Annotated in this window: 38 protein-coding genes (1 of these 38 running past the window's edge); 18 read left to right on the top strand and 20 right to left on the bottom strand. The window is 69.6% G+C overall.

All coding sequences use genetic code 11. The features are described from left to right. The 4 genes from cas5e to KBY32_RS12940 form a co-directional block, all read left to right on the top strand. Window positions 1-226: the end of a type I-E CRISPR-associated protein Cas5/CasD gene (cas5e, locus tag KBY32_RS12955; RefSeq protein WP_210980088.1), read on the top strand. The gene continues 566 nt to the left of window position 1, outside the view; the window shows 226 of its 792 coding nt (coding positions 567-792); the start codon falls outside the window, past its left edge; the stop codon is at window positions 224-226. After that, on the top strand, window positions 223-933 hold the full coding sequence (cas6e, locus tag KBY32_RS12950; RefSeq protein ID WP_210980087.1) for a type I-E CRISPR-associated protein Cas6/Cse3/CasE: 711 nt from the start codon (window positions 223-225) through the stop codon (window positions 931-933). The genes cas5e and cas6e overlap by 4 nt, the downstream gene beginning before the upstream one ends. 158 nt (window positions 934-1,091) lie before the next feature. After that, window positions 1,092-2,567 carry a Mu transposase C-terminal domain-containing protein gene (locus KBY32_RS12945; RefSeq protein WP_308293711.1) on the top strand — a complete coding sequence of 492 codons (1,476 nt, stop codon included), beginning with the start codon at window positions 1,092-1,094 and terminating at the stop codon, window positions 2,565-2,567. After that, window positions 2,564-3,433 (top strand): ATP-binding protein, encoded by an 870-nt coding sequence (locus KBY32_RS12940; RefSeq protein ID WP_210980085.1) that lies wholly within the window; start codon window positions 2,564-2,566, stop codon window positions 3,431-3,433. Before KBY32_RS12945 ends, KBY32_RS12940 begins: the two co-directional genes overlap by 4 nt. 52 nt (window positions 3,434-3,485) lie before the next feature. Here the strand turns inward: KBY32_RS12940 and KBY32_RS12935 are convergent, their stop codons facing one another. The 4 genes from KBY32_RS12935 to KBY32_RS12920 form a co-directional block, all read right to left on the bottom strand. Then, window positions 3,486-3,962 (bottom strand): hypothetical protein, encoded by a 477-nt coding sequence (locus KBY32_RS12935; RefSeq protein ID WP_308293710.1) that lies wholly within the window; start codon window positions 3,960-3,962, stop codon window positions 3,486-3,488. A 4-nt stretch (window positions 3,963-3,966) separates the two neighbouring features. Further along, window positions 3,967-5,529, bottom strand: coding sequence for a UvrD-helicase domain-containing protein (locus tag KBY32_RS12930; RefSeq protein WP_210980083.1), 1,563 nt, complete (start codon window positions 5,527-5,529; stop codon window positions 3,967-3,969). A 502-nt stretch (window positions 5,530-6,031) separates the two neighbouring features. Further along, window positions 6,032-6,913 (bottom strand): DUF6083 domain-containing protein, encoded by an 882-nt coding sequence (locus KBY32_RS12925; RefSeq protein ID WP_210980082.1) that lies wholly within the window; start codon window positions 6,911-6,913, stop codon window positions 6,032-6,034. 159 nt (window positions 6,914-7,072) lie between these two features. Then, window positions 7,073-7,336: a helix-turn-helix transcriptional regulator gene (locus KBY32_RS12920; protein WP_189292873.1), complete on the bottom strand. Its 264-nt coding sequence runs from the start codon at window positions 7,334-7,336 to the stop codon at window positions 7,073-7,075. Window positions 7,337-8,915: 1,579 nt separating this feature from the next. Here KBY32_RS12920 and KBY32_RS35830 point away from each other — a divergent pair. From KBY32_RS35830 to KBY32_RS12905, 3 genes are read left to right on the top strand one after another with little or no spacing between them, the layout of a single operon-like run. Beyond that, complete coding sequence (locus KBY32_RS35830) at window positions 8,916-10,505, top strand: AAA domain-containing protein (RefSeq protein WP_210980081.1); 1,590 nt, start codon at window positions 8,916-8,918, stop codon at window positions 10,503-10,505. Next, window positions 10,468-12,990, top strand: a complete 2,523-nt coding sequence (locus tag KBY32_RS35825) for an AAA domain-containing protein (protein ID WP_210980080.1) — start codon at window positions 10,468-10,470, stop codon at window positions 12,988-12,990. The genes KBY32_RS35830 and KBY32_RS35825 overlap by 38 nt, the downstream gene beginning before the upstream one ends. Beyond that, a complete protein-coding gene (locus KBY32_RS12905) occupies window positions 12,987-13,817 on the top strand; it encodes a hypothetical protein (RefSeq protein ID WP_210980079.1) in 831 nt (276 codons plus the stop codon). The genes KBY32_RS35825 and KBY32_RS12905 overlap by 4 nt, the downstream gene beginning before the upstream one ends. Window positions 13,818-13,888: 71 nt before the next feature. On the opposite strand, the gene KBY32_RS12900 is transcribed toward KBY32_RS12905, so the two are convergent. Then, window positions 13,889-14,677 carry a hypothetical protein gene (locus tag KBY32_RS12900; RefSeq protein ID WP_308293709.1) on the bottom strand — a complete coding sequence of 263 codons (789 nt, stop codon included), beginning with the start codon at window positions 14,675-14,677 and terminating at the stop codon, window positions 13,889-13,891. Window positions 14,678-14,852: 175 nt separating this feature from the next. Between KBY32_RS12900 and KBY32_RS12895 the strand changes: the two genes are divergently transcribed. The 3 genes from KBY32_RS12895 to KBY32_RS12885 all read left to right on the top strand — a co-directional run bounded on the left by KBY32_RS12895 (window position 14,853) and on the right by KBY32_RS12885 (window position 17,737). Then, the gene (locus KBY32_RS12895; RefSeq protein WP_210980077.1) at window positions 14,853-15,335 is read left to right on the top strand and encodes a hypothetical protein; all 483 of its coding nucleotides are present in this window, start codon (window positions 14,853-14,855) and stop codon (window positions 15,333-15,335) included. 210 nt (window positions 15,336-15,545) lie between these two features. Beyond that, a complete protein-coding gene (locus tag KBY32_RS12890) occupies window positions 15,546-16,409 on the top strand; it encodes a hypothetical protein (RefSeq protein WP_210980076.1) in 864 nt (287 codons plus the stop codon). A 38-nt stretch (window positions 16,410-16,447) separates the two neighbouring features. Continuing rightward, on the top strand, window positions 16,448-17,737 hold the full coding sequence (locus KBY32_RS12885) for a hypothetical protein (RefSeq protein ID WP_210980075.1): 1,290 nt from the start codon (window positions 16,448-16,450) through the stop codon (window positions 17,735-17,737). A gap of 255 nt (window positions 17,738-17,992) precedes the next feature. Here the strand turns inward: KBY32_RS12885 and KBY32_RS12880 are convergent, their stop codons facing one another. The 8 genes from KBY32_RS12880 to KBY32_RS12845 form a co-directional block, all read right to left on the bottom strand. Next, window positions 17,993-19,228: a TIGR02679 domain-containing protein gene (locus KBY32_RS12880; protein ID WP_210980074.1), complete on the bottom strand. Its 1,236-nt coding sequence runs from the start codon at window positions 19,226-19,228 to the stop codon at window positions 17,993-17,995. Beyond that, complete coding sequence (locus KBY32_RS35820; protein ID WP_210980073.1) at window positions 19,228-24,141, bottom strand: SbcC/MukB-like Walker B domain-containing protein; 4,914 nt, start codon at window positions 24,139-24,141, stop codon at window positions 19,228-19,230. The genes KBY32_RS12880 and KBY32_RS35820 overlap by 1 nt, the downstream gene beginning before the upstream one ends. Before the next feature lie 74 nt (window positions 24,142-24,215). Then, on the bottom strand, window positions 24,216-25,511 hold the full coding sequence (locus tag KBY32_RS12870; protein WP_210980072.1) for a DUF2398 family protein: 1,296 nt from the start codon (window positions 25,509-25,511) through the stop codon (window positions 24,216-24,218). Continuing rightward, window positions 25,508-27,043 (bottom strand): DUF2397 family protein, encoded by a 1,536-nt coding sequence (locus tag KBY32_RS12865; RefSeq protein WP_210980071.1) that lies wholly within the window; start codon window positions 27,041-27,043, stop codon window positions 25,508-25,510. The genes KBY32_RS12870 and KBY32_RS12865 overlap by 4 nt, the downstream gene beginning before the upstream one ends. Before the next feature lie 232 nt (window positions 27,044-27,275). Further along, window positions 27,276-28,622 (bottom strand): AAA domain-containing protein, encoded by a 1,347-nt coding sequence (locus tag KBY32_RS12860; protein WP_210980070.1) that lies wholly within the window; start codon window positions 28,620-28,622, stop codon window positions 27,276-27,278. Further along, window positions 28,612-30,078: a hypothetical protein gene (locus tag KBY32_RS12855; RefSeq protein WP_247689412.1), complete on the bottom strand. Its 1,467-nt coding sequence runs from the start codon at window positions 30,076-30,078 to the stop codon at window positions 28,612-28,614. Before KBY32_RS12855 ends, KBY32_RS12860 begins: the two co-directional genes overlap by 11 nt. Before the next feature lie 41 nt (window positions 30,079-30,119). Beyond that, a complete protein-coding gene (locus tag KBY32_RS12850) occupies window positions 30,120-31,265 on the bottom strand; it encodes a hypothetical protein (RefSeq protein ID WP_210980068.1) in 1,146 nt (381 codons plus the stop codon). A 50-nt stretch (window positions 31,266-31,315) separates the two neighbouring features. Beyond that, a complete protein-coding gene (locus KBY32_RS12845; RefSeq protein ID WP_210980067.1) occupies window positions 31,316-32,158 on the bottom strand; it encodes a hypothetical protein in 843 nt (280 codons plus the stop codon). Between the two features lie 135 nt (window positions 32,159-32,293). Here KBY32_RS12845 and KBY32_RS12840 point away from each other — a divergent pair, with 135 nt between their 5' ends. Together KBY32_RS12840 and KBY32_RS12835 are read left to right on the top strand one after the other, a co-directional pair. After that, window positions 32,294-33,616, top strand: a complete 1,323-nt coding sequence (locus KBY32_RS12840; RefSeq protein WP_210980066.1) for an exonuclease SbcCD subunit D — start codon at window positions 32,294-32,296, stop codon at window positions 33,614-33,616. Further along, window positions 33,613-36,801, top strand: coding sequence for an AAA family ATPase (locus KBY32_RS12835; RefSeq protein WP_210980065.1), 3,189 nt, complete (start codon window positions 33,613-33,615; stop codon window positions 36,799-36,801). Before KBY32_RS12840 ends, KBY32_RS12835 begins: the two co-directional genes overlap by 4 nt. 399 nt (window positions 36,802-37,200) lie before the next feature. Here KBY32_RS12835 and KBY32_RS12830 read toward each other — a convergent pair whose 3' ends face one another. Together KBY32_RS12830 and KBY32_RS12825 are read right to left on the bottom strand one after the other, a co-directional pair. After that, entirely contained in the window at window positions 37,201-37,758 is a 558-nt protein-coding gene (locus tag KBY32_RS12830) for an XRE family transcriptional regulator (RefSeq protein ID WP_210980064.1), read from the bottom strand. A gap of 14 nt (window positions 37,759-37,772) precedes the next feature. After that, window positions 37,773-40,037 carry a helix-turn-helix transcriptional regulator gene (locus KBY32_RS12825; RefSeq protein ID WP_210980063.1) on the bottom strand — a complete coding sequence of 755 codons (2,265 nt, stop codon included), beginning with the start codon at window positions 40,035-40,037 and terminating at the stop codon, window positions 37,773-37,775. A 655-nt stretch (window positions 40,038-40,692) separates the two neighbouring features. On the opposite strand from KBY32_RS12825, the gene KBY32_RS12820 reads away from it, so the two are divergent. From KBY32_RS12820 to KBY32_RS12810, 3 genes are all read left to right on the top strand, one after another. Next, window positions 40,693-40,878, top strand: a complete 186-nt coding sequence (locus KBY32_RS12820; RefSeq protein WP_308293708.1) for a DUF6207 family protein — start codon at window positions 40,693-40,695, stop codon at window positions 40,876-40,878. Window positions 40,879-41,481: 603 nt separating this feature from the next. After that, a complete protein-coding gene (locus tag KBY32_RS12815; protein WP_210980062.1) occupies window positions 41,482-43,581 on the top strand; it encodes a hypothetical protein in 2,100 nt (699 codons plus the stop codon). Next, a complete protein-coding gene (locus KBY32_RS12810) occupies window positions 43,578-44,006 on the top strand; it encodes a hypothetical protein (RefSeq protein WP_210980061.1) in 429 nt (142 codons plus the stop codon). Before KBY32_RS12815 ends, KBY32_RS12810 begins: the two co-directional genes overlap by 4 nt. 211 nt (window positions 44,007-44,217) lie before the next feature. Here KBY32_RS12810 and KBY32_RS35955 read toward each other — a convergent pair whose 3' ends face one another. Further along, the gene (locus KBY32_RS35955) at window positions 44,218-44,655 is read right to left on the bottom strand and encodes a hypothetical protein (protein WP_374224930.1); all 438 of its coding nucleotides are present in this window, start codon (window positions 44,653-44,655) and stop codon (window positions 44,218-44,220) included. A gap of 160 nt (window positions 44,656-44,815) precedes the next feature. Between KBY32_RS35955 and KBY32_RS12805 the strand changes: the two genes are divergently transcribed. Further along, window positions 44,816-46,522: a DUF4209 domain-containing protein gene (locus KBY32_RS12805; RefSeq protein WP_210980060.1), complete on the top strand. Its 1,707-nt coding sequence runs from the start codon at window positions 44,816-44,818 to the stop codon at window positions 46,520-46,522. 355 nt (window positions 46,523-46,877) lie between these two features. Here KBY32_RS12805 and KBY32_RS12800 read toward each other — a convergent pair whose 3' ends face one another. The 4 genes from KBY32_RS12800 to KBY32_RS12785 form a co-directional block, all read right to left on the bottom strand. Continuing rightward, a complete protein-coding gene (locus KBY32_RS12800) occupies window positions 46,878-48,110 on the bottom strand; it encodes a hypothetical protein (RefSeq protein ID WP_210980059.1) in 1,233 nt (410 codons plus the stop codon). Window positions 48,111-48,230: 120 nt separating this feature from the next. Further along, window positions 48,231-52,979 carry an ATP-binding protein gene (locus tag KBY32_RS12795; RefSeq protein ID WP_210980058.1) on the bottom strand — a complete coding sequence of 1,583 codons (4,749 nt, stop codon included), beginning with the start codon at window positions 52,977-52,979 and terminating at the stop codon, window positions 48,231-48,233. Window positions 52,980-53,368: 389 nt separating this feature from the next. Continuing rightward, window positions 53,369-56,020, bottom strand: a complete 2,652-nt coding sequence (locus tag KBY32_RS12790; protein ID WP_210980057.1) for a DEAD/DEAH box helicase — start codon at window positions 56,018-56,020, stop codon at window positions 53,369-53,371. Then, complete coding sequence (locus tag KBY32_RS12785; RefSeq protein ID WP_210980056.1) at window positions 56,017-56,559, bottom strand: hypothetical protein; 543 nt, start codon at window positions 56,557-56,559, stop codon at window positions 56,017-56,019. Before KBY32_RS12785 ends, KBY32_RS12790 begins: the two co-directional genes overlap by 4 nt. Before the next feature lie 176 nt (window positions 56,560-56,735). Between KBY32_RS12785 and KBY32_RS12780 the strand changes: the two genes are divergently transcribed. Continuing rightward, window positions 56,736-57,026, top strand: coding sequence for a hypothetical protein (locus KBY32_RS12780; protein WP_210980055.1), 291 nt, complete (start codon window positions 56,736-56,738; stop codon window positions 57,024-57,026). A gap of 134 nt (window positions 57,027-57,160) precedes the next feature. After that, window positions 57,161-57,328 carry a hypothetical protein gene (locus KBY32_RS12775; protein ID WP_165939570.1) on the top strand — a complete coding sequence of 56 codons (168 nt, stop codon included), beginning with the start codon at window positions 57,161-57,163 and terminating at the stop codon, window positions 57,326-57,328. The last annotated feature ends 343 nt before the right edge of the window (window positions 57,329-57,671 follow it).

The following is a 57,671-nucleotide window of genomic DNA, read 5'->3' as shown; positions in this document are numbered from 1 at the left end:
CACCGTGCCCGTCGCCTTCGTCTGGGAACACCCGCCCTCCCACGTGCCCGCCGCGCACAGCGAACGCGAAGTCGCCGACGACCCCCACGACTTCACCCCCACACGCCGCTCCCACAAGATCCGCCGTACCTGGCACACCACCGAAAACCTGCCCGCCGCCCTGTACGCCCCACCGCCCGCACTCACCGAACTGACCGCCTACATCCACCAGGACGCCACCCCGTGACCACCGCCCCAACCGCCGCCCTCGCCACCACAGCGACCCTGACCCGCATCCGCCTCAACCGCCGCAGCCCAGCCGCCCGCCGTGACCTGGCCGACGCCGTCAGCCTGCACAAGAGCGTGATGCTCCTGGCCCCCGACGACCTCGGCGACAACCCCCGGCAGCAGGCCGGCCTGCTCTTCCGCCTGGAAGACGCCACCGACGACACCCCACCCACCCTGCTCGTCCAGTCCCACCAGCCGCCCGACCTCACCCGCCTGCCCCACCGCTACGGCACCGCCGAAACCCGCCCCCTACACCCCATGTTCCAGGCCCTGATCCCCGGCCGAGCGGTGCGCTACCGCATCACCGCCAACGCCAGCGCCGCCCGCCGCGTCCTGGACGACCACCACCCCGTCGACAACAAGCACGGCCGGAAAATCGTCGCGCTCTACGGCGACGACGCCCTCGCCTGGTGGCAGCGCCGCGCCCACCAAGCCGGCCTCACCCTTGCCACCACCGACATCACCCCCGCCCGCTTCCCCCGCCGACGCCGCCGCGCCGACGAGCCGGGCGAACAAGCCCACTCTCCCGGCCCCATGCACGCACTGACCCGCTTCGACGGCCTGGCCACCATCACCGACCCCCACCAACTCCGCCACGCCCTGCTCACCGGCATCGGCCGCGGAAAGCCCTACGGCGCCGGCCTGCTCACCCTCGCCCCCGCCTGACCCACTGCCCCTACGTCCACACCTCCAAGGAAGCCGCCCGAACACCCGTGCCCGCCACACCACCACCCAACAGCCCCTACGACCTCACCTCCCTGCGCGCCGCCGCCGTACGCCGACTACTGCGCCTGCGCGCCGCGGACCGCCTCACCCACCACGACGTGCGTACCGTCGCCGCCGGGTTCGACGTCCACTGGCGCACCGTGCGCCGCTGGATGGACAACGCCGACGCCCATCACGGCACCTACACACCCCAAGGCCGCCGCCACTTCACCCTCACCCCGGCCATGCACGAAACCCTGGCCCGATGGAACGGCAACGCGGCAGCCACCTACCGCGAACTCGTCGACGACAACATCTTCGGCAGCCCACCCCGCGTATCGCAGGCAACCTTCTACCGCGCCGTAGACCGAGAACTCACCCCCGGCCAGCGCGCCGCCCTCAAAGGGGGCGAAGCCGCCCGCCGCCGACACGACGTCCACGCCCTGCGCCCACACGGCAACCGCAACGACGTCTGGGAGACCGACCACGTCGAAGCCAGCGTCTTCGTCAACGTCGACGGACGCCGCTGCAAACCCTGGATCACCTGGTTCATCGACCACGCCACCGCCGTCATCTGCGGGCTGGCCATCACCCCCCACCAGCCCAGCCAGGACGCCATCCTGGCCGCCGCTCGCGACGCCATCCTCTGCACGGATCACCACCGGCCCTTCGGCGGCATCCCCAGCAAGATCCGCACCGACCGCGGCCGTGATTTCCTGGGCAAGTGCGTGGACGAGGCGTTCAAAAAGTTCGGCACCGAACTCATCGCCTTGCCCCCCTACAGCCCCCACCTCAAAGGCACCGTCGAAGCCGTCAACGGCGCCGCCAAGCACATGCTCTTCAAAGGTCTGCCCGGCTACGCCCACACCCCACGAAGCCGACGCGACCGCCGCGGCCAGCCCCTGTGGGCCCTTAACGAACTCCTCGACTACGAAACCTTCATTACCGTCGTCCTTGACTGGGTGGACTGGTGGAACAAAGACCACACCATCGCCCGCCTCCACCGGCGCACCCCAGCCCAGGCCTGGCACGCCGACCTCACCCCCATCGACACCCTCGATCCCGTAGATCTGCACACCTACACCCTCACCGACAGCGGCCCACCCCGGAAAATCACCAGCAAAGGCGTCCGCTGGAAGAGCGCCTACTACGTCGGTGACTGGATGCACGGTCACGGCAGCGCAGGCGAGATGGTCCGCCTGCGCCACGAACCCCACCACTACCACCGTGTCGAGCTCTACGACGCCGACACCCTCACCTACCGCGGACCCGCCTTCCGCAGCGATGAAATGAGCCCCCGACAATCCCGCGAACTGCACAACGCCCGCCGACGCGAGGCCGACCGCTACGCCGCCAAAGCCCGACGCGCACGCAAGAACGCCAACCCCCGCTACGCCGCCACCAGCGTCGCAGCCGCCCCCGAGCCCCTCAACCGGCTCACCGCCAGCCAAGCGGCCGCCCAGCTACGCGAACTGCAGACACCGGAAGGTCACCTGCACGCCGAGGCCCGACCCGACCTCCTCAACCGGCCCAAACCCGACTCCACCCGCTGGACCAAACCCCTGACCGACCCCACATCCCAGGACACCGCATGACTCACCCGACCACCACCTCCGATAATCAGCCGACCGCCGGCCCCAACTACCACTACATGGGCTTGCCCGGCGCCCACGCCATGCTGACCAACGCCAGCGCAGAGACCTACGCCAATCTCCACACCACCCTCAACGCCGACGCCGGCAAGGGCGCCATCATGTGCGTTCACGGCGGCGTCGGCCTGGGCAAGACCTTCGCCGTCAACAGCCACCTCGACGACCTCGCCCCCCGCACCGCCCTGCGCATCAAAGTAGGCTCCGCCAAAATCCAGGCCCTGCGCGCCGCGCTATACAAAAAACTCGACCTGCCCGGCGACGCCCCCCTCAACAGCACCCGCTGCGAAGCCATGCTCAAAGAAGCACTGTCCCAGACGCCGCGTGTCCTGGTCGTCGACGAAGCGCAGTGGCTTGACACCCGGGCCTTCGAGTTCATCCGCGAACTCTGGGACGACGAGGACACTCGCCTCGCCGTCGTCCTGGTCGGAGCCGAAACCTGCTACCAGAAAATCAAGAACCGGCCGGCCCTCGACTCCCGCATCCTCATCTGGCAGCGCTACACGCCCCTCACCCCCGCAGAAGTCCTCACCGTCATTCCCCAGTACCACCCGCTCTGGACGGACGTACCCACCGACGAACTGCTGTGGATCGACGACGTCGCCTGCCACGGCAACTTCCGCCAGTGGGCCAAAATCACCTACCTGCTCTGGGTAGAGCGCGGCGGCCCCGACATGATGGGGCCCGGTGCCGCAGGTCCACCACACCAGCCCACGCCACACGGCGCGACCGCATCGCTCCCTGCCTACAGCCGGGACTTGGTGCGTGCCGTTCTCAGCCGCCTCGACCCCACCCAACGCCACACCGACTGAACGGGTCCAAGACTGGCGGCGCCGGAAATTTAGCTGCACCAGGCCGGGACGACTACGGCAGCTCATCGCTGCCGTCGCCGAACAGCCCCGGCTGCCTGGACAGGATGGCGGCGTCAAGCTCCCGGCGGATACGTGCCACGCGGGGCTGTGGAAACTCGGCAAGCCGCAGCCACCGGCCCGCCTGCGGATCCTGGCCCGGCATCAGCCAGACCGGCACTGCGCTCAGCAGGCCCCGCACACACATGTCGGATGTCCCGCCCGCTGCCGGGTCGAGCCGCTCGTGAAACGCGATGATCAGCTGCGGGCGCTCTTTGACCAGCATGCGCGTGTTGCGCTCCGGCCCGGCCTGGCGCCACTGATGGGGTCTGGTACGCCGCTCCGCCTCCCAGTCCACCGGATAGCACCGGTGACGATCAGCCCCCAGGCCGTGTGCGCCGCACCAGAGGTGTGCAGCCCAGTCCGCACCCGCGGCGGCGCCCTCGATCACTACCAGCCGGTCGTTATGCCGTGCTGCCAGACGATCCAGCACGCCCTCAACCGTCGCTGGCCACGGCCAGCGCCGACTGCCGCATATCAACACCCGCAGGTCGGTCAACTCCAACATCGCCCACCGCCTTTGACCAGGGGGTCACCCCTTCTCCAGCGGCGGGGTGGGCGGTGATCCAGGAAAGCCCACCGAGGTCGAGGTGGTGACGGGCGCGGGTGACAGCGACGTAGGCGAGGCGGGCGTCGGTATCGCTGACAGGTTCCGGGATGGGACGTCCTTGCTCGTCGTGCTGGTCGGTGTCCTTGGGAGGTGGGAAGTCGTCGCCGATCTGGACGGTGGGCCATTCGCGGCCTTTCGCGGAGTGGGCGGTCGAGACGACGACGCAGGCATGGTCTTCGTCGGTGAGTTCGCCGACAGCAGCGAGGATGGCGTCGGGTCCATGAGTGTCGATGAGGTCGACGAAGGGTTGCAGATCACGTCCGGCAGGGTCGTAGGCGGCGTAGTCCTGCAGTTCGCCCCAAGAGCTGAAGAGTACGAGCTCGGGATGGGAGGTGCGGCGGCCGTCCTTGAGGTCCCGGGCCGCGAGGGCCAGGGCGGCCAACTGCTGGCCGCCACGGGCGAGAGCAACACGGTGGCCGGCGGCGAGCAGGCGCAGGACTTCGGCCATCGCGCCGATGTTGGTGCGGCACAACACCGCGTCCGGCCGGTCAAGGCTGCCGACCTCGGCCGCGATCGTATCGGTGCCGGTCAGGCGGATGGGGGCGTCGGCGAGTGCGAGCCACCGGTTGGCTTCTTCGGCGATCAGAGGGCCGAAGCGGAACGAACGGGTCAGAGTGAGGGGAGTGGCTTGGAAGCCGGTCATCACGTCCCGGGCACCGCGCCAGCCGTAGATGGCCTGGGCGGAGTCGCCGACCATGACGAGTTGGGCATGGTCGCGCTGGGCTGCGAAGACCTTCTCGAGGACTGGGTTGGTGTCTTGGGCCTCGTCGAGGAAGAGGAAGTCGGCCTCGATGATGGGCTCGGTGAGGGCCCACATTTTGAGGTAGTGGTCGTGTTCGAAGCGGGCCACGCCCTGCTCGGGGTTGTGCAGGTCAGCCCAGGCTTTGAGGGCGAACGGCAGGACTTCGTGGGCGAGTTGGGCGTGCCCGACGGGTGTGTCCAGGCCACGCAAGCGCGGCACGTGGTGGCGGGCCAGGGTGCGGTCGGCGGAGTGGCAGTAGCGGGTCACGGTGCGCAGGACAGCGTGAGAGAGCGTTCGGGGGCTGATCTCGTGATCACCGATGCGGACCGGGCGGGTGATGCCGAGGGCCTGGCCAGTCTTCCAGGCCGGCTGGCGGGGGCTGTTGAGTCGATTGGCGTAGCGGTGGCCGAGGGCGGCGTAGGCCGTGGCATGGGCGGTCTTGCACAGCACCGTGTGCGAGAAGCGGGTGGCGGCATCCCGGGCGATGTCCTTGTTGAAGGCGAGGTAGCGGCCGCGGCGGCGGGTGCTGGCAGCAAGCAGACCGAGCGTGCTGGTCTTCCCCGTTCCGGCGCCGGCCTGCAGGACGAGATGGTGGCCGGCTCGGAAGGCGTCGACAGTGTGTGCCTGTTCGTCGGTGGGCGTGTGCAACAAGGGCTCCGCGAAGATGAAAAGGAATCGAGGTCAGGGAGGAGGGGCCTGTCACTGCCGTGCCAGGGGTGTTGGGAGGAGGAGTTACGACCTGTGCGGGGGAGTGGTGCTGACGGCTGTCCAGGAAGCTCATCAACGCGGGTCAGTAATTCAATCGAGAGTGTGGTGGGCGAGCAGACTCTCGAGCCGGTCTCCACGCGCTGACTGTGGTCCTGGTGGTTACGGGCGAGGACCGCGGTCACGCATCGGCTCCAGTACGTCCTGGGGCCGCTGTCCCTCGGCAACCGAGACGCGGCGCCAGGGCCCTGTCGACGGAGCGTGGCTGAGGGCGCCCGTTGAACAGGACCTGATCATGCCGGACGGGGTAGCGAGGTGGCAGCGCTCGGGGAGCGTCATCAGCCGGGCGTGGTCCGCGTTCGCGGCAGGGGTATACCGCAGCGTGCATGCCGGACCTCACCGGAGCGGCGGCCCTGAGGAGGGGGATCTTGACGGCGGTGTGACGTCACGGCTGGGCCCCCTGCCGGGCGCGGCCTGCCGCGCCGGGGCGGCGGCCCGCGCCCGGCAGGCGGGTGTGAATGTGTTGGTGGTGGCGCAGTGGGTCGAAGGGCTCCCACTCGGCCACCGCCAGGTCGGCAGCCGTGGACGAGGCGGCATGCTGTCGGCATCGCTGGGCGCGCCAGCGCAGCTGCTCGGCGTAGGGGAGTCGGCTGAGGTTGTAAACCGCCATGACGTCAGTCGGCAGGGCCAGTTGACCGCTTTCCGCGGTGGGCATGAGCATCCAGGTGCCGCCCGGGATACCGGAGGTGAGCAGCGGGCTGGTGCAGCGGTGGCGGTGCCGGGTCTGGGCGACGCACTGGATCTCGTCCACCGGCCGAGCAGAGAGGTAGCGGACGTACAGCATCTGCACGATGGGCCGGGCCGGGCGGCAGACCACCGGTTCAGGCGCTCGCCTGGGCGGTGAGGCCGGGGGAGGGGTGAAGACGCCGGCGTCGATCAGGCGGCGGGAGTGCACGCCCAGCGACCGTCGCAGGCCAGCCAGCTGGGAGGGTGGGGGTGTGTCGCGGGCGGGGCAGAGGACGGCGTGCGCCAGACGGCACCAGCTACTGCCGTCCCCGGCTGGGTGGGCCACACCCGAGCTGACGTGCCAGCGGCAGGCATCGGGTACCTGGACGGCTGGCAGTTCGTGCGGGTGCAGACGGACTAGCCGCTGGTCGCTGCGGTGGTACCACTCGATCGGGTTGCCGCAGTCGCGGCACCGGCCGCTTTGGCCGCAGCGCAGCAACCGGCTGACGCTGCCGGGAGTGACCTGCAAAGAGCGGCGCGTGCGCCGAGCGGGGGTCGGGGTGCCATCCCGGTGACGAGGGGCGGGAGATGTCGAGTGCATGCGCGCGAACCTGCCAGCCGACACGCCGAACCTGTGGCAGCGCTGCCGCCGGATCGCCCACTCGGCCTCACATAATGGATCAAAAGTGCGAGTAGGTGACCGCTTGTTCGGGGTGGTCTCGCCGGTTTGAGTGATCTGCGGCAGCCGCCCGGGCGGCTGTCAGCCCCCGCTCGGCCCCGGCAGGTCATGCCCGCGGCACAACGTCGCGAAGAGCTCGTCGAACGGGGTGCCCAGAGCGTGGGCGAGAGCGTGCCAGGTCTTCAAGGTGCCGATGGTGCGGCCCTGCTCGATCTCGATGACGGTGCGTCTGGCCAGGCCGCTACGGGCAGCGAGCTCGTCGTAGCTCCACCCATGCGCGGCCCGCAGACGCGCGAGCTCCAACCGCAGCGCGTCAAGGTCCGGATCGGGCGGCAAGATCGTCACCCGTCCATCCGACGGTGCAGACCCCTGCCCTGTCAGTGCAGACCTCTGCCCTATTTTTCCAGGTGGTAGCGGCTAAGTAGGGCAGAGGTCTGCACTACGGTGGGCGGCTGCCCCCGCACCCCCCGGGGGCGGGACCAGCGCGCAAGCAACTGGAGGAACACGCGTCCGTGAGGATGCGCACAGCATGTCCGGCGACGCCACGCGCCTGGACCGTGGAGCTGCGCTCACACGCCGACGGGCTCGCTCTCGTCTGCCGGCACTGCCCACACGGCGGCATCACACCGACTACCGCGGTCTCCGCTCGATCGGCTGCCCTGGCCCACCTCGCACGCCACGTGCGCGGTGACCTGCGCCCCTCGCACCTGCGGATCTGCCAGTGCCACGAACGCGGCTGCCGCTGGCACCCCCGCCACCGCGGTTGCGCCGGCCCTATCCACCTCCTCCTCGCCTGCGAACGCGGCGGACGGCTATGGCGCCTCGCCGACGCCTGCAGTGCCTGCGCCGCAGCGACAGCACAGGCCGCCGTCGTACCGGACACCCTCCTCGCTCCCGCGCCGCTGCAGCCGTCGACCACTCGGCGGCACAGGCACCCCAAGGGACCGGGTGAGCGGATCCGGGTCCGCGAAATGCTCAGCTACCTCGCCGCCGCGCTCCCAGCCGACACCTCGGCCGCCGCGCGCCTGCTAGCACTGCAGTGCGCACTGCGGATGAACACCCAAATGCAAGTCCGGCTGCCCAAGGGAGTGATGCGCAGCCTCCGCCTCAGTACCACCAAGGGGCCGTGGGCCGAGTTGGAGCACGCGCGATGGCTGCGCACGGCCCCCCAGAATGCAGCCAACGAGATCTCTGCCGAACTGCTTGACGCCACGCTGCTCGGCCAAGCTCCAGCCCGCCCCGACCGACGTCAGGCCGCGGACTGGGCCCTGCGTGCCGGCTCCTCCCCTGCAGCACGGGTTAGCGGGCCGCTGCCACGGCTGGCGAGCGTGTACCTCGCGGCGCACACGGATCCGGGTTCCGGTACTGGCTTGGGTGAGTTCGAGCAGATGGGTCGTGCCTGCGGTCTCCAGCCTCCGCAACTGCCCAGCGTGCTTGATCAACTGATGGCAACAGGGCTGCTGAAGGCGTGGCGGGTCTGTCCGGACTCTGGAGACTTGCAGTGGACTGTCACAAGCAACGCGGGAGTCCGTGTTGGCGACCGCGGACGAGAAGCGGCCGGAGAAGACTCGCGTGGGCCGGGTGGCTGTGAATGTGCCACGGCCGGCGCGGTGGGCCAGGCCCTGTGAAGCGCGACTGCGCCGCGTACCACGCCGGGGTGTGGATGGGGGCGCCGGCTTCTGGACCCGCGGCTCCTAGCCACTTGCCTGTCCCGGACTGATCGGTGACGGGAGGCAGAGACGCGGAGCCTCGTCTTCCGGGCGCTCCCAGCGCGCCGTGTGTGCTTCTTTCACGCCCTTCGTGTGCTCCAACTCACCCTGCCTGAAGGTGCCTTGCGCTTCGTACGTTGACCTGTTCGCCTCACACGGGGCGGCTCCGGCGCGAGACGGGCCGGGATCGGCAGCCGGTTGGTAAGGGATGACACGTGGAAGCCATCGCGCGGCAGGCCCGTCGGGAGAAAGTGGCCGCTGAAGCACAGCAGTGGGCCGATGCTCTGGTCGACTTCGGCCCCTACAACACGTTGTTGCACTTCAAGGACACCAAAACCGCGTCGCTGGATGTGACCGACGCGAACGGGCAGGCCCTGACCTCGCTCCTGGCCGGACGCAAAACCCGCCTGGCCGCCTTGTTCCCCGCTGCCGCCGCCCACGGTCCTGCCTGCACCCGGGCACGGAGCCTGCGCCGCAGGATGGTCGAACTGGACGAGGAGCAGGGCATCGAGGCCGGGCGCCTGGCTCTTGGGCTGCTGCGCGTCGACCCGCCGCCCACACGCGGCAGCACCCCTGTGCCGGCACTGCGCGCCCCGCTGCTCCTGCAGCCTCTGACCATCCAGCCGCGCACCGCGTCCGAGAACGATTTCGTCCTCGAGACGGCCGGCGAGGCGGAGATCAACCCGGTGCTGCTGTACGCGCTCAGCCGCCAGTACGGCATGGATGGCGACACGGAAGTCCTCGCCGACAAGGTGTCCACTGCACTGGAGGAGTGCGCGGACCCGGCCGACCGCATCCCTCTCGCCTACGAGATCCTCGAGGCCGTTCTCGTCCGCAGCAACCTGACGGCCGAGCTGGAAGAACGCATCGTGGCGGGCGTCTTCAGCTTCGACCGGCTGCCCATGGTCCAGGACCTGCGTGGTGCCACCGACCTGCTGGCCGACCACCCGGTCATCGCCGCCCTGGCCGGCGACCGGGAGGCAAACCGTGCCCTGGCCGAGGACACCGGCCCGCGCGCTCCAGCCGGCGCCGACGACATCCCGCCCCGCTCGGAGTACCTCGTTCTCGACGCGGACGCCTCCCAGCAAAAAGCCATCAGCGCCGCGCTGGCCGGCTCCCACCTGGTGATCGAGGGACCGCCGGGCACGGGCAAGAGCCAGACCATCGCCAACCTGATCGCCACCTTCGCGGCCCAGGGCAAACGCGTCCTGTTCGTCGCCGAGAAACGCGCCGCGATCGAAGCCGTCACCGACAGCCTCGCCACCGTGGACCTGGACGGACTGGTCTTCGACCTGCACGGCAACAAACTCAGCCGCCGCCAGATCGCCCAGCAACTCCACGATGCCCTCGAGCGGGCAGGCCAGCAGGCTCCGCCCCGCCCGGCCGACCTGCACACCGGCCTGGCCCACTACCGCGACGAAACCCTCCGGCACATAAAGGAGTTCCACCAGCCGCTCGATCCCTGGCAGGTGAGCCCGCACCAGGCGATCACCCACCTGATGGGCTGCCCGTCATCCCACCACACCCGCCTGCGGCTGCGTGGCTCCGCACTGCGCCACCTCCACGGCGAGCACCATCGCCAGATAGAGCAGGATCTGCGGACCTTCGTCGCCAAGAAAGGACTGACCGTCCGCCGCGGCGAATCCCCCTGGTCCCACACCCAGGCCCGCACCGAGGACGAACTGCGCGCCGTGGTGGCCGGCCGCCGGCCTCGACCAGCTCACCGGCACAGCCCTGAGCGACACCCGCCGCACCCTTGCCCACCTGGTGGGCACCGCAGGTCTGCGCCCGGCAGACGACCTTGAGGGATGGCAGACTCTGCTCACCCTGCTGCAGGATGTCACCGCGACATTGGCCCGCTTCGAAGCAGCCGTCTTCGCCCCCGGCCTGGACGATCTCATCGCTGCCACCGCGAGCCGCGCATGGCGCAAGGAGCACGACCGGAACATCAGCTGGTTCAGCCGCCGGAAACTGATCAAAAAGGCACGTGGCCTGACCAAGGACGGTCTGCGCGAACGCCCCGCGCTGCACGGCGCCCTCCTTCGGGCGGCCGAGCAGCACGCCCGCTGGCAGGCGCTGTCCGTGAGCGGCAATGCGACCCCCTGGACCGTCCCCGGCCTCAACGGCGCCCTGGCCGCGTTCACGGATCTGCAGAGCCGTCTGGCCGCGATAGCCCTGTGCGTGCGCTGGGACGGCTGGCAGACCGCTCCCGCCGACGACGTAGACAAAACCATTCAGCGCCTCGACGGCGACCGCGACACCCTGCTGCGCATGCCCGAACTCAACCAGCTCACCGACCGCCTCGAAGCGGCCGGGCTTGGTGGCCTCCTCGACGAGCTGGCACACACGGACGCCGACCCCGACACGGCGGTGGCCACCTTCGATTACCTGTGGTGGTCATCGGTGCTGGAGGAGGCGCACATGCGCTCCGCCTACCTGCGCTCCTTCACCCGCCTCGAACACGACCACGTCGTCGAGCAGTTCCGCCGCAACGACCTCATCCACCGCGACAGCAACCCCGCCCGGGTCCGCTACGAGGTCGCCGTCCGGCTCCGCAAGGTCCGCGACGCCCACCCCGACCAGAACACCCTGGTGCGCACCCAAGCTCGCCGCAAGTCCCGGCACCTCCCGCTGCGCAGGCTCGTCGAGAAGGCCCCTGACGTGCTGATGGCCGCCACGCCGTGCTGGGCCATGTCGCCCCTCGTCGTGAGCCGTGTCCTGCCGGCCACACGCCTGTTCGACGTCGTCATCCTCGACGAGGCCAGCCAGGTCCTGCCGCACGACGCGATGACCTCCATCATGCGCGCCCGGCAGGTCATCGTCGCCGGAGACCCCCACCAACTCCCGCCCACCACCTTCTTCCAGCGCGTCCTCAGCGGCACGCAAGAGGACACCGACGACGACCTCGACGACGCTGCGCCCCCGGCCGCCTACGAGTCACTGCTGGACCTGCTCTGCAGCCGCCTGCCCCACGTCCACACCCTGAAATGGCACTACCGCAGCCGCGACGAACGCCTGATCGCCTTCTCCAACCACACCATCTACGACGACCGGCTCGTCACCTTCCCCGGCACCACCCTCACCAGCCCCATCTGCCTCGAGACCGTCGACGGCCACGCCCAGCCTGGCCAGAGCGGCTCCGTGCCCGAGGAAGTCGAACGCGTCGTCGAACTCGCCCTCGACCACGCCACCCACACCCCCCATCTCAGCCTCGGCGTCATCACCATGGGCCAGCGCCACGCCGACCGCATCACCCTCGCGCTGCGCCACGCCCTCCAAGACCACCCCGAACTCCAGGAGTTCTTCAGCCCCGAGGCCGGAGCCCGGCGCCGCTTCTTCACCAAGAACCTCGAACAGGTCCAGGGCGACGAACGCGACGCCATCATCCTCAGCATCGGCTACGGCAAAGCGGCAAGCGGCCGGCTCTCCATGTCCTTCGGCCCGCTCAACAACGACGGCGGAGAGCGCCGCCTGAACGTCGCCATCACCCGCGCCCGCCAGTCGATGACGGTCGTCAGCTCCTTCACCCACCACGACTTCGACCCCGGCAAACTCAAGAACACCCGCAACCGCGGCCCCGAACTGCTGCGCGCCTTCCTCGAGTACTGCTCCCACGGAGGAGACCTCCAGCGCACAGGAACCGCACGCACCGACTGGAACCTCAACGGCTTCGAACAGCAAGTCCTCGCCACCCTCGAAGCCGCCAACGTCCCGGTCACACCGCAGTGGGGCGTGTCCGGCTACCGCATCGACTTCGCCCTCGGCCACCCCGAACGCCCCGGCCAGATGCTCCTCGCCGTCGAAACCGACGGCGAGCGCTACCACAGCGCTCCCAGCGCCCGCGACCGCGACCGCCTGCGCCAGGCACACCTGGAACGACTCGGCTGGCGCTTCCACCGCATCTGGGCCGCCGACTGGTTCACCAACCCGAACACCGAAATCGACCGCCTCCTTGCTGTCTGGCGTGACGCCGTACGACAGGCCGACGAAACGCCCGCCGATCCCGCCCCCACGCCCGCCCCGGCAGCACTCCCGCCTCCAGCAGCGGCCACACGCCGCCCCCGCCCCGCCCTACCCGCCGCGGACCGCATCGGCGACTACTCCGACGCCGACCTGCTGGCCCTGGCGTCCTGGCTGCTGAGCGACGGATTCCAACTCGACCGCGACACCCGCATCAACCAGGCCATCACCGAACTGGGCTTCAAAAAACGCGGCCGCGTCATCGTCGAACGCCTCACCCGCGCCTTCGAACAGGCCCAGCACACGGCAGACAGGGAGACCCCACAGTGAAACCCCTCGACCCCCTCACCCTCGAACGCGTCGCCCGCCTCATCGTCGACATCGACGGCCCCTTCGAACGCCGGGGCTATCAGCTCACCCAGCTCCTCCAACGCGCCGGATGGCCCCAGCCCGCCGAGTACGACGGCTCACCCCGCATCCCCTGGCTCACCGACATCCTCACCAGCACCGACGATGTGGCCGCCGTCAGCCGGCTGCTGTGCCGCATCTGTGACCCGCTCGAATACGACGACGGCCTCGCCTCGGCCGACCTCGTCCGCCAGACACTCAACACTCACCTCGCCGCCGAACAGCTCACCGTCACCTACGTCTCCGGACGCCCCGTCCTGGGCCAGCCCGGAACCGACGGCCACACCACCGTCTTCACCGTCCCCGACGACCTCGAAGCCCGCATACGGCCCCTCGTCAGCAGCGAAGCCTTCCTCCAGCAGCTCATGGAACGCGTCACCGAAACCCAGATCTGCGAACAGCACGGCGCCTACGGCCTCACCCTCATCGGCATCGGCAGCTTCGCCGAAGCGCTGCTCCTGGACGTCCTCACCCACCGCGACCCCACCCTGCTGCAGGGCTTCGTCCTGCCCAACGGCAAGCTCGTGCCTCCCGAACGGACCAGCTTCTCCCTGTTGCTCGACACCGCTCGCTCCCGCGGCTGGATCCAGATGGACGCCCACGACTTCATGAAGATCGTCCGCGACTACCGAAACTTCGTCCACCTGCGCCAACAACAAGAACGAGGCGTCACACCCGACCGCGACACCGTCGGCATGTGCTGGGGCCCGGTCCTCGCCGTCCTCAACGACCTCGAGACCAGTCGCTAGCGCTTCGGCTGCGTCGTGTGCACCGCTATGCGTCGAGCGATCAGGCGAATGCGGCGGCCTGGCGAGCCCGCTCAGGGATTGCTGGCCTCCTGCTTGCGGCGCCGGCGCAGTTCGCGCTGGGCCTGGGCGCGGGCGCATTCGCGGGAGCAGTACTTCACTCCGGTGGTGCGGTGCTGGCGGTATGCGGCGCGGCCGCGCTGACGGACGAAGGCGCGGCCACATCTTTCGTTGGCGCAGTGGTGGACGGTGGCGCCTTCGACGAGGTGGTTGTACAGCTGCAGGAACGCCACCGAGTAGACAGTGGGGTAACGGTCGGAGAGATCACCGATGCCGATGCTGAAACGCCCCAGAGCCCGGTTCAACACCTCCTCCAGCGAGGTGAGTTTGGCGTCGATGAGGATCTCCTGCAGCTCCTCGAGCGACTGCGGCCAGGGCTGTTCGCGGTGCCGGGTCTGTGATCGCAGGTCCGTCAGCGTCTCCTCGGTGACGTGCGGTCGGACGAGTTCTTCGAGGCCACCCTCGCGCTGGCAGGCCAGCCATGTCGTGATCGCGTCCTGCGCGGTCCGCACGTAGATGGCCACAAGATCGCGGTGCACACCGAATGGGTAGGGCTGCTGCTCGCTGTCGGCTTCGGGGATGTCCTGCACCTTGTAGTAGACCTCCTCGTTATCGAAGGACAGATCGTCCCGGTCGGCGCCGAAGAGGGGTCCGTAGACCGCCATCATCCGGGCTGCCCCCTCGAGGTCGTCGTCCCGCAGCTCCATCAGCTCGCGCAGGTAGAAGTCCTCGGGCAGCTCCACGGCCGGGCGGTCCTCGAAGGGGACCGGGGTCCACAGGATCCAGTCGCCCTTGACACGCACGTTCTTGATGCGCCGCGTCAGGGGCGGGGCCGGAATAGTGGATCCGGGCCACAGCGTGGGACGAAAACGTGGGTCAACGTACTCCGTCATGGCGGCATCATAGCCGCTACGGTGGTAATACAAAAGAGTGGCACTTCGTACTACGCGAAGAGGCCGCGGACGAGGAGGCACAGCAGTGACCGACTGGCTGGCACGAAAGACCATCGGAGACCAGCACGAACACACCGTCAAAAACGCACTCGAAGCATGCGGCTGGACCGTCCACCCCTGCGGACAGGGCACCTACCCGGCACCCATCCAGCAAGCCCTGCGCCACACACCTTCGGCACTGCGCTACTTCCCCGACCTCATCGCAGCCCGCGGCAGCGAACTCGTCACCATAGACGCCAAATCGCGCATGCCCAGCACCACCTCCCGCAACTACGCCATCTCCCACAAGTGCGCCTTGGCAGGCCTGCAATTCATGGGCGTCCACGCGCCCGTGCCGCTGTACTACGTCCTGGGCGACCTCCATGTCCTGACACCCGCAGAGGTCCTCTACAACAGCTTCCACACCCTCCACCCCACCAACGGCGCCTACCATCTGGTCAGTAGCCAGCGGGCCTTACCCTTCGACGACGTCTTCGGGACCGGCACCACCTACGAGCGCGCTGCCTGACCCCGACAGGCCCCACAGAGCGCCCTTCCTGGAATCGAGCATCCCGAAAGTCCGCGTCGGTATCAGAGACCCTTGGCCAACGGGCGACAACACCGTTCGACTTGGCTCTTCTTCCACCGCTACGGGGGCGCAGGTCTGATGGAGCTCACCCTCATGCCGTGTGATCAGGAGCAGAATGGCGGCTAGGCGTTCGCCATGAGAGGAGGGCCTGTGGACGTGGGGGAGCGGTGGGCGTACCGGGTGGCGCCACACCACGGACCCGTCGCAGAAGTCGAGGTCCTGAAGATGGGTACGCAACGCCCGGTGCGGGTCAAAGTCCGCTTCGTCGCGGAGGAAGCGGAAGGCCGACAGGAGTGGGTGCCGCCAGCCCGGCTGCGTGTCGCCTGGCAGGACAAGGACGCGTGGCTGGCCCGCGAGCAGCAGTGGAGCGAACTGACGAAAGACAGCCCGGACGACGAGGACCCTGCCTTTCGGGCGGTCGTCATCCTCTTCGACGAGCACCTGTGGGAGGGGCTGGTGTCCTTTGGTGTCAACTACCGTGACCGAGGCCTGCTGTACGTCGACGATGTCCCCGCGCTGGCTGCGCTCCTCGACGTGCCCGAAAGCTTCTTCTGCAGCGACCCACGTGCCTTCACCGACACCGACGGCGCGCTGACCGCGCCCTGGCCCACCACCGTTGACGCCGCACGACTCCTGGCCCGCAGCCGGGCCGACCACCTGATGGCCGTCGTGGACAAACACGAATGCCAGGCACGCCAAGACGCGATCTACGGCCGCTACTACCCCGGCCGCGGCAAGAATCCCGGCACCCACATCAGCCCCGAGATCTGCGCAGAAGTCGACCGCAGCAACCAACCCGCCTACAACCTGCTGCGCCAATGGTGCGGCGCGGACGTGGTCGAAAACTTCGAAGAACTCAAGGCCCTGCGCGACGAAGTCCTTCGCATCGGCCAGCTCATGGAACAGGCCATCGGCAGCCTCCGCCAAGCCGGACAGGCCAAGACAGCCGACCGCTTCGAACGGGAACTCGGCATCCCCCTCGAGACGTTGCGCCAGGCCGAGCGCGACGACTGACACCCCCGACCGACCGGGCACCAACGACAGGAAGATCCGTGGCCCGCACCAAGCTCAACGAGCGCCAACTCGAAGTCCTGCGCCGCATTTGCCATAGCCAGACGCCCATCACCTCCGATGACTCCGACCTCACCGCGACCGTCTATGCCCTGCGCAATCGTGGCCTGGTCACCACAACCCGGGCCGACGGCCGCTGGAGCGCAGCCGCCACCGAAGCCGGCCACCGGAACCTCGCCCAAACCGACGCCACGCTCGCCCCACGCCCGAGCACCTCTGCTGCGCCGACGGCACCCGAGGCGGCGGAACTGATCAGCAGACTCCAGCAATCCGGCGGCACCCTGCACATCGCCAACCCCACATCGAACGAGCGGGCCCACTGGCGCCGCGCCCTGCATGCCGCACGCGCAGACCACCTGGTCCCCGACGGCCACCATCTCCAGCACACCGGACGCGACAAAGGCGACCTGATCATCACCCTGCGCCCCGGGCCACCGCCGCGACGCTCCACGCCCCCAGACGAGACCGTCCCCGTCCCCGACGACCTGCCAGCAGAACGCCTGCACCCCGCAGCCGCCACAGCACACATCCCGGCCTGTCCCGACTGCCAGCCCCGCGCCCGCCGCCTCCTCCACGCCCTCTGCCACACAGCCGAAGCCAAGAACTACACCGTCAGCAACCCCGAGACCGGTTCAGCAGCCAGCCTGGTGATCACCATCGGCGACAGTTCCTTCCCGCTCTCCTTCCACGAAGGCTCCTACGAGGTACCCGACCCCAGCGGCGCGAAGTACGCCTGGCAACGCGTGACCGCGCGCACCACACGCGCATCCCACGAACTCGAACTCAGCCTCGAGCACACCTACGCCCATCGAGGCCGACGCTCTCACTGGGGAGACAGGCAACGCTGGCGCCTGGAAGACAAACTCCCCACCCTGTTCCGAGAGATCGCCCACCGCGCACACGCCGAGTACGAACGACGGCAGGCCCAGCAGCGCAAGGAAGAAGAGACACGCCAACGCTGGCTGACTGCGATGCAGCAGGCTCGCACTGCGCTTCTGGAAGACCACCGGCTGAAGGCCCTGCGCACGCAGGTACAGGCCTGGCAGGAAGCCACTGCCATCCGCGCCTACTGCGACGCGCTCGAAGACCACCACGCCGCCACCGACGTGGCCGAAGCAACCACTGCCTGGATCACCTGGGCCCGGGCCTATGCGGACCGCATCGACCCTGTACCTCAGAACCCAGGACTACCGGACCCTCCGACGATCACACCAGAGGACCTGCGCCCGTATCTGCGTGGTTGGAGCCCGTACGAGCCCAAACGGGCATGAAAGAGGCTGCGTTTGAAGGATCGTATATGTTCGTGACGTGACAGGTTGGTCGGGGGCTTGTCGATCAGGTCGCGCTCGTGTGGTTGCTGACGTGGCGGACGGTATCGGCGGGTGCGCCGTTGGCTGTCCCACACCGCCTGCACCACACCCGAGCACCTCATCCAGACCATCTGGCACGGCATCGTCCCCACCTCATCGACGGATGCCGCACCGGGACCGGACTGTCCCTCACCCCAACGACTTCATGAGTCAAGCTCAGTAGGTGGAAGCGGGTGGGAGGAGGCGGTCCAGAACGGCGTCGTGTTCTTGGAACACCACCCGCCCCACGTTGCGCAGTTCGCGGGTGAGCTGCAGGTCGATGTCTTCGGTGGGGAGCGGGCCCAGTACCACTGCGGATGGGTGGGTTCCGGCGTCGTGGAGTGTGGCCAGGTCCATGGCGATGAGTCTGGCGCCGTACAGGCGGGCGATGGTGTGCGCGATGCCGAGTCCTGGCCCGTCCAGGTCGCCTGCGTACCGCAGCGCTACGCCCTGGTCGGCGGCCAGTTGCAGCAGGGCGTGGTCGACGGCGCGCAGCTGTCCGCTGGTGCATGCCAGCGGCTCGGTGTGGCCGCGGGCGAGGGCGGCTTCGAGGACGGAGGGGTTCTCCACCACGGTGAGTTCCTGGGTCGGGTCCAGGCTTGGGGGAGTGCGGGTCAGGTCGAACAGGTGCAGCGCGATGGGGGCGACGGCCTCGCGCAGGCGCCGGTCGACCGGTCCGTCGCCGACGGCCTGGACGTGGTGGAGCAGCACGGTGGCGGTGAGCCGGTCAGGTACCACTCCGGCCTGCTCGAGCAGGGCACGGATCCGGTCCGGCCGTGTCGGCTCCACCTGTCCGGTCAGTTCGGCGACCAGGGTGACGAGCCGGCTGCCGGCGAGGGTGTCGAGGTCGAAGAAATGGGGGTCACCGGCGGTGTCGTGGGCGAGCTTGGGCAGTGACACCGGCGGGTCGGCCGGCAGCCGTGCCGCCACGGCGGCGAGGGCCTCGACCAGCGTGCGCACCCCTGCGCCGTCGTCGACGCCGATCCCGGCGGCGCGCATCCGCGCGACCAGCCCCGGACACGCCGGCAGCTGCGCGGCCGCGTACTGCCACACATCCTGGCGCAGCGCCGCGTCACTCAGGCGCTGCCGTGCGCGGTCGACCACTGGCCGTCCCACAGCCTGCTCCACCAGCGCCACCAGGTCCTGCGGTTCCAGCCGCAGCACCTGGCGCAGCGCTCGCACCGGCACGCGCGCCCCGCGGGCGTCCACGACCACTGCGGAGGCGCCGCGCCGTAGACGGCCCGGGTCGTCCAGCCACGCCCGCAGCGCCGCTATCCCCGCAGGCGGCAGCCCGCTCACCCGCACACTCGCCATTGCTGCCGGATCCGTCCCGGCGCACAGCCGGTCGTGCACGGCGGCCCACAGCGGGGCCAGTGCCTCATCGCCCGCGACCCATTCCCATGTCGTGCCCATCAGCCGGCTATCCCATCGTCGAAGTCCAGGCCGAGGTCCAGCGTCAGCGGCTGCGCTTCCCCGTGGCCCTGCCACAGCCACGGCACCGTCACGCGGTGCTTCCCGCTGGTGATGACCTGGTGGATGACGACCTGCCCGGCCTCTTTCTTGATCACGGGGGTGATCGAGGGTGCGGTCGCCAGCACGTCGAACTCCCACCGGCGCAGCAGTCCCAGCATCTGCCGAAGGTTCGCGTCGTCGAACGCCGCGTCCAGCTCGTCGATCGACAGCAGCCGCGGCCCGCGGTACTCCCCGCTGTACATCGACCACGCGGCCGCCAGGAGGGGCAGCATCGTGGCCAGGCGCCGTTCCCCGGTCGACAAGGTTTCCAGCGGGTTCATACCGCGTGGCTTGACCTCCTTGAACCGGTCGCTGCCTCCGTCGCTGAACGAGGAGTGTGTCACCGAGATCGTCCACTCGTGCCAGGCCCGGTAGTCGAAGGTGTGCGCGACCCGATCCGCCCACGTGTCCCCGACGGACTCGTCCATCCGCTGCCGCAGCACGTCATACATCCGCTCGAACATCTCGTCCGAGGGGGGACTTTTCACCAGTTCCACCATGGCCTTCGCGTCCGCGTCCTTGCGTACCTCCCACTCGACCTTCACGCCCACCCGGGCCACCCCGGTCCGCACGTCCTGCAAGGTCTGGCCGATCTGCCGTACCAGTTGCTGCGCGAGATCCTGGCGGACCTGAACGTCGCGCTGCAGCTGGGCGAACATGCTGGTCTTGATGGCCTTCTTGATGTCGGCGCGCAGGTCTTGCTCCAGCTGAGCGACTGCCCCGCGCAGTGCCTCCACCGCTGCGCGCAGGTCCTGGCCTCGGGCAGCGGCCGGGTCGGCGACCTCGGCACGCTGCCAGGCGGTGCCCGATACGTTGGTGAGGATGATCTGGCGGTTGAACCGGGCCAGTGCGCTGTTGGCGGTGCGGGCGGTGCCCTCGAGGGTCTTCAGCGCACTGTCCCGGGTCCGCGTCGCTGTGGCGAGCCGGTCCGCCCCCACTCCCGCGCCTGGCCCGGTGCGCTCGGCCAGCAGGTGCCTGGCCCAGGCCAGTCCTGCGGTCAGGTTCGCGGGCCGGCCCTCCGGCCCGGTGGAGATGTCCTCGCCGACCAGGGCCAGGCCCTCGTCGACGAGCCGGCCCAACTGCGTAAGGCAGGCATCGCGGTGCTCCTCGGCCGCCTGGCGCAGCGGCGCGACCTCATCCAGCCGCGCCCGGGCCGACGCCGCGTCGGCAGCAGCCGTCTCTTTGGCGCGTTGCAGCTCCTCCACCCGCGCCCGGGCGCGGTCGAGCGCACTGGTGACCTCCTGCAGCGAGGCGCGCAGCTCCTCGTACTCGGCGCCGTGCAGGCGCCGCATCTCCTCGACCGCTGCCTTCTCACGCCCCGCATCCACGGCAGCCTGCTCTGCCTCCCGGGCGGCGTCGGCCGCCAGGGTCCGCAAGCGCCCGGCGGTTGCCGCGTCCTGACGTGCCCGTACCGCGAGGTCGATCACCCGCCGTGCGGCGCCCCGCCAGGCCTCCACCTGCCGGAACATCAAGGTGGCGTCCTCGCGGTGGGCGTCGGCCGCTTTCGGATCCGTGGGCAGCACGGTGCCGCCGCCCGCGTCGGCTGCCCGGTTCAACGCTCGCAGCGCCTGACGCACGGCTTCGCCGGCCCGGCGGTGCCGTTCGCGCGCGTCGGCCGTGCGCCTGATGGAGTGCTGCAGCTGCTCGGTCGCGTCGTCCTCCTGCTGCTGGGCCGAAGAGACCGGCTCCAGCAGCGGGAAACCGGCCTGCTCGGCATCGGCCTGCAACTGGGCTTCCTTCGCCTGCTCCCACTCGGCGTGGCTGGCGGCCGCGGTTCCGGCTGACTCCCGCGCCGCGCCTTCAGCCGTCCGGGCTGCAGCCAGTGCCGTGGCCGCCACCTGTTCGGTGTGCCGTGCCTCCTGGGCCAGCAGCTCCAGCGCGGTGCGGCGCCGCGCGGCAGCCGCGTCCAAGGCGTGCAGTGCCTGTGCCAGCTCGCGTTCGGCCAGGCGGATGTCCTGAGCGGACTGGTTGCGGGTCTCCTGCAGCGTCTGGAGAAGGCCCTGCCACCTCTCGCGGGCCTGCTCCCACCCGGCGGGGGAGGGGAACCGGTCGCGCTCCACCGCGGCAGTGTCGACCCGGGCGCGAGCGCGCGCAGTCTCCTCGCGTGCCCGGTGCAATGCCCTCTGAGCCTGGTCGAGTTGCTGTTCCAGGCTGGCCACGTGCTGGAGTCGGGCGCGTTCGCGGGCACTTCGCCCGATGAATCGCGCCTGATAGCCGGCTGGTGCGACCGCGGTCGCCACCGCGATCGTGACCTGATCGCCCGCCGACGGGTCCAGGGGAATCGACCGCAGCAGTTGCCGGACCCGCTCAGGGGCGATCCGGCCCTGCACGTCGGGCCGAAGCACGTCCGCCAGACTCGCCCCCGACGTCACCGCAGCTCCTGGGCGCAGGGTCACATCCCCTGCCACCGCCTGCCCGTCGGCGCGGACCAGTGCGTCCAGCAGGCCACTGACCAGCAGAGCACCCTCGAGGCGATCTCTGGCCCCGTCCGTCAGGTGTTCGGCGAAGTCCACCAGCGCCCACAACGGGGTGCCGTCCACGGGCTGCCGGCTGCGCCACAGCGGTGCGGGTGGCACCGGCGCCGCCTGCCGGGCCTGTTCCAGCTGCTGCTCCAGGTCACGGACCGCCTCCTGCGCCAGTCCCGCCGCTTGGCCGGCGGCATCCACCACACGCTGCAGCCGTCCGGCGGCCGCTGCGTGCGCCCGCTCCAGGGCCACCTGGATCTGCGCGACTGTCTGCATGGCGTCGACCGTGACCCCGTCCCCGGTCGGCTCCGGCACCATGCCGACATCAATCAGGACCGCGTCATGCCGCCACACGCCGACCAGGCCCTGCCACTGCTCCCAGGCCGCCCCGGCCGCCGACTCGGCCCCGTCCGCTGCCTCCTGAGCCTGCGCGACGGCGGCGTCCGCCTGCGCGACCTGCCGCCCGTGCCTCTCCTGGTGCTGCTCCCGGGCCTCCTGCTCGGCCGCGTCCTTCTCTTGGGCCTCCTCCTGCGCCCCGCGCAACGCCTGGGAGGCATGCTCGGCCGCACCGAGTTCCTGCTCCCACAGCGTGCGTGCCTGCCCCCATGCCTCGGCCGCCTGCTCGGCCACCGCGCGGTCCGCAGCGGCCTGCCGGTGGTGCCCTGCTGCGTCGATCCTCGCCCGCGCCTCGCCCGCGACCTGAACGAGCCCTGTTGTCAGCTTTTCGACCGACAACCGCTCCCCGTCGCCGCGACCGTCCCGTACGAGCAGGTCGAGGGCGGGACCGCGCAACTCCACCGCCGCGTCCGCCCACCGCCGCATCTCCTCCAGCAGCGTGTCCTCGGCCCGCGCCCGCGTCCCGCCCGCCTGGTCGGCCGTGGCCCGGTCCGTCTCCTCGATCCCTTCGACCTCACGCAGGTCGGCCGCCGCCGCGACTTCCAATCCCTGTGCCGTCGCATGGTCCCCGAGCGCAGCTTCCACCTTCCGCAGCTGGGAGAGCCGGGTGTCCACCCATGCCAGCGGCGCCGCGCACGCTTCGTCGACCACGCCTGCGGTCACTGCCGCAGCCTCGGCCGCCACCAGCCGCTCGTCGAGGGCAAGCAGTCCCTCCAGGGCCGCATCAGCGCCCAGCCGGCCCCCCACCACCCGCAGCGGCCCGGACACCGTCGACACGGCGCTCTGCGCCGACCGGACCCCATCCGCCGAATCCAGGGCGGTGCCCTCGGCCCGAAAAGCCTCCGCGCCGACCTCATCGGACCGGTTGGCCGCCATATGGGCGGCAGCGGCCAGTTCGATCGCCCGCTGCTCACGCTGAGGAAGGACCGCGCCCGCGTGCCCGCGCAGTTCCTCCTCCGCCGCGTTCTTCCGCCCTTCCAACTCCCCGATCTCGGCCCGCGTTCCGGCCAGCAGTTCTACGGCCTCGGCTTCCCGCGCCCCGGCCTGCTGCGCCTCCTCAAGCGCCTGGCGCTCACGCCTGGTCTGAGCGTCGAACCCGGTATTCGCCGCGATCAGCGAGGCGGCCTCGACCACCGCCACCGCCTCCACATACCGGCGATACGCCCGCTCCGCGCCCTGCAGCAGCTTCTCTTCCGCCCGGGCACGCTCCAACTGATCCTCGAGCTCAGAGATCCGCTCCATCGCCTGAGCGATCACCGTCAGCCGCTCACTGTCCAGCGCAGGCAGCGCGCTGGACAGCAACCGGCCCATCTCCGCCGCAGAGATCGCCTCCGCCGTGCGCACGCTGCGCAGGCTGCGCAGCACCCCCATCAGCGCGTCGAACTGCACTTCGTCCAGCGGCGCGAACAACTCCTCGCGCACCGCCCGCCGGTAGTCGTGCTCGTCCCCGATCACCCGCAGATGCTCCGACAACCGCGCCCGGTTCGGCGCAGCAGACGAGGCGCTGGAGGTGAAGGCCCGCCCCTGGCAGGCGGCCAACTGCGCTGCGAGATCACCGATCCGCACCGGCTCCCGGTCCACCTGCAGACGCAGCTGCTCCCCGACCCGCCCCCGCGCCAGGAAGAACACCCGGTGTACCGCCTTGCCGACCGCTCTCAGCCACAACCCGGTCGTCACATACTCCACAGCCTCGCCACCGGAGCGCCGCCCGTACTCCAGCCACCACACCCCGGTGCGGTCCTGCTGCTCGTCCCGGTCGGTGTGTCGGCTCAGCAACGTCCCCGCCGCCTTCCCCGACACCGACAAGGCGGTCTGCGACACATCCGCGTCCAACAGCACCGTGACCAGCATCGATGCCGACAAGGACTTCCCCGAACCGTTCGGCCCCGCGAGTGTCAGCCACCCGTCTGCGAAGAGCAGCTCCTCCTCCGCCCAGGCCCAGGAGTTCACCACCCCAGCCCGCGTAGGCTGCCACCGGCCCTCCGCGACCGGCACCCCCAGCCCGACGGCCCCGTTTCCGGCGATCCTCACGCGTCCCCCTCACCCGGTTCGCCACCGGACGGCCCACCAGGCTCCGGCCCCGCCGTGTCGCGGGCGGCGTGCGCCACCCGCACCCGCCACAGGTGCACCCCAGGCGTCGCCCGCCACTGCTCCGCCTCGCCCTCCAGCGGCACCAGCAGCCGCGCGGCCGCCAACTCCCCGATCGCCGCCCGCGCCAGTGCGGGAAGCTGCGCCTTGTGGCCAGCCGCCCAGTTCGGCATCACGGCCCGCACTCCCTCCAGCAGATCCACCACGTCGCCCACCTGCACCACCGAACCGGCCCGGTCCCGCTCGGAGAGATGAGCCAGCAGTGCCAACGCGGCCTGCCGCTCCATCCGCCGCCCGTTGGGGAAGTCCATCGCAGTCCCGAGTCCACTTGGATCGGTGACCTCCCACCAGTCCCGGCGCACTGTCACCCCCAACCCCAAGCTGGAGATCAGTGCCAGTCCCCGCTCCCGGCCGGCCAGCGTGTGCAGGTACGCCGTCCCCGGCGTCTGCTCGTCGAAGGGATCCACGCCCGGGTCGTCCACCAGCCGCCGCAGCGCCTGCAGCCGCCGCTCCTCCACCGACGCCACCTGGTCCGGTTCCGGCGCCACCGGGTCGAGCAACGAAGCGGTCGACAACGCCGCCGCGTGCTCCTGCGGGGGCAGCACGTCCAGGCCGAGCAGTGCGGGGGACAGCGACGAGAACCGCGCCGCCAACCGGTCCCTCGAGGCCGTCACCACAAGGTCAGCGTCCTCGTCCACCACGACCCGCTCCAGGTCGGAGTCCGCCTCCAGCGAACCCTCAGCCTCCAGCACCTGCAACGCGTCCACCAGGTTCTGCCGGTGCCAGCGGGCCTCCTGCTTCGACGTCCCCTCACCGGCCACCCACTGCACCCGCGGCAGCCCACCCGAGGTGGCCTCCTCCGCGCACACCTGCGCGAGCGCCTGCATCAACTCCCGCACGCTCAACCGCGGACGCCGCCACAACTGCTCACACACCAGACACACCAGCACCAGCGCCTCCTGCGACAACAGCACCGGACGGCCCCCGCCGCGGGCCACCGAAGGACCTCGGTCACCGGGGACATCCACACGCCGCTTGTGCAGCCGGACCAGCTGCGCCACCTCCAGCACCTCGAACGTCCAGCCCAGCTCCGACCGAAACAGCCCCGCCAGCGCAGCCTGCCCCTTCACCGCCGCCCGGTACAGCTCCGGCTCAGCCTCGGCCCGAAGCCGTCCTCGATCTACCAGCACCCGGGCCGCATCCCGCAGATCGGCCTCCAACACCTCGCCGCTCATGCCGCCCCCTGCACAACCGCTTCGTCGGCCCGCTCGCTCGCATCCACACGGATACGCAGATCCGGGCCGGTCAGCACACCTTCGGCCAACTCCACCCGGACCTGCCGGTCAGCCATCCCCGGCCGTACCCGCACCACGACGTTGGCCCCCTCGGCCACCGCAGACCCGAACCCCAGCACAGGGTCGAACTCCTGCAACGCCGCCTCCACCGCCCGCAGCAAGATCACCGAAGCATCCGCCGCCAACCCCGCGAAATGCTCCAGCCCCACCTCTCCAGGCGTCACCAGCACCCGCGCAAACCGGCGGCGCAGCTGCGCCTCCTCGCGCGCCCGCGCCAGAGCGCTCTCCCGATCCACGGCGGTGTCCGCCAGCTTCCGGGGCCTGCCACCAGGCCTTCCCACCCGCTCATGCTCACGCAGCGTCACCTCTACGCGGTGCACCGTGAGCCCGGCTGCCGCCACCGTCGCATGCGCCACGTCCTCCTCAGCCGGCCCGATCTGAGCGTGCCACGCCGGCCAGTCCCCGAACGCCGCCCCGTACACCCGCCGCGCCTGCTCCTCACTGTCCTGCCGGTGCAAACTACGCGCCACAGAGCGGAAGTCAGCCCCCAGATCCGCACCCCGCCTCCGGGCCGCGTACCGCCGGTCGATAGCGATCAAGAGCGTGTGCACAGCACCAGTAGCCGACGCGATCAACCGGTAGACCGTCCCATCAGGCGTGAACCACGCCTCCAAGTCGGCCAAGCGACGCATACGCTCGTCCACCCAACGCTGCTGCTCCGCCGGATCCACCAGACCCGCGTGCACGGCCGCCATCTCCACGACCGGACCGTGGCCCACCTCCCGCAACGCCGCCAGCGCGTCCCCCACCTGCCGCAACGCCCGCCCGTACTCCCGCGGAAACTGCCGCAGCGCCTCAAGCACCCGGTCCCGGTTCCTGCCGAAAACGTCGTCGTCAGTGACATCGGACTGGACCATCTGCGCCAGCGCACCGTAGAAGTCAGCAGTCACCCGTTGGAGCTCATCGATCCGAGTCCGCACATCATCGAGATCACCCGTCAGCAACCCAGGATCACTCTTGAAATGCTCCAACATCCGGCGGACCGTCTGCTCCACACCGTCCAGCAGCCGGCTCGGCAACTGCAGTGCACGACGGGAGTCCAGCACCGCCGCCCGCACAGCGGCCACCAGCGCCCGCCCCCGCAGCGTCAACGCCCAGGCCTCCTGCCGCGAGATCACCCCGCGATAGTTGCGCACCGGCGCCGCATAATCCCTGAACGGCCTGGCGAGCTCCCACCTGGCCAGCTGCTCAAGCGACGACAGCAACTGCTCCTCGGACAGCCCATCGTGGTAACCCACGGTGCGCAGCTGTTCGAGGATCTGAGCCGGTGTCCACATCGGGCCGCGGGTGGACAATTCCTCCAGCGCAGCCAGCAGGGCCGTATAGCGTTCCCGCACTAGATCCTCGGGCAGGGCGAACACAGTCCAGTCGCTGGACAGAACGCTCCGCCACCACTGTCGCGATTGATCCATTCCGCCCCCTCGCCTCCTTGCACCCCATGTGTGCAGGGCTTCCTAGTTTGAAGGCCGCCACTGACAGATCTCCCACGAACCGGGAACATCGGCCGTTTTCCACCGAGGCACGAAACCACCAGCCATTAGCACTTCGCCGTCCCGCCTCCGGAACTGACGAACCCCGAGAAAGTGAATGGACTTGCGAATTCGGTGGGAAAGCCCGCACTCGCGTGTAGATGCTGCACGGGAGTCATGCGGCGACGCGATGCTGGGCGAGTTTGGCCAGCATGACCTGGTTGGCCTCCCAGCCGTCGGGGAATTTGGCCGGTACGGACAGATGCACCGGGTCGGTCGAGGGGTGGCTGTCGAGAAGGTCGGCGATTCCCTCGCGGGCGATGACGATGCACGCCTGCCGGTGGCGGGAGGCGAGGACACACAGCCGTCCGGCCTCCAAGTGGAAGGCTGTGGCGTCCCGGCGGCCGGACAGCGGGTGTACGACGATGACGACTTCGAACTCGCGGCCCTGCAGCCGGTTCGCGGTGTCGACGGCCACGTCCGGAGCGTGCGGGTTGCCGGTTCGGGTGAGCGCGGTGCGTACCAGGTCGGCCTGGTCGCGGTGGGCGACGCCGATGGCGATGTGACTGGCAGTCAGAGGGTGGCCGTTGGGGTTGATCTCGCAGGTGGCGACCGCTCCGCGGGTCAGAAGCCGGGCGGCGAGGTCGGCGGCGGTCTGGATGGTCTCGGTGTCGGTACGCGGGACATGCCGGCGCTTCAGCTCGTGCAGAGCCCAGCCGGTGGTGAACGCCATTGTGAGGGTCTCGTCCAGGTCGGTGTTGCCGAACCCGGCGGTGTCGAACTGCAGGGCGCGTGTGCCGTGGCTGGTTCCGGCGGTGAAGTCGGTGAACGGGTAGAAGGCTTCATTGACGGTGGGCGCCGCAGAAGCCGGGAGGCGCCAGGACACGGGCAGCCGGTGAACGGGGATGCCCGGGTTGTGCTCCAGCATCACGCTGACGCCGTTGTGTGTCGGGTCGTGCGGCAGTCCGATCCAGCGTTCGGTGCCGACGATTGTGAACGGGTCCAGCTGGCCTGGGTCGCCGACGAACAGGCCGCGGTCGAAGCGCTCGACGATCTGCAGCAGCATGTCCGAGCGCATCTGGTAGGACTCGTCCAGAATGGCCCAGCTGAACGTGCAGTCGCGGACGGTGGCCCACTTGGCAGCGGTCCCGACGATGATCTGGCAGCCGGCCAGGTCGTCCAGGGCGCGGCCGACAGTCGTGTTCGCCAGGGTGCCCAGGGCTGGCGGCGGGACGTAGTCGGTGGCGCTCAGGCGGCCGACGGGGATATCGGGGTGCTCTTTGGCAAGACGCTTGATCAGATCGTCGACCTGGTTGTTGGTCTGGGCGACGATGATCGGGCGCTCGCCGCCCGCGGTGAGTTCCTGAGCGGCGCGGACCACCAGGGTGCTTTTGCCGGCGCCGGGCGGGGAGTCGACGACGACGGCCTTGTGCCGGGTGTCGGCCAGGTCGGCCAGGATCGCCGCGGTGGCGGCGGCTGCAGACGCTGCCGGGTCGGGTGCAGTGGTGTTGTCAGTCCTCATGGCCCCACTCCTCTGCGGCGGCGTCCTCGGGTACGGCGGAGTCGGCATCCGGCCCGTCGGGGCCGGGGCTGTGTGTCCACGGGGTGTGATCGGAAGCCGGGAACACGGGTGTCGGGCGCCAGCCCGGGTCGGGAAGGTAGGCGAGGTGCTGGCCGGGCTCCGGGACGGTGCCCGGGTTCGGGACGCGGGCGCGTCCCATGCCACCGGTGACCTCCACGGTGACCAGAGTGGTGTCGCCGTCGGGGAGGACGGAGACGATGACGGCCTTGTGGCCTGCCGGCATGGACGGGCTGATCAGTTTGGTGCCGGCCGCCAGCCGCACGGGGTCGTCGGTCCGGAGGGTGACATACGGGCGTGGCACCCGCCTGTTCTTGGCCGTGGTGACCACCCGGTCCGGCTTGCTCTCCTCGACCGTTCCCGCGAACGCCTCCCCGGCGCTGCGCCGGTCGGCCAGCACGAACGGGTCGTCGAACGCCATGTCGGCTTCGAAGCCGGCCAGAGCTTGCTCCAGCCGGCTCAGGCGTTGTGCCGCGCTGATCGCGGTGTCCCGCTTACGCTGGGGGAAGCCGCCGGCATCCCGGTAGTCGGAGTATGAAGTGAAGGACACGCAGTCGCGTTCGAAGCGCTTGGCGGTCCGCGGCGCTTCGGGGACGGACCGCAGCAGCGATATGGCTGTCCACATCATGCGCCAAGTGGGCTGGACCTGTTCCGCGACCAGGTCGCGCAACTCGGCCTGGGCAGTTGCCAGCGCGTGCGGGTCGCCGAGGGTGTGGGCTGTGTCGAACCGTTTGATCGCCGGTGCCAGTTGCCGGTTGTCGAACTCCGGGGACGTCGCCGGGCCCGCCGGCGGGCAGATGTCCGGGTTCTCCGCGTCGGCCAGGGCCTGCTCGACGCTCAGCCCGTCCGGGGGAGCGATCCAGGCCATGAGCGAGGCCAGGTTCTGGTCCTCCAGAACGCTTTGACCGGTGGCCCAGTGCTCGGCGAGCATCGCGGTGAGGGGCAGCAGCATGGAGGTGCCGGCCTGTTCGGCCGTGTCGACCAGGAACGTCAGCCACATGCCGAACTCGGGGACGACGTCGGGTACGGCGTAGGGGCCGGACGTCGAGCGGAAGCGGCACATGCGTCCGAGGTCGGCCAGGGCTTTGATGCCGCCGTGGTTGGGGACGAGGATCTGCGGCGCGTCGCTGTAATGAGAGCGCTCGCCGTCGCCGCGGCGGTCCTGGCGGTAGGATTCGATGTACCTCATCACGATCCGGCCCAGATCGGCGGCGAACGCGAACCTCTGGTCCCGGTTACGGGGCTGCGGCACGACCAGCAGCGTCATGTCCCTCTTGGCGGTGCCGACCATGGCCGCCAGCGGAGCTCCGGCTTCTCCCGCCATGGTCAGCGGGATGATCACCAGCGGCCGGCCCGACAGACGCCGGTGGCGGAACTCGGTCTGACGCACCGCAGCCATGGTTTCCATCGCCTCTACGTGCGCCAACGCAGACAGCATGCTCATGCGGCACCCCCGACTTCTCCGGTCAGCTCGGCGCGCAGCCGTGCGGCGTGCCGCAGCGCGGCGGTTATGTCGCTCTGGTCCGCGGTCGGTGTCAGCTGCCCGCGGGCCAGTCCGAGGGCCATGGTCACGGTGTCGATCCCGCCCAACTGCTCGCGCACCGCCGGGCCGAGGACGTCCAGTGAGGCTTCCGCGCGGGCGCGGGCGCGGCAGTAGAACGCCATCTCGCAGTGGTTCAGGCAGTCAGGGCGGTACGTCGCGGGCACCTGTTCCAGCGCCTCGGCCAATTCTTCGGCCGGGCGGCGGGGCCGCTTGCTGTCCTTGTCGATGTCGAGGTCGAAGGTGAGTCCTTCGGGCAGCAGGTCGACAAGGTCGCTGATGCGCTCGATGCGCGCCAGCTGACGAGTCAGGGCGGATACCTGCTTGCGGGCGTCGACAAACGCCGCGGTCGGGCGGTTGGTGAAGTCCTTCGGTGCGACCAGCACGATGGTGTCGGACACGGCCTCCCGGCCGATTCCGGCCTCCTCAAGGAGGGCGCGCAGCGCGATGACGTACGCGCATGCCTGTGTGGTCGCCGACCGCACCTGCGCCGGGTCGGCCTGCCCGTCGATGATCGGAAAGCTCTTGATCTCCACGATGTAGAAGCGGCCGTCGATACGGAAAGCCACCAGATCCGGCTCCAGGAACGCCTCCTGCCCGCCGACCTCGAGGTACAGCATCGGGTGGTCGAACAGGGTGCCGTCGCCGGTGCCCTGGGCTGCCTGCAGCAGTACCCGGGCAGTGTGGTCGCGGCGGGTCTCGTTGCGGCCGTCGCCGCCGACGTCGTTCAGGTCCAGGTACGCCACCTCGGGCAGCGTCAGCTTCAGCGTCTCGCGCAGGACGCGCAGGAGTTCCGCGCAGCCGTTGTCCTTCACCATCGCCTCGAAGGTGTTGCCGCGGGCGAAGGCGAAGGCGGACTGGCCGAAGGGGGAGGGGTAGCCGGCGTGCTCGGCGATCGCGGCCTTGTCGGATCCAGAGGCGTCCAGCAGGGCGCGCAGCGTGCAGCGCGGGTTGTTCTCCAGGGCGGCCAGCGAGCGAGCGTTGTAGGGCCGGCGCTTTGCGGATCCGCGCAGCGCGGCCAGTCGGTCGTCGACGGGTGCTTTCACGGTGTCGGAGATCCTTGCAGGGGAGAGGGGACTGTTACTGAAGGAGAGGGTCAGGCCCGGGCCCGCAGGTGTGTGACGCCCTGCGAGGGCGCGCCGAACAGCTGCTGGTCGTCGCTCAGCGACTTGCGGGCCCGCCGCGAGGCCTCGGCCCGGGTGGCTCGGTCGGCGTCGGCGTGCACGTCCAGCTCGGCCCGGGCGGCCTCGATCACCTGCTCCGGATCCAGAGCACTCTCGTGACCGGAGGCGCTTTTCGGCATCGCGTCGGGGATGTTCACGGCGAAGCGCCACAGCAGCCGCAGCGCCTCCGGGCTGGGTCCGTTTGCCGCGGACTGTGCCGCGGTGTGCACCGCCTCGGCGATGCGGATCGCGCCGGTGAGGAAGTCGACGCGTGGTGAGTGCGGTCCGATGATGCGCTGTTCCAGCGTCCAGGTGCTGATGGTGACGAGCGCCCGCACCGGTGTCAGCAGGTCGTGCGCCAGTGCCGGGGGGAGGTAGTACGGCCGGGCGCCCGGGCTGGAGCGGTAGGAGCGCTCCTCGTCCCGGCGCAGGCTGGACAGCTTCGACGCGGACAGCTCGCCCGGGAAGAACGCCTCGTGCACGCCGACGATCAGTTTGGGGGCGGCCGGGGTCCCGAGCAGCATCAGGGCGCGGTGGACATGCTCACGTGCCGGGAGCTGCGCTCCCCGGGCGGCCGGAGCTGCTTCCGGCGCGGGCCGGTGCGGTGCGGGCGCCGGTTCGTCGGCGTCGAGGAGGGCGTCCCAAGCCCGCTCGGCACGGCGCAGCTGCGCCCGCAGCTCGCTGGCGCGCTCGGTGTCACCGGCGGCGGAAGCGTCGCGGATCGCACGACGCAGGGTGCTGATGCTCTTCTCCAGGGCGTCCAGCGGATCACTCATGCCCCAGACGTTACCAGACTTCCAGAGTTTTCCAGACTTCTTCCTGAGATTCGGTGTACAGTCGGCGCCACCGAACCTCCGGCCGAGCGGCGCAGCCCGCGGCCACCCGCCGACCGTCCCCCTGGAGGCGCCCCCGTGACGGCACGCGTATTCCACACCTCCGACTGGCACCTGGGCCGCCAGATCGGCCGCTACCGACGCGACGCCGAAGTCGACGCCGTCCTGGACGAAATCATCGACATCGCCGACGAGTTCGCCCCCGACCTGATCGTGCACAGCGGCGACCTGTTCGACAGCTCCCGCCCGGGTCTGGACGACATACGCCGCGCAGCACAGGCACTGCGCCGCCTCGGCGCGATCGCGCCCGTGGTCGTCGTCGCCGGCAACCACGACACCACTCACGTTCTGACATTCGTGGAGTACGTCCTCAACGACATGGGCAGCCGCGAACATGACCAGGCCCGGATCCGCTTCGCCACCGACGCCCGCCCCGACCGGCTGCTCGTCGCCGACTACCCCGCCAACGACGGGGACCTGACGCTGCGCATCGGCGCACTGCCCTACCTGCACCCCAACCGGTTCACCTACGACTTCGCCGATCCCGCCCTGACGACCGCGACCTACGCCCAGCGGATGCGCACCGTTCAGACCGATGCCTACCATCGCCTGACCGCGGGCAGCGGCGCCCGGGACGTTCTGGTCTTCGCCGCCCATCTCTTCGTCGAAGGAGCCACCCCCTCCTACTCGGAGAGGAAAATCTCCATCGCCGACGACTACGCCGCCGCAGCCACCGACATGCCCGGCATCGCCTACGGGGCCCTCGGCCACATCCACAAGCCGCAGCGCGTCGCCCGCGCCGGATTCCCGGCCTACTACGCCGGCAGCCCGCTGCAGATGGACTTCGGCGAGAGGGGCGACACCAAGAGCGTCGTGCTGGCCGAGATCGGCCCGGGCAGGGAGCCCCTCATCGAGACTGTGCCGCTGACCGCCGGCCGCCGTCTGATCCGCCTGGAAGGCACTCTGGAAGAGATCGCGCAGCGCGCCAGCCGGGTCGGAGACGCGTGGGTGAAAGCAGTGGTGAACGTCGAAGCCTTCAACCCGTCCCTGTCCAACACCCTTACTGCGATGCTGCCGCACGCGACGATCGTCGACGTCGAAGAACGCCGCGCCGATGCAGCCCACCGCGTGCTGGACCGGGAGACCTCCACCAGGGAACTGCCGGGCATCGAAGACCTGCTGCGTGACTATCTGCCCGGCCGCGGCACCACCGGGCCGGCCCTGGAGCGTGTCATGGCCGCCTTCGCCCAACTGCAGGCCGAACCCGACCCCGACGATCCCGCACCGTGCTGCGAGGAGACCCTGCTGACCGCCGCCATCGCAGGCCGCCCCCTCGACAGCATCGACCGCTCCGGCCTGCTGACCGGCACCGACACCAACACAGCGGAGGCGGCACGATGAAACCGCTGGTACTCGCTCTCACCGGATTCCGCAGCTACCCCAGCCTGGCCCGGATCGATTTCACCGGCAAAAGCCTGGTCGCAGCCCTCGGCGACACCGGCGCCGGCAAAAGCAGCCTGCTCGACGCCGTCGTCTTCGCCCTGTTCCGCAAAAGCACCTGGGATGCCAGAGAACCCCGGCATCTCATCGCCGATGGTGCACAGGCCATGAGCGTCGAGTTCACCTTCCTGCACGACGGACAACGCTGGCACGTACACCGGACCATGCACGCCACTAACCCGAACGCCGCCCGGCACCACCTGAAAAACCTGGACACCGGCGAGGAGACCGACGGCGCCACCGCCGTCGACAACCGCATCAAAACGGTGCTGCAGATGAGCTACGACACCTTCCTGCGCGTCGGACTACTCCCACAAGGAAAGTTCGACCAACTCCTCACCGCCACACCCAAGGAACGCAGCCCACGGCTGCGGGAACTGTTCGGCGCCGAGTCACTCGAACTCGTCCAGCAGATGGCCGCCCGCCACAGCCACACTCTCCAGGCACTGCTGAGCGACGCGAGAGCCAAACGCGCCCCCATGCCGCACAACCCCAAGCAGACCGCCGCAGAAGCCGGCGCAGCCGCCGACGCAGCCACCACCCACGCCGAACGGCTGAAGACCGCCATCGAGCGCATCACCGCACTGCGGAGCGAGGTCTTGGCAGCCCGGGCCACCGCGGCGTCGGCCACCAGCACCGCCGAAACGCTGTCAACGTGCGCAGTGCCCGACGCCGGAGCCGTCCTCAACGCACTCGAGCCCGTCGCCACCGACATCGCCGCACGCCACGACGCCCTGGACCAGCGCGCCGTACACGCCGCAACCCGTGAACTCGAACTGACCGCAGCGATCACCGCGGCAGACGCGGTAGGAGAAGGCCAGGACGCGCTGGCCCAAGCCGCCATGATCCTGAAGACCCTCGCGGCAGACGCCGAGGAACACCGCAGTGAGCGTGACCGGCTTGCCATTCTCGCCGAACAACTCGCCGACGAACGCGACGCCATCACCGACGCCGAGGCAGAACTGGACGAGGACGCCGAACACGCAAAACCCCTGGCCGAGCAGGCCAGTGCCGCCGCAAAGACGAGCAACCAGATCCGCACGTGCGCCACCACCGTCCGCACCGCGCTGACCACAGCCCTCACGGCGGCCCGCCGCGTCGCTGGCACTGCGAGCGCACACGCCGCCGCAGTGGACCGGCGCACATCCGCCCGTGACGATCTCGGCCCAGTGGAGGTGAAAGCAGAGGCAGCGCGCAAAGCTGTCAAGGAAGCCGACATTCATCTGGAGGCGCTGCGACAACGCAACACGGCTGCTGCGCTCGCCGCCGAACTGCGCCCCGGTGATGACTGTCTTGTATGCCACCAGCAGGTCCCGGACAACTTCGCACCCTCGACGGATACTCATACGGCCGAGCTGGCCGCGGCGACGGACCGGCTGAGCCGGGCAAAAACCGCACGTGACACGGCCGTCGAACGGCTCGCTAAAGCCCGTGCCGATATGACCGCCGCCGAAGAGGCGGTCCTTGCACGCGAGAGAGAGCACCACAGCGCACAGCAGACAGCACAGGAGACCAGTGCAGACGCGATGCGCGCCTTCGCAGACCTCGCTGCTCTGGCCGACGAAACCGACCCAGGCTTCGACGCCGAAGCAGCATCACTCGCACTGACCGCTGCCACCGCAGCCCTGGCTGCCCCGACCGCTGATGGCCCTGCACCACTCGAGCAGAACACAGCACCGATCGCCGACGCGATCGCCGCATGCGAGCGGGCAGCCGTCAGGCACACCGAGCAACTACAGGCCGATGGGCATCGCCGCATCGCCGAGGTCGAAGCTCGCCGCACTGCGCTGGCCGAGCGCACCCGAGCCCATCAACGCCACACCGACGACACCGCGAAGGCCTCCGCGCTTCACACCCGTGCCGTGGCCAGGACCACCACCCAGGTCAGCACGCTTCCCTCCCGCATCCAAGCGATGCTGCCGCACGACGCGATCGACATCCTCGCCGATGAGGCAGCCGCTGCCGCCGCCGCTGTCACCACCCGGCATGCAGAAGCCCAAGAGCTGTTCGACCAGAGGGAAAAGGCAAGGGCGGAGAAAGCCGAGGTACTTGGCGAACAGCGTGCCCTCGACAAGGACGCTCAGGTCCGGCTGGAGCACCCGCTGAACCAACTGCGCGGCCGACTGGACGTGTGGGCGCAGGCCGTCACTGAGGCCCTCACGCATCTCGATGCCTCCGACCAGCACCAGGCGCCGAAGGCCCCGGCCCAGTCAGAGATCGCCGAAGTCCGCACGTACGCCTCCGAACTGTCGACGACCACCTCAACGCTGGGCGACAAGCTCACCCGGCGTGCCATCGCCGCCGCAGACCACGCAGCCACTGCCGAGAACAGCCTCAGCGAGTGCGCCGCCGCACTTACCGATGTCGACGGATTCGATACCCACGCCGATCTGACAACACCCGAAGCGCTCCACCCCCTCGTTGCCGCAGTCGGACAGGCAACCAAAGAAGCCAAAGACCAGCGCCAGAAACAGCAGGAAGCGCAGGACCTGATCAAGCCAGCCGCTGACCTGGACTTCGCCATCACCGCTGGCAAGGCCCGCTGGGAAGCCCTGGAAGTCCTGCGCCGCGAACTGGTCGACGCCAAGTTCCTGAACCACCTCACCATGCTGCGTACCCAGGCACTGCTCGGTGTCGCCAGCGACCTGCTCGGCCAAATGTCCGACGGGCGCTTCGGCTTCGCCGACAGCTTCGACATCGTTAGCCGCAACTCCGGCGTCGCCCACCCCCCGAACCGGCTGTCCGGAGGAGAGAAGTTCCAAGCGTCACTCGCCTTGGCCCTGGCGCTCGCCGAACTGCACTCCCGCAGCGGCCCGGCCCTCGGCTCCCTGTTCCTCGACGAAGGCTTCGCCGCCCTCGACACCACCGCACTGGACTCCGCCCTTGAGGTACTGCGCTCCCAAACCAACGGGAATCGCCTGGTCGTGGTGATCAGCCACCTGCACGCTGTTGCCGAGGCCGTCGACGACGTGCTGCTGGTGGAGCGGACACCTGCTGGATCGTCCACCCGTTGGCTCACATCGGCCCAGCGCGACGAACTGGCACAGGCCGATCTAGTCAGCGGCCTACAAGCACTGGCGCGATAGCTGCGCCGGAACCTCTTCGACGAACACGTCGTCTCACACGGTCACACTGGCCCGCTGAAATGCACCTTTTCCGGGGTTTGTAATGGATGTCGTGTAGGCGGCAGAGTGCGTGCCGGCACCGCCGGCTGAACCGCGCACAGCTCGGCAAGCACACCCCCCGGTTGCGTTGAGGACGACCTTCGCATCGGCGTGCAGGCCGCCGTCGTCGTGCCGGGTGGGGAAGTCGCGGCACGTCCACTGCCGCGGCAGGCCTGCGGTCGGCAGGCCGTTGCGGGCCGCGGCCCGGTAGGTCAGCGACGCGGTCAGCTTCCCGGTCGGCGGCTCGTCCGTAACGCCCGTGCTGCCTCAGCCTCCTCCGATGCCCGTTTCTGCTTCCTGTCTGTCGTGGGCCCTGACCGGCTATAGCTCGAACTCGAGGTCGATCAGGTCGGTGAGTTCGACTTCGAGGCCGTGGGCGCGGTGGCCGTTGTCGCGGAAGTAGACCTCGCCCAGGGCCTCGGCGGCGATCTGGCGGAGCTGGTCCTCGGTGAGACCGGCCTCCTGGGCCTGGAAGAGGCGGGCGGCGTGGTGTGGGGGGAGGGCGAGGGTGAGGTGTCGGATGCGGGCGTCGTCGGTGCTGCCGGGGGCGGCGGTGTAGCCGAACCGGGCCTGGACATCGATCATGATGCCGCCGGTGGTGGCTGCGGTCTGCTTGGCCTTGGCCCTGACCTGTGGCTGCCAGCGCATGCGGACCTCGCGCTCGAGGCGGTCGGCGAGCTCCGGCCGGGGCTTTTTGATCTGGTTCTTCACATAGCGTTCGACGGTGCGCTGGCTGATGCCGAGCAGCTCGGCCACGCGCCGGGTACTGCCCTGGTGCTGGCGGACCAGGTAACGCATCTGCGGCCCCGCTGACTTCGGGATGGGGCGCGTGAACGCGCCCTGCACCGCCTTGTCGAGTCCTTCGCCGATCGTGACCACCGACCCTGCCCCCTCTACTCTCCGGTGTCCTTGGCGGTGACTTCGCCGGTCTTGATGTAGCGGGCGAGGTTGGCGACATGGCCGTCGCCGGCGAGCTTCTCGAGCACGTTCGCACCCCACAGCACGCTCTGGGTGCCCTCGTGCTTGACCATCCCGGGCGAGACCCCGAGCCGGAAGGAGCCGGGCACGGTCTTGCCGTCGTCGTAGGGCAGGACATCCAGCGGGCTGGGTCCGTCGGCGGCATACACGGCACAGTCCGAGAGGACCGCGACCGGATACTGCCCGGTGGCCGCGGCAAGGGCGACCATCTTGCGGTGCATGTTGATCCGGGCCCGGGAGATCACGGTGGCGCGGATGTCGGGCCGCCAGGTGGGCCGGGAGAGGGCGGGCCAGGCCTGTCCCGGCTTCCAGCCGCCACCGCGTGTCTTCTCCCGCAGCTTGCCGATGCCGCCCTTGACGGTCATCTTGATGGCGTCCACGACGATTCCCAGCTCCGGGTCATGGCTCTTGTAGCCGTCCATCGCCTCCAAGAACTCCTGCGGGGACAGCTTCTCGCCCACGCCGAGATCCGCCATGGTGGCGATGTAGGCGTCGCGCAGCCGCTTGTACCAGCCGTCCAGGTACCGGCCGCTCTCGGGGCGCACCCACGCCTCAGAAGGCGCGACGTCGTAACCCAGCTCGACGGCGTAGGCGACCGTCGGGGTGGCGTACCAGGCCGGACCCGTCGGGCGCCGGCCGCTCGGCGTGAACGGGCTGGGCAGCAGGCCCCCGTCGAGGTCGCGCCACTGCTTGCCCACCTTCACCCGGGACGGATCGACGTGGGAGAGGTCGACCAGCCAGGAGCCGGGCAGCGCCGCGTCGAACGCCGGGTCGGTGACGTGGACCGGCGGCGACGCGAGGCCGACGACGGCGCCGTTGGCGCCCGCGGCGAACGACAGGTTCACGTCGAGGCCGACCAGGTGGCGCATCATGCACTCGGCGTCGGTGAGATCCCGTGCCCAGTCGTAGGCCTCCTCGAACAGTTTCTCGTCGGGGCCGCGCACGTGGAAGCGGGGCAAGTGCGCGAGGACGGGGTGCCCGTCGGTCGCCTCGCACGGCGCCGGGTCGATGGGCTGCGTGCCCAGTGAGCCGGGACGGTGCTCGGAGTGGCGCCGGCCGTCGGCGTCCGGCTCACTCGCGCGAGTCGGTGGGTTGAGCGCGGTCATCAGCTGCAGTCCCGTCACCGCGGTGGAACCCACCGGTGTCGTCACCCGCTGCGCGTACACGCCCAGCACCCGGGCGAGCTGCGCCGGCTCGAGCTGAGTGGCATGACCCCACGCGCGGCCGTCGAGGGCGCGCCAGGACGGGATGCACAGCTGCACGCACTGCCGGTGGCCCCCCTGGGCGGGGCGGTAGATCCGCGCCCAGGGCCCCAGCCCCCGCTTGGTGAGCTGCCAGTCGGCGCGCTGAAGCTGCTTGATGACCTTGTGCTCCTCCGCCAGCCGCCCGGTGAGCCGTTCGGACTGCGACAGCTGGCCGGGCAGGCCGTAGCGCTCGCACGCGGCTTCGGTGAGCACCAGCAGCGCATCGGCGTCCTTGCCCGAGCCGTGCAGCCTCTCCGCCCCGAGCCGCGCCTCGGTCAGCGTCCACTCGACCAGCGCGGGGAGCGACTTGGCGGGCACGTCCATGATCAGCCCGCCGACGCCGTAGCCGGTCACCTGCCGGTCGGCGTCGGCGTCGAGGACGAGCAGCGGGCCGTGCGGGTACACACCACCGGGCGCGGGCGTGCTCACCGGGGCGGCTTTCGTCGCCCCTGGACGGCGCGAGCCCCCCGATACGCGCTCGGCACGCGGGCCCGCCGCTGGGGGAGCGGAGGGGGCATCCTCTGCCCCGGCCAGGGTTGTGGCCGTGCTGTCCGGTGCCTCGCTCGGCGGCGCCTTCGGCGGGCTCACCGTCGGCGTCGACGGCGCCGCGGCCGTGGCCTTAGCTGCGGGCTGCGGCAACGCGGTGTCCTCCTGCTCGGCGCCGGCGCCCTCCTGCTCGGCGTCGGTGCTCTCCGGGGCGGGATAGAGCGTGGCGAGTTGTTCCAGCAGGCGTGCGTACGCCTCCCGCTCCGGCGGCCTGGGCTCGGTCTTGCCCGACTCCCACGCACCGACGGTCGCCCGTCGCACCTGCAGCGCGGCGGCAACCTCGTCCAGGGTGAGCGCGTGGGCCTGGCGCAGCCGCCTGCGCTCCGCCGGCGGCGGCAGCGGAGACCGGGACGCGACCAGCGCGTCCACGGCATCGAACAACTCGGACATGAGACACCTCCGCCCCCACCCTACCGGTGAAACGTACTTTCCACGTACTAGTCACGTACTTTTCGCGTGCCGTGGGCGTGCGGGTAGAAGTGCCCGCGAAAGCCAGGGCACACCGATTCCCGACCCACCCCGCCCGTCCGGGGACGCCGCCCTCGCCCACCGCGCCGAAGAGGGGGCGACGCCGTCTCGCGCAGGAAGCCGCCGAACGCGAGGCGCAGCGCCGGTGTGGACGGACTGCGGACAGAAGTTTCACCGACGACCGGCGGAAGGCCAGCATCGCGCGACTGGGGCCGCAGGGGCAGCCACCCGCACCTGTGCGACGACTGCACGGCCCGGCAGTCGAAACGCGCCGGAACAGGCCGACGACGAGCGCCGTCCAGGACCACCTCGGCAAGCCCCCGTTGTCGGTGGCGGCTGCGAGGCTGGAGGGCATGGACAGCGACGATCAGCAGCTGCTGCGCGGCCGGATCCCTCGCCACGGAGCTCGGGCAGATCGGGCCCGACGACCCGCGCCTGGGCGACCCGGCCCGCTGGGACTGGGGCGGCGACAGCCCCTGACGGCCCTCCACTCGGTCGAGTGAAGACACCGCCGCAGCGGAACCCTCCCCGGGCGCCCGGACGTAGTGCCGTCCATGGAACGATCAACGAGGCGCACGTGAGTGAGCCGGGCCTGGTCGTCGTCGACGTCGCGGCCGCCGACGACGCCACCGCCCTGGCCTTCCAACAGCTGCTCGCCGACCGGTGGGCGACGGCCACAGCGGAGCACACGACCCGAGACGCGGGCGAGCCGGGCGTACGGCTGCGCTGCTACCTGGACATGCGCCAGCAGGTCGACTCATAAGCGGGTGGCGCTGAGGGCGACCTGCCTCGTCTACTTCTTCCGGATGCTGCCATTAGAGATCCAGTGGACCAGGATCGCGGCCGTGTGTAGGGCCGTTTCCGCGGCCTCTTGGGTCACGGGAGCGCTGGTGGGTCCTCCCTCATGGCGGTCCCGCTGGCCGTGCCAAAGCAGGCTGATCATCGCGATGACCGCGTCAATGTCTGCGGGCGCCCCTGTCTTGTCGGCGAAGACCATCTTGTTCGATCGGTCGCCGACCCTGGAGTGCCGACGAGCTATCAAATCAGTTTTCCAGAAGCGAAGTTACTGTTGTAGGGTCGCGCCAGCATTCGGCTTGTGCCGGCTCTCCATCACCCCTCGTGGCCCGTACGGGCAGAGGAAGCGCAATGGTCACCCAGCTCCACTCCCCGATTCTCTTCGTCGAGCGGGCTCGGTGGGTCGCGCACCACGCGGTCGGGAGACGGACGCGTGTGACAGTCGCTTAGATCGTCTTCGACGTGCGGTGACTGATACAGCGACTCCGGAGTTTCTCAACCGGGGTCCGGGCCCTTGCTCTGCCCGGACCGACCGGCCCGGGCCGACTCGCCCTCTCCTGGAAGTCTGATCATGACGACCATCAACATGGCGACCGTCTCCGAGGCGGAGCCTTCCACCCGGGCCAACCCGTTCCCGGGCGCCGACACGTACAGCTGGACCCGGGCCTTCTCCGAGGCGTTGGCCCTCGACACTGGCCTGCCCCCGCTGGTGACCGACGCCATCGCGGCCTATGTGATCCGCCCGAAGCGCTACCTCACCAAGGCGCGGACCGAGACGGTCCACCGCCTTCGCCCCGGGGTGATCGTGAAGGACGAGCAGACGGGCCTGCACGTCCTGTCGGTGACCACGCACGGCTTCGCCGGCACCCCGACCGAATACAACGAACGTGTGCGCAGCGCCTTCGACAGCCCGGCCCAGCCCGACGCCTCCCCTGACCGGGTGCTCCCGAGGCTGACCACCGGGTCCGGCCCGAATGGCACCGCGCTGCCCTTCGTGACGACCGCCGAGCCGGTCGAGCCCACCGTCCTCAACACCCTGTTGGGCATCATGGACGTCGCCCTCACCGAGGCCGACCGCAAGCGCGGCTACGACCTCGCCGAGGACATGACGGTCTTCGGCCAGACCAACCGCACCATGCACGTGCCGTTCGTGCGGACGATCACCGAGAACCACCAGGGTGCCCCCGTCATCCGCAAAGTCGTCGACCTGGTGGCGATCAAGGGCGGCAACCGTTCCCGGGCTCGGCTCAAGCTCCACGGGCTGACTGCTCGCAGCATCGCCTTCGGTGTCCCCATCGGCATGCTCGACCTGCCGGAGCCGAGGGCTGGCCAGCCCGCGCCGCCGGAGTACATCGCCGACCCCGTCATCTGGGTCCCCGCTTTCGCGGACACGCTGCGGGACGCATTCGCCTCCACCGGACACCGCCTGCACGGCACCGCCCAGGCTGCCGCTGAGGTCGCCGCCGTCCAGATGCAGATCATCGTCGGGACGGACAACCCCGCCGAGTTCCACAACACGGTCTTCGACCCGAACCGTGCCGACCACCGCCGCCCGCAGCTCGACTACCCGATTGCGGAGAAGTCGACCTCCGACATGCGCGCGGTCCTGCGCGAGGCGAAGGCCTCGGGCCGCATCACCGAGCCCGTTCGGGCCTGGCTCGCAGGCGAGGACAGCGAGCCGGACGCCCTCCCAGGCTCGGTCACCGACGCCCGCGACCGCCGCGACCGGGCGCTGCTCGGCATGGCCTTCCCCAAGGAGCTGGGGCACGACCGCGAGGTGGCCCGAGTCCTCGGCGAGCCCGAGCGGTACTACGACAGCCGCGAGGAGAACGTCACCCTCCGGCTGCGCATGCTCTCCGCCGCCATCGCCGAGGGTTACCGGACCCGGTGGAACCCGCGCCTGCTGGACGGCACGCTCTATTCCAGCTTCATCGCCACGCGCGGCACACTCGCGGACCGGCTGGACTGGCGGACCGCGCTGGACCAGGCCGAGACCGACAAGACCCAGTTGTCCGACTTCCTCGTGACGCGGGGCCTGCATTGGCTCGCCGAACACGGCATGGTCGACGCCGACCGCGGATCGGCCGACGGCCAGCGGGGACCGGGCCGACGCAGCGGCGTCAGCGCCCGCAACGCCCTGCTGCTGAAGCCCGTGCAAACCATCGCCCTGATGCGCGAGATCGCCCGCGCCAACGACGCCGGCACCCCGCCCCGGCAGGTCGATGAGACCGGAGCTCCGGTCGACGACACCATCGCCGACCGCATCTGGTTCAGCGTGACCTTCCCGAAGACCGGGCGCGCCAAGAAGAAGGTGGACGACCGGCCCAGCGCGTCGGACAGCGCCCCGCCCCAGCAGCCGAAAAGGAGCCCGGAGCAGGTCCTCCTCGACGCCCAGCTGCGCCTCGTCACGAGTCTGTCCAGTGAGTTGCCGCAGGCCTTCCTCGACGCGCTGGCCGTGGCTCGCGAGGCCATTGCCGCCGGCGCGGCGGTCGGCAAGCCCGCGCTGGCCGATCCGCCCTCCTACAGCGTGGAAGTGATGGAGCAGGCCCTGACCCGGCTCAAGCGGGATCTGGGTGCGATGCAGGCTGGCTTGTCCGACATGAAGGGCGAGACCGAGGTCACCATTGACTCGGCCACCGAGCAGGTCGCCAACGCCGAGGGCGAGCGGTGAGCCGCTCCGTGCTGCCGGCAGGGCCGGTGCTGACCGCACCGCTCCTGGCCGGCCTGGCGCTCGTCGGCGGCCGCTACCTGCAGGCGACCTACCTGCGGCCGCTGCCTTGGGCGGACCGCAAGCACTTCAACGACCTGGGTGTCCTCACCGGGATCTACCTGATCACCGACATCGCCGGACGGCTGCGCTGGCTCGGTCAGGCAAGCCGCCTCAACGGTCTGACCGGACGTCTCGACGGGCACGACCGCGATCCGGCCAAGAGGGCTGTCTTCGCCTGCGTGCGGGTCCTGCACCTGGACGACCTGACGCCCACCGAGGCCCTGAACGCCGTCGAAGGGCGGTGCGCGGACCTGCTCGGCGTCCGGCAGAGCATGAAGCCGCGTCGCTGGCCCCCGGCGACGAACTGGCTGTCCTTGGTCGCCTAGCGCGATGGTGGCCGACACCCACGTAGGTGCCGGCCACCACCCAGTGGTGACCCCGATCCGCCGTCAGCCTTCGGACAGGTGGTCGACGGCGATGGTGGCGAAGTCCTCGGGAGTGAGAATGCGGATGCCGACTCGAGGATGACTGACGGGGAACCGGTTCACGTACTGCGGAGCCGGGTGACCGTGACGACCGCGTGCCGGGTCGTACCCGCTACGACCTCCACCACGGTGATCCCCCCGGCGGGCGTGTAGGAGTCGCCGGCCTTCGTGAACGCCCGCCCGGCCTGGGGAACCAGCCGCGGGGCAACGACCGAGGACAGGGCCGTGGTCGGCCGTTGGGACAGCGCCCCCGTCCGTCGGGCAGCCGTACGGTGAGCGCCTTAGGGTGCCGGGCGCTGCCGGTGAACCCGACCACGGCCGCGTCGACGGTGTCGGCATGCCGGATCTTCGCCCACACCCGGCCCGTCTTGTAGGCCCCTCGCAGCGGCTTCGCCACGATCCCCTCCACGCCCGTTCCCTCGAGCGCCGCGTACCAGAGCAGGGCCTCGTCCAGGTCCGTGGTCGACCACACCGGCACGATCGACGGACCGGCGTCGGCGAGCACGTCCAGGAGAACCTGGCGGCGCTCCACGTACGGACGCGGGAGCATCCCCTGCGCGATCAGTTCCTCCCCCTCGGCATCCCGGATTGCCAGCGCACACCTGATCAGCCGCAGCACGTCTCGGGCCTGAGTAGCTCCGGACCGGAGAAAATCGGTGGGTCCGGTCCGGAGCTGCGCCGATACTGGCGACGACGGAAGTGAGGCTCCCATGCCGCAGGTTGAACCAAGTGTTCTCGGCGCCCTCATTCAAGCGGCGGAGGACGCCGTTTCCTATGAGGCCATCGCCGTCATGCTCGCGGCCGCGGACATCGATACGACCACGGCCGCCGCACAGCAGCGTGATGCACTGGTCGCCGCGCTGCGACTCCGGCTGTCCGGGACGGGGAAGGCACAGGTTTTCACCGGGACGCTCCCCGACGACTTGCTCAAGGGGCGCACTGTAAGCCTGACTGAGGTCACGACCGACACGTTGGAGATCTGGAGCGCCTACGCCGATGCGGTGAGTGCCCCGTTCGTCCGAGGCCGCCTTCATCATCTGCTGTCACACGCAGGACACGGCCGCAAGTTCGATCACGCCCGGAGCACAGCCGTCGGGTATCTGGACGCGGCACCGCTTCTGCTCGCCGCTCCGAAGCGCTTCCTCGGCCTGGCACGCGCGACCGAGTGCTTGCGCTGGGCCGGTGAGCTCGCCCGGGCCTTCAACCAGCCCGACCTGCAACAGCGCGTTACTGAGGACATGGTTGCCCTGATCGAACGAGTCCTGGCCGACCCCGAGGACGAGCCGGGGATCGTGCGTAGCCTTCTGGAAGGACTGCGCCTTCAGCGTTACGACATCACGGACTTCGCGGAGCGCGCCGCACGTCGTCATACCGACGATGTGCACGCTCATGTCGACTTCCTCAAGCTGCTGCAGGAGGTGGCGCCCGCCTCCCGCGGAGCCGACATCGACACAGCGATCGTCGATGCCCTCCTCGACGCCGCCGACGCCGACGTCAACGCCGGGTTCCGTCGGCATAACCTGCTGACCTGGGCCGCGACCGAAGCACGGGACCGGGGTCTGTCCGAACTGAGGGTGCGTGCCGAGATGGCCCTGCAACAGACCGATCCGGACTCTCTGGGATGGACCTGGATCCGCCGCGTAATCATCCCCCCGCGAGGACTGTCCGCCGGGGCGCGAGCGCATATCGACGCCGCCGCGGATCTGCGAGACGCCCTGTGGCGAACCACGCAGGACGTGCATCCGGCGATGCGCGAGCACGCCGACGATGCGGACATACTCGAAGGGCTGCTGCGGATTCCGCGCACGCGCATCAACACCGCCGGACCCGTCCAAGTCACCCCGCCCGTCGACGCCGACGACAACCACGTCGTCGCGCTGCAGGTCCTCGCGATGGACTTCCTCGGGCACCTCACCGCCGATCAGCTCGACCGCATCCAAGAGCGCTTCGTACCCGACGAGGCCGAGCTGATCACCGCCCTGGCCCACGACACTGTCTTGCCCGAGCCGCGCGCCCGGACCCTCGCCCACGCCTTCGGGTACTTCTGGCTGGAGGAGCTCGATGCGGCGGCGTGCATCGCCCTGCCCCAGGTCGAGCAGATCCTCAGACAGCTCCTGCGACCCCGGGTGCCGATCGTGTCCGCGGCCAAGGGGCGGACCCCCGGCACCGTCGACCAACTGGGCGGACTCATCCGCAGCATGCCGGCCGCCGGGTATCCCGCGGACTGGAGCAGAGCCCTGGAACTCCTCCTCGTCGACCCCGACCGCGGCATGAACCTACGCAACGACATCTGCCACGGCCTGATCGACACCCCGCCCAAGCATCGCGTCGCGCTCATCCTCCAGGCGGCGCTGTACCTGCTCAGCCACGCCCACGGACACCGAACCCCCGCGCCCCTTGCACAGCCCGCCCCTTGAACAGGTTCAGGCCGAGCTCAAAAACGACGGGGGCAGCGGGATGATGGCCTCGGCGAGTCGGCAGCCCTGTTCGGCACAAGCATCATCGGCTGTACCTTCTCCCCACACACCAGACGCTGCGGCCTTTTCCGATCGGCCGCCTGGCTTCGTTCACGTGAAGTGGTTCCGGCTCAGGTGTTGTGGAGTGGTCATGGCGAGTGAGCGAGCCCCTGCCGCATCGGATGCGTGTGGAGCTGGGGTGAGCGCCAGAGCCCGGTCCCGGGCGCAGCAGGAGGTAAGTTGGAACGACTGGCAGTCGCATGATTGCGTGCGCCCGCGAGGAGCAGAACCCAGGCGCACCCAGTAGCACAGCAGGTCAGGCTGCGTCATCCAGCGGCTGCTCGTGGACGATGGCCTCGTCGATCCACCGGAGAGCAGCATGTGCGATCAGCGCCGCGCGGATTGCATGCGCCGGGGAGTACGCATGGCCGCCGGCAGCGTGCGCGGTGCCGTTCCGGTTGAAGGATGTGCTGCCATAGCCGTCGCCCCACCTCTCGAAGATCGTTGCGATACCAGCTCCGACAAGGACCAACTCGACGTCCGGGAGTGTCGCGTCTTCCCACTCATCGAGCTTGATGGGGTGGAAGTGGCTGCGGGTCTGGTTCCTGCTCTCCCTGCCGCTGCACTCCAAGTAGCGCATCATGTGGACGTTGACGACAACGTCGACAGCCGCGGCAGCCGCCTGAGCCGGCCCGTACAGGCCGTGGCGGATCGCCGCGGTCGCCTCCAGCAGCATGGAGCGCAGGTCCCCGTGGTCGGCAACCGTGACCGTGGCTAGCGAGACGTCGATGTCGTCGGCGATCGCTGCAGCGTTCTCGACGAAGACGGCACTGCGCGCCTCGACCTCCTCGGCCTGGAGCAACTCCGCGACGATGGCGGAGCGGGGAGCCCAGGCCAGCGAGGTGCCGTCCTCGTCGTTGACCTGAAACACCTTCTGCAGGTCATCGGTGGAGAGGTCCCGGAGGTTCTCCGGGATGACCCGCTTGATCGCCTCAGCGAAGCCCCGCATGGCCTCCAGCCAGCGCGAGCGGTTGTCGGCGAGGATGCGCCCCAGATCGACGCCGAAGTCAAAGTCCGGCACCTGCACCTTGACGCGGGCGGCCTCCTGCATCTGCTTCGCGAGGCTCGCATGCCACACCGGCACATCGACCTTGATGCGGGCGATGTCCTGCATCTGCTTCAGCAGGCCCGGGTCCAACGTCGGCACGTCGATCTTGATCCGGGCGACGTCCCGCACATGCTTGAGCAGGGCAGGGTCTACCGCCGGGATCGAGAGGGGAACGCGCGCCTTCGCGAGACCTACGAACAGCTCGTCCAAGCGGTTCTTGAACGAGTTGAGGGACGTGAGTTGCCCAGTGATCTGCTCGCTCGCCCTGCGCACCGTCTCGCGGGCGCCCATCAGGTCGGTCACGTCGACCGGGTCGACACCCGGGGCCCACCGGAAGGATTCGCCCTGCGGGGCCGGGGTGCCGGAGGGGGTGCCCTCGGTGTGGTTCTCTGGTTCTTCGGGCTGCGAGTCCTCGGACTCCGCGCTGCTTGTGTCTGTCATGGGCGCGCAGTAGACCCGCCCACTGACAATCCGGCTGTCGCTTTTTGACGGGGAATCGGGGTGGGTCCAGTCCTGTGGGCGGCAACGTGGAACGTCGTAGATCACCTGCAGTGCGGCACGTCAGCGGAAGACCTGCTCGATGCCGAAGACCAGCTGATGGGCCCGGGGCCAGCCAGCGTCGACAAACACGTCGCAGATCTGCCGCACCGCGGTGAGACACTCCGGCATACGCAGCAGCTCCCGGTGATCGGCCAGGACGCGTTCCACGAGGGAGACACACAGGTCCAGCGCCAGAGAGTCGGATGCGTAGACGACGGGCGCCCCGGGCGCGGTGAGCACATCACGCACGGCCAGCAGCGCCAGCCGAGGCCTCTCGTCGAACACATGCGCGTACATCTGGATGAGATGGTGCGTGACCCCGGGCACAGAGGCGTTCTGCAGCAGGTCCACCACGGGAGCGGCCTCATCGACCAGCCGTACCTGCTCCACGGTCGCGGGTGAGCCGTCGTGGCCCGTGGCTCCGCTCCCCGCGCACAGCTGCAGGGCAATGTCGTCCAGCAGGCGGGCGCTGTCCTTGATACGGGCCTGGCCCGCGCTGTCCCACTGCTCGGAGGGTGTGGCGTAGGCCTGCTGGAGCACGGGGAGGGCAGCTTCGGCGAGCTCGGTGATCAGGGTGAGGGCACGAGCCCGGACGGCTTGATCATCATGGTTCAGCAAGCCGCTCTCCCGCAGCGTATGCAGGAGCGAGGCCCACACGGTGCGCACCTCCCAGCGCGCCCGCAGGTCAGTGAGGACGGTGGCGGCCTGGGGGACTGCCCGGTCCACCCACAGGTAGCCGGTGATCTCGGTGAGGAAGGCTGCGACGGAGCAGGGGGCATCGTCGGGCTCGACGCGTGCGGCCACCCGGGACAGCAGACTCATTCCCTTGCCGGGATCACCGAGTTGCAGGCAGGCGACCTTCAGGGCGGCATTGAGGAGCATCGGGTCGGACTCGTGCTCGGCGAAGCGGTCCAACAGGTCCCATGCCGTATCCGGGTCCGTCCGGGCCAGGTTGTAGGCGCTGCGGGCGACGCAGATTCTGACCCAGGGTTCCGGGTGCCCGGCCAGACTGAGGATCGCGTCCTTCACCTCGGGCGTGTACCAGCCGGGCAGGCGGCTCAGCTGCAGCAGGCCCGTGGCGGTCCAGCCGCAGGCATCGTCGGGGATCTGCCCGCTGAAGTGCTGGTCGGGAGCAGTGGTCTGCTGCGGTGGGGCCAACATGCTCAGCAGTACCTCGCGAGCCAGGTGCCTGGGAGCGTCGGGTGCCTGGGCAGGGCGGGTGAAGCGTTCCGCTGCCTGGGCCAGGAAAATCTCGGCGCGGTGGCGCACCGGTTCCGGCTGGGAGCGAGCGAGCGCGAAGAGCTCCCGAACGGCCGGTTCGATGGTGGCCATCGCGTCGACAGACGGTGCTGTCGCCTGGTGTACATCGACGAACTGCCGCAGCTGATCGATGAGTTGCTGGCATCTCTGCTCGTCTGCGCTGCCGGGAGGCGGGGCGGCGGCCGGAGGAGCGGCCGGTGCCAGGTCGCTGTACCCGCTGTCGGCGACAGCGGGGGACTGGTCGGCTGCGAGATCGGCGTGGACCAGGTGAGCAGGGGAGAGCGCATCAACCAGCAGCTGGTACGGATCCGCCGCCCATCCAGGCCACGCGGCGTCCTGCGCGGGGCCGGTGCCCTTCAGCACACGGACGGCGTCCTCGAGACGGCCAGCTTGGTCCGGGGCGAGAGCCGGGTGCACGACGCTGATCAACCCGGCCAGGGGCGCAAGCAGGTCGGGGAAGTTGAACGTGCGGACCAATGCGTCGGCAGGAGAAGCCAGGTGTTGTGCCAGGGCGGCGTTGTCTGTGGCGGCCTTCAGCAGACGCCGCCACACGGCTGCTGCCTGGGGGGCTGCCGCCACCGCGTCCAGCAGCCCCTCAAGCTGCGCGGGTTCGGTGGTGGTGACGGCTTGCTGGAAGGCATCGAGCAGGGCGACCAGGTCGCGCCGCTGGTAGGAGCCCAGGTCCCACAGGCGGGAGTCGTCGGCGGCCACACGGATGACGCGGCCGGCCACCTCACCGGTGTGCTCCGTAACCGTGTCGGCGCCAGCGCGGCTGAGCCGGGTCAGGATGTTCAGAGCTCGGGTGACGTCAGCGCGGTAGACCGCCGGGAAATGCTGGATCAGCTGGTAGCGGTTGGCGCTGTAGTCCTGCTGTTGGGTGGACACCAGCGTCAGCACCACACCCGAGCCCATCTGGGTGGGCTCGCTGGATGCCTCGTCGTAACTCATGACATCCACATACAGGTCTTCCACCAGCTCCGGCAGGCATTGCAGCAGGCGGGGCACGTCCTGGGTGAGGGCGAAGAGATCGTTGTGGCCGCGCTCCGCCAACTGCCCGGGCTGCAGGGCCCGGTGCAGCAGGTCGGCGGTGTCCTGCGGGGCGCTGGAGGCGGTGTGGACGACTGCCGTGATGGCCAGCCGGGTACGCAGGGCGACGGGCAGCGTCCACAGATAGGCCAGGAGGGCTCGTGCCGCCCGGCCGCACTGCGCGAACGCGGGCGCGGGCAACGACTCGGATGCCAGGTCACAGACCAAGATGAGCAGGGCACCGGGAGCTGCCACGGAGTGCTGCGAGAGCCGTTCGGTCAGCTCGCACCAGACCCCCAGCCCGTCGGCGGTACTGCTCTTGACGGCAAGGGAGACGGCAACAGCCAGCGCATGCGCAAGATGTTGCGCCCCGGGTGCGCCCGCGATCACCTGGTCGAGCAAGGGGACCAGGGCCTCTGCAGTGCGGCAGCAGCGCACCACCACGCCGGCGACCGCCGCGGCTGCCATCCGCGGCATCGGCGCTTCCGCCAGTTTCAAGGCGAGCTGCCAGAACGTCGCGGGGCCCTGCCGCCAGGCCAGTTCCAGATACATGTCCACGCTGGGATGGGCGAACAGCAGCGCATCCGGATCGGCACTCAGACGGCCGGCCAGACCGTTGTTGCCGACACCGAAATAGGCGCGGGCGAGGGCGTAGTCGAACAGGACGTGATGGGAGAACTGCACCGGCCCCAGCAGCCCGCTGTCCGCGCCGATCTCGGATGCGGCGGCCGGCATCAGCACCCGGTCAGACAGCAGGGCGTTCAGCACATCGGCCGCCGATGTATTGCCAGCCAGCAGCGGCTGGGCGGAGACGGCCAGCTGACGCGCCGCGACCGCGGCCTGACACCACTCGGTCAGGAAAGCAGACCGCTGCGGGCCGTCCGGCACCCCGCTGACACGCTGCTTCCAGTAGCGGCCCAGCAGGTCCAGGCGGCTGTCGACAGCGTGCAGGTCGGCCGGCTCCACCCCCTCAAGGAGCAGTTGGGCAGCCAGCCGCAGATTGAAGGGGTTACGCAGCAGGCGCTTGACCTGATCTTGGGAGGACGCCACCAACTCAGCCAAGGCAGGCACAGCGGTAAGGATCTTCGCGAATTCGGCGTCGTCCCAGTCGCCCACCACCAGCGCGTCACCGGGAATCAACGAGCCCAGGCTGGCTGAATGCTCAAGGTCCCAGGTTCTGACCGAGGCCACCACGCGCCAGTGGGGGAGTCGCTGGCGCACCTGCCGGATCAGTTGCCGCCACAACTGCTCCGCCGTACCAGACCGGGCGGCGTCCAAGGCGTCCAGCACCAGCAGACCCTGCGCACCGGGAGCCCATTGCCCCAGCGCCTCCAGCAGCGGATACTCAAGATGCAGTTCATCCTGCAGTTGCCCGGCGCTGAGAGATGCGAGACTGCTCACTTGCAGGAACAGCACAGGACGACCGGCCGCATGCCAGGCGCCGGCCAGGTGATGCAGGGCTGCGCTCTTGCCCGCGCCTGGCTCGCCCGTCACCAGGCACGATCCCTGCTCCGCCTGTACGGACAGAACATCGTCCACCCCGCGCTTGACCGTGACGTCTCCCTGGGGGCCGGGAATCGCGGTCAGCTCGCCGTCCATCTGCGCTAGTGTCTGCCGGGTCAGTGCGGTCAGCCGGGCCACGTCCGCCACGAAGTCCCGGATCGTCGCCAACCGGACTTTGATCTCGGTGAGTTTGGTCTGCAGCCCGGCCAGATCGATGCCCGTCTGTTTCTTGCACAGCTGGTCACACACGCGCAGCAGGGTGTCCCAGGCAGAGTCGGCCTGGTCCGTGCCAGCCACCACCGCCACCCGCAGCAGAGTCAGAGCCTCCCGCTCACCGTCCTTTCCCTCTTCAACATCCAGCACCCACACCCAGCACCGGGCAAGGAAGACCCGCAGCTGCGCATCGCTCGGCTCGACTGCAGGCTCCGTGTGCTGCTTCCACGCCCGCTTCACATGACTGACGAACGTGGTGTAGGCCCTGACCTGCCGGGCATTGCATCCGGCGGTGAGGCTGGAACCAGACGGAGCTTCGCGGATGCGGTCGAGGGCGTCGGCGAGATCCTTGGTGACGGTCGAGGGGGAATCCGAGGTGGTCACCAGCACCAGTCGGTCAGTCTCGTGCCCCGCCCACAGATGCTGCCTGACGAACTGGTCAACGGTCTTGGCCAGTTCACTGCCCGTAGTCGTTCCGAGCGTGATGGACCGCTTGGCCTGCAACGCCAGGACCGCTCCATCCGCCAACCGGACACGGCAGTCGTCGACCGGCTCCCCGGTCTCGCAGCAAACCTCCTGTATGGCGCCGCTGTACAGCCCGCGTACCCCCGCAGCCGCGGTACCCGCCAGCGCCCGGACAGCGAACCAGGCGGCCACTCGCGCCTGATAGTCGAAGCCGCCAGCACCTGCGCTGCCGCCGGCATCTGTTCTGGCGGCAGCACCTGCGCTGCCGCCGGCATCTGTTCTGGCGGCAGCATCCGCACTCATCTGCTCAACCCCCTTGTGCTGCGGTCATCATAGAGACGCGACGGGTTTCCATGAAGCAAGTCGCTTTACGCCAAGCGCGCCAGTCAGCCGGTGTCGTGGGCATGGCACAGGCGACGATTAGAGCCTGTGAAAGCTGCGGCATCGCCTGCGGCCGTAGATCACGGCCGCAGGGAGTCTCTCTGTGGCAAAATACGCAGCGACCGCCCGCTCCCAACTGCGGCAGCTGGCCCGCGTCCATATGCGTGGGGCGGGGCCTACGCTGATCTCCGAGTTGGCGCGGGCTCTGCTTGACGCCCGCGTCGCGTGCGCTTCCCGTACGGCATACGTGCGCTTCCCGTACGCATGCCGTACGGGAAGCGCACGAGCAGGGCAGCCGGTCGGCCTGCATTTCACGCCCACTCCATGCCCAGCTCCCGCAGCGCGTCCAGTTGCGCCGGGGTGAGCTTGTCCCGCCTCGCGCGGGTGTTCGATGTCCACACACCCAGCTTCACGACCACCGGCTCCGTCTCGCCGTCGACCACGATCTCTTCAGCGTGGCCGCGCGGTACAGGTCGATGGCCTTCCCGCTCGACCCACTGCGCGAGGGCCGCCAGGCCCCGCTGGAACGCCTGCTGCGCCTTGCTCGGACCCTTCGCTGCACGGCCGGCCGTCGGGGCGGGAGACGGCGCATCAGCGGGCTTGATGCCCAGCGTGGACAGTCGCTCCTGCTGTTCGGGCAGGAGCCGCGTCCAGACGGCTGGTTGCTTCTGCTGCTGGAGCCACTTGCCGATGTCGTCGCCGTCCATCAGCACGCCGGGTGCGATGTCGGGCAGGCTGCCGTCGGCGTCGACCAGGTCCGCGAGGACGCGGTAGTGCCGCTGCCAGTCCAGCGGCCACGGACAGTTCCAGTCCGGGTCGACTGCGGCCAGCTGCTTCGCGCGCTGTGCCGCCCGTTCCGGGCCCTTGCCCAGGCCGCCCTTCCGGCGCAGGTTGGCCATGTGCTGCCCGACCGGCACCATCGCCTCACCCTCGCCCCACACCGCGTCCTGACGCGGAGCGAGGTGCCCCATGGCCCGCCGGTAGGACCGTAGCGCGGCGAGCTTGTTCTCCCACGCCTCCTCGCCCGGCTCCCACACCATCCCGGCCTCCGGCGCGTCCAGCAGGGTCTTGCGCCGCTCCTCCAGTTCACCTGTCCGCAGCGCTTTCCTCTGCTGGTGGACCCAGCGCCCAAGTGGAAAATCCTTCGTGACCCCCACTTCCACCTCAACGTCGTAGGGCACGGCGTAGAGGCCGTTGATCTCGTTTTCCTTCCGCCAGCGGAGCAGGGCCTGGTAGCCCTCCAGCCACACAAGGGACTCGGGACGGTAAACCCGGGTGCGCAGGAAGGCCGCGATGGTGGCTGTGTCGCGCGGGCTGGAGAAGTGCAGCAGCGCCGCTTCAGTAGCGGCCTGCGTGTCGTCCTCCTGGTCCTCGCCGTCACCCTCGCCGCCGACCCCGACGATCTGGCCATCCTCGTCTCGCCGGACGTGGACCTTACGTTTCCCGCTGGTGAGAGCGCGGGAGGCGAGCTGCTCGACGAGTCGTTCATCATGACTGCGGAGTCCTTGGAGGACCGCTACAAGAGGGCGGAACGAGGCGCTGGCGACCATGTCCGTCGGGTCCTCGCCCGGCTCCAGGAACACCGGCACGATGATCCTGGCCACCTTAGTGCTGCCGTCCCGGTTCAGCCTGAGCGCCCGGCCGACGTTCTGCACGATCTCCACCTGCGAACCGCGGGTGTCCGCGAAGCAGACGGCCTCCACACCCCGCTCGCCGGTGATGTCCACGCCTTCCCCGAGCACGCGAACGCTGGCGAGGAAGGCGCGGTGGACCCGGCGCCCGGCCGCGTCGATGCCGCCTGCGAACTGGCGCAGGACCTCACGCCGCTCGCTGACGAGGTGGTCGCCGCACAGCCACGCCGACCACACCCGGTCCGGCGGGACGTGGCGGCCGGCCTCAAGCTCGTAGAACTCCGCGCCGATCGACGACTTCGGCAACCGGTCCGCAGCCGCCAGGTCATGGTCCGAGGCGTCGTTGGCGTACAGCTCGGCTGCGGTATCCGGCAGTTTTTCCGCGAACGCCATGGCCTCCTCCACCCTTTGGTGGAACGTCATGACCGTACGCAAGTTGTACGCCGCGGCGTGCTCCAAGAGCGCGGTCTGCAGGAGCGCCAGGCGCCGGCCGCGCTGCGCTTCCTCGGATTCCCCGAGGGCGGGGGAGGGGTCGTGGATCTCCAGTACGTCGATCTCGAATCCGGCGAGGATGCCCCGCTCGATCGCCTCGCTCAGTCCGAGCTCGGCCAGCCAGGGCCCGTAGGTCTGCGAGTCCTGGCCCATCGATGCCAGCTCCAGCTCTTGGCCCTGCGCGCCCTTCTGCGGCCGGGGTGAGGCGAGGATGCGCGGGGTGGCGGTGAGGTAGAGCCGGAAGTCGGCAGCGATTCGCGCGTTGTCGTGGATCGCTGCCCACGGCCTGCCGAGATCACCTGCGGTTGAGTGGGCCTCGTCCACGATGGCGAGGTCGAAGCCCGCCATCTGCTGCCCGTAGAGCCGTTCCCCGCCCGCCAGAGCAGCCTCGAGCGGCCCACGGACGTTCCCCTGACCGAACGGGTCCTCCGGGTCCTCGCGGTCCACGAGGGAGGCGTACGTGGCGAACACGACCACCGGGCCGGATCCCGCCCACAGGGCGAGCTGGATGGGGTTGGTGGTGGTGCGCACCCCCAGCGAGTTGAACACCGGGTCGTTCTCCAGCGAGCACACCGCCACCATGGGGGAGCGGTGCCCTACAGTCCGCCACGCCTGGGCGGTTTGCACGAGCAGGTCCAGGGTCGGCACGGTGACGAGGATCCGGCCGCTGGGGAAGCACTCCAGCGCGCACGCGGCGGCGGTGATCGTCTTACCTGATCCGGTCGCGGAGACGATCGTGCCTCTCGCGCCCTCAGCCGGCACAGCAGATCTTGCAGGGAATCCGACCCATTTCCGGAACCGTGATTTCTGTTCCACCTGGTGTTCTCGGAGCTGGATCAAAAGAGTTCTCCCGGCTCGGGAAGGATTTGCGTGGCGGAAGTAATCCGGTATCCGCCGCGTGGGTAGAGGCCGCCGTTTCTTCCGTGGATGGCCCAGGCTTTCGCGGCTGCTTCATCGGGTGACGCCGCCATCAGGTGGACGGCGGGGGCAGGCATGGCCGGGCTGGAGCCGTCGGCGGTGGGCCGGGCATCGATCCGGTAGATGCGATGACGCGAGATCTCCGGAGCCGCGCGCCCGGACCGCTCGGCCTCGGCCACATCTGTCATCAACCGCTGCAGACGCTGCTCTTCATAGCGGACAGCACGCGAGTCGTGGCAGGGCGCGTACGCGGCCATCCGCTCCCTGTCCACGAGAGCGGCGATCCGTTCCCACTGAAGGCGCCGCAACTCAGCGATGAACAGCTCGCTCAAGCGATGCGGCTCTGCAGGGCACACCCGTGCACACCCGGCGCGTTCCTGCGCCAAGCGCACTTGCGCGGCCACCTGGTGTCGATCGAGTCCGGCGGCTTTCGCGACGACCCCGAGCCCGGACGAGCTCATGCGGAAGATACTCGTAGATCAACACGCAAACCGCTCCCCACCGGATGTCCCTGAATTACGCCAATGCTACATGCTGCATCACATCGAGATGCAGACGCGCGAGACTCCCGGAAAAGCTCCTGCACAAGATTCCTTCTGCCCTGATGGTCGTGGCACATCGGGGTACACGGGCCCGCATGGCACCGAAGACCGAACGCATCCAGTTCCTGCGGGCCGTGCGGCAGCTGCACCGCGTCCGCTCCCTCTGCGCCGTGGGCGCCCTGCTGTGGGCGGCATCCGCGGCCTGGACCGGCTGGCAGTCACCGGGAAGCCGGCAGATGTGGGTGTCCGTCCTGCTCCTCACCGTCTTCACCGGTCTCCTCGTCACCGCGGGCCTGTCCCTGCGGCGTCTCGCGGTTCCCGTGACGGGCCGGCCCGCACATCACGCCGCCTCGCACAAGGCGAGTACCCGCCACGCCCACGCCTGAGGACCCTTCAGCGTGCTCGCATGACTCGCCAGGCTCCTGCCTGGCGAGTCATGCGACTTCGAACGCGCGCCACCCATGTCTGTGGGGGCGAGGGCCGGGCATACGGGCTTCACTTCCTATGAGAGGGGCTTGTCATGCTCGGCATAGTCGCGGCAGTGCTGTTCTTCATCGCGTTCCTCATCAACGCGGCCGAGATCAGCACCAATCACACGTTCTCGTCAGTCAACGTCATGCTCCTGGGGCTGACCGCGCTGGCCCTGCACGTTGCGGGAATCGGTAGTACTTGGTCCCGTAGACGCTGACCCTGCGTCAAGCCCCAATACCCGCAGGGGCCAGCCGGAGAGACAGGTGCAACCGCCCCCATGCTGCCGCTCGGGCCGCAGGCCCGTTTGCTTGCCCCGCGCAGCGGGGCCGGCCCGTGTGGCGCGAAGCGTCACGCGGTGACCGGAGCGCAGCGAAGGCACCGTGTGGGGCGCAGCCCCCACTGCTCCGGGAGCGCAGCGGACGGAGCATCACCCGACCTGCGCAGCAGGTCGGGTGTGCTGACCGCGCAGCGGTCAGCCAGCGCTCCCGCGGAGCGGGAGCGCAACACCCGCGCGCAGCGCGGGTGTTCGCTTGCACATCGCGCAGCGATGTGGTACCCGC

Source organism: Streptomyces sp. RK62 (genome assembly GCF_018070255.1).
Taxonomy (GTDB): domain Bacteria; phylum Actinomycetota; class Actinomycetes; order Streptomycetales; family Streptomycetaceae; genus Streptomyces; species Streptomyces nigra.
Note: the sequence above shows the minus strand (reverse complement) of the source record. Positions and strands in the feature narration are given on the sequence as shown.

Coding starts and splice junctions, on each gene's coding strand:
- KBY32_RS35955 (WP_374224930.1), bottom strand. CDS start 44,655: ATGCTCCCGCGTCCGTACGTGGAGCGCCGCCAGGTTCTCCTGGACGTG.
- KBY32_RS12800 (WP_210980059.1), bottom strand. CDS start 48,110: ATGACAGACACAAGCAGCGCGGAGTCCGAGGACTCGCAGCCCGAAGAA.
- KBY32_RS12780 (WP_210980055.1), top strand. CDS start 56,736: ATGGCACCGAAGACCGAACGCATCCAGTTCCTGCGGGCCGTGCGGCAG.
- KBY32_RS12775 (WP_165939570.1), top strand. CDS start 57,161: ATGCTCGGCATAGTCGCGGCAGTGCTGTTCTTCATCGCGTTCCTCATC.
- KBY32_RS12870 (WP_210980072.1), bottom strand. CDS start 25,511: ATGAGCGGCGAGGTGTTGGAGGCCGATCTGCGGGATGCGGCCCGGGTG.
- KBY32_RS12805 (WP_210980060.1), top strand. CDS start 44,816: ATGCCGCAGGTTGAACCAAGTGTTCTCGGCGCCCTCATTCAAGCGGCG.
- KBY32_RS12925 (WP_210980082.1), bottom strand. CDS start 6,913: ATGCACTCGACATCTCCCGCCCCTCGTCACCGGGATGGCACCCCGACC.
- KBY32_RS12815 (WP_210980062.1), top strand. CDS start 41,482: ATGACGACCATCAACATGGCGACCGTCTCCGAGGCGGAGCCTTCCACC.
- KBY32_RS12860 (WP_210980070.1), bottom strand. CDS start 28,622: ATGAGGACTGACAACACCACTGCACCCGACCCGGCAGCGTCTGCAGCC.
- KBY32_RS12785 (WP_210980056.1), bottom strand. CDS start 56,559: ATGAGCTCGTCCGGGCTCGGGGTCGTCGCGAAAGCCGCCGGACTCGAT.
- KBY32_RS12880 (WP_210980074.1), bottom strand. CDS start 19,228: ATGGGCACGACATGGGAATGGGTCGCGGGCGATGAGGCACTGGCCCCG.
- KBY32_RS12865 (WP_210980071.1), bottom strand. CDS start 27,043: ATGGATCAATCGCGACAGTGGTGGCGGAGCGTTCTGTCCAGCGACTGG.
- KBY32_RS12835 (WP_210980065.1), top strand. CDS start 33,613: ATGAAACCGCTGGTACTCGCTCTCACCGGATTCCGCAGCTACCCCAGC.
- KBY32_RS12940 (WP_210980085.1), top strand. CDS start 2,564: ATGACTCACCCGACCACCACCTCCGATAATCAGCCGACCGCCGGCCCC.
- KBY32_RS12825 (WP_210980063.1), bottom strand. CDS start 40,037: ATGTCCGAGTTGTTCGATGCCGTGGACGCGCTGGTCGCGTCCCGGTCT.
- KBY32_RS12845 (WP_210980067.1), bottom strand. CDS start 32,158: ATGAGTGATCCGCTGGACGCCCTGGAGAAGAGCATCAGCACCCTGCGT.
- KBY32_RS12855 (WP_247689412.1), bottom strand. CDS start 30,078: ATGGCTGCGGTGCGTCAGACCGAGTTCCGCCACCGGCGTCTGTCGGGC.
- KBY32_RS12795 (WP_210980058.1), bottom strand. CDS start 52,979: ATGAGTGCGGATGCTGCCGCCAGAACAGATGCCGGCGGCAGCGCAGGT.